Annotated in this window: 50 protein-coding genes (2 of these 50 only partly in view); 22 read left to right on the top strand and 28 right to left on the bottom strand. The window is 66.9% G+C overall.

Annotated features, from left to right (window positions below):
• The 9 genes from ACYVAK_RS12345 to ACYVAK_RS12305 all read left to right on the top strand — a co-directional run.
• On the top strand, positions 1-167 hold the final stretch of the coding sequence (locus ACYVAK_RS12345; RefSeq protein ID WP_461061398.1) for a DUF3293 domain-containing protein. It extends 589 nt beyond the left edge of the window; 167 of the gene's 756 nt are visible here — the last part of the coding sequence; its start codon lies off the left edge, out of view; it ends in the stop codon at positions 165-167.
• Positions 168-293: 126 nt separating this feature from the next.
• Positions 294-1,898 (top strand): hypothetical protein, encoded by a 1,605-nt coding sequence (locus ACYVAK_RS12340; RefSeq protein ID WP_461061396.1) that lies wholly within the window; start codon positions 294-296, stop codon positions 1,896-1,898.
• The gene (locus ACYVAK_RS12335) at positions 1,895-3,739 is read left to right on the top strand and encodes a hypothetical protein (protein WP_461061394.1); all 1,845 of its coding nucleotides are present in this window, start codon (positions 1,895-1,897) and stop codon (positions 3,737-3,739) included. The genes ACYVAK_RS12340 and ACYVAK_RS12335 overlap by 4 nt, the downstream gene beginning before the upstream one ends.
• A 393-nt stretch (positions 3,740-4,132) precedes the next feature.
• Positions 4,133-5,194 carry a tyrosine-type recombinase/integrase gene (locus tag ACYVAK_RS12330; protein ID WP_461061392.1) on the top strand — a complete coding sequence of 354 codons (1,062 nt, stop codon included), beginning with the start codon at positions 4,133-4,135 and terminating at the stop codon, positions 5,192-5,194.
• A 377-nt stretch (positions 5,195-5,571) separates the two neighbouring features.
• Positions 5,572-6,198, top strand: coding sequence for a BPSL0761 family protein (locus tag ACYVAK_RS12325; RefSeq protein WP_461061390.1), 627 nt, complete (start codon positions 5,572-5,574; stop codon positions 6,196-6,198).
• 84 nt (positions 6,199-6,282) lie between these two features.
• The gene (locus ACYVAK_RS12320; RefSeq protein WP_461061388.1) at positions 6,283-7,296 is read left to right on the top strand and encodes an SPFH domain-containing protein; all 1,014 of its coding nucleotides are present in this window, start codon (positions 6,283-6,285) and stop codon (positions 7,294-7,296) included.
• Between the two features lie 4 nt (positions 7,297-7,300).
• Positions 7,301-8,233 (top strand): diacylglycerol kinase catalytic domain-containing protein, encoded by a 933-nt coding sequence (locus ACYVAK_RS12315; protein ID WP_461061386.1) that lies wholly within the window; start codon positions 7,301-7,303, stop codon positions 8,231-8,233.
• Between the two features lie 519 nt (positions 8,234-8,752).
• Positions 8,753-9,370: a hypothetical protein gene (locus ACYVAK_RS12310; RefSeq protein ID WP_461061384.1), complete on the top strand. Its 618-nt coding sequence runs from the start codon at positions 8,753-8,755 to the stop codon at positions 9,368-9,370.
• Positions 9,371-9,460: 90 nt separating this feature from the next.
• Positions 9,461-9,955, top strand: coding sequence for an HNH endonuclease (locus ACYVAK_RS12305; protein WP_461061382.1), 495 nt, complete (start codon positions 9,461-9,463; stop codon positions 9,953-9,955).
• 120 nt (positions 9,956-10,075) lie between these two features.
• On the opposite strand, the gene ACYVAK_RS12300 is transcribed toward ACYVAK_RS12305, so the two are convergent.
• The 9 genes from ACYVAK_RS12300 to ACYVAK_RS12260 all read right to left on the bottom strand — a co-directional run bounded on the left by ACYVAK_RS12300 (position 10,076) and on the right by ACYVAK_RS12260 (position 19,359).
• Positions 10,076-10,633, bottom strand: coding sequence for an HNH endonuclease (locus ACYVAK_RS12300; RefSeq protein WP_461061380.1), 558 nt, complete (start codon positions 10,631-10,633; stop codon positions 10,076-10,078).
• A 624-nt stretch (positions 10,634-11,257) separates the two neighbouring features.
• Positions 11,258-11,590, bottom strand: coding sequence for a hypothetical protein (locus ACYVAK_RS12295; RefSeq protein WP_461061378.1), 333 nt, complete (start codon positions 11,588-11,590; stop codon positions 11,258-11,260).
• Positions 11,591-11,935: 345 nt separating this feature from the next.
• On the bottom strand, positions 11,936-12,463 hold the full coding sequence (locus ACYVAK_RS12290) for a hypothetical protein (protein WP_461061376.1): 528 nt from the start codon (positions 12,461-12,463) through the stop codon (positions 11,936-11,938).
• Between the two features lie 52 nt (positions 12,464-12,515).
• Complete coding sequence (locus ACYVAK_RS12285) at positions 12,516-13,502, bottom strand: helix-turn-helix transcriptional regulator (RefSeq protein ID WP_461061374.1); 987 nt, start codon at positions 13,500-13,502, stop codon at positions 12,516-12,518.
• 3 nt (positions 13,503-13,505) lie between these two features.
• A complete protein-coding gene (locus ACYVAK_RS12280) occupies positions 13,506-14,963 on the bottom strand; it encodes a DUF2779 domain-containing protein (protein WP_461061372.1) in 1,458 nt (485 codons plus the stop codon).
• Positions 14,964-15,052: 89 nt separating this feature from the next.
• Complete coding sequence (locus ACYVAK_RS12275) at positions 15,053-17,179, bottom strand: AAA family ATPase (RefSeq protein WP_461061370.1); 2,127 nt, start codon at positions 17,177-17,179, stop codon at positions 15,053-15,055.
• A 53-nt stretch (positions 17,180-17,232) separates the two neighbouring features.
• A complete protein-coding gene (locus ACYVAK_RS12270) occupies positions 17,233-17,694 on the bottom strand; it encodes a hypothetical protein (RefSeq protein WP_461061368.1) in 462 nt (153 codons plus the stop codon).
• A 195-nt stretch (positions 17,695-17,889) separates the two neighbouring features.
• A complete protein-coding gene (locus tag ACYVAK_RS12265; protein WP_461061366.1) occupies positions 17,890-18,237 on the bottom strand; it encodes a hypothetical protein in 348 nt (115 codons plus the stop codon).
• Positions 18,238-18,537: 300 nt separating this feature from the next.
• The gene (locus ACYVAK_RS12260; RefSeq protein ID WP_461061365.1) at positions 18,538-19,359 is read right to left on the bottom strand and encodes an arginase family protein; all 822 of its coding nucleotides are present in this window, start codon (positions 19,357-19,359) and stop codon (positions 18,538-18,540) included.
• 109 nt (positions 19,360-19,468) lie between these two features.
• Here ACYVAK_RS12260 and ACYVAK_RS12255 point away from each other — a divergent pair, with 109 nt between their 5' ends.
• Both ACYVAK_RS12255 and ACYVAK_RS12250 read left to right on the top strand, forming a co-directional pair.
• Positions 19,469-19,756, top strand: coding sequence for a hypothetical protein (locus ACYVAK_RS12255; protein WP_461061363.1), 288 nt, complete (start codon positions 19,469-19,471; stop codon positions 19,754-19,756).
• Between the two features lie 1,500 nt (positions 19,757-21,256).
• Positions 21,257-22,045, top strand: coding sequence for a hypothetical protein (locus ACYVAK_RS12250; protein ID WP_461061361.1), 789 nt, complete (start codon positions 21,257-21,259; stop codon positions 22,043-22,045).
• Positions 22,046-22,333: 288 nt separating this feature from the next.
• On the opposite strand, the gene ACYVAK_RS12245 is transcribed toward ACYVAK_RS12250, so the two are convergent.
• The 7 genes from ACYVAK_RS12245 to ACYVAK_RS12215 form a co-directional block, all read right to left on the bottom strand.
• Positions 22,334-22,630, bottom strand: a complete 297-nt coding sequence (locus ACYVAK_RS12245) for an HNH endonuclease (protein ID WP_461061359.1) — start codon at positions 22,628-22,630, stop codon at positions 22,334-22,336.
• A 401-nt stretch (positions 22,631-23,031) separates the two neighbouring features.
• Positions 23,032-23,838: an alpha/beta fold hydrolase gene (locus ACYVAK_RS12240; protein WP_461061357.1), complete on the bottom strand. Its 807-nt coding sequence runs from the start codon at positions 23,836-23,838 to the stop codon at positions 23,032-23,034.
• Entirely contained in the window at positions 23,835-24,923 is a 1,089-nt protein-coding gene (locus tag ACYVAK_RS12235) for an MBL fold metallo-hydrolase (protein ID WP_461061355.1), read from the bottom strand. Before ACYVAK_RS12235 ends, ACYVAK_RS12240 begins: the two co-directional genes overlap by 4 nt.
• Positions 24,920-25,732 carry an SDR family NAD(P)-dependent oxidoreductase gene (locus ACYVAK_RS12230; RefSeq protein WP_461061353.1) on the bottom strand — a complete coding sequence of 271 codons (813 nt, stop codon included), beginning with the start codon at positions 25,730-25,732 and terminating at the stop codon, positions 24,920-24,922. The genes ACYVAK_RS12235 and ACYVAK_RS12230 overlap by 4 nt, the downstream gene beginning before the upstream one ends.
• Positions 25,729-26,169, bottom strand: coding sequence for a DUF2141 domain-containing protein (locus ACYVAK_RS12225; RefSeq protein WP_461061351.1), 441 nt, complete (start codon positions 26,167-26,169; stop codon positions 25,729-25,731). Before ACYVAK_RS12225 ends, ACYVAK_RS12230 begins: the two co-directional genes overlap by 4 nt.
• Positions 26,170-26,210: 41 nt before the next feature.
• On the bottom strand, positions 26,211-29,264 hold the full coding sequence (locus ACYVAK_RS12220) for an efflux RND transporter permease subunit (RefSeq protein WP_461061349.1): 3,054 nt from the start codon (positions 29,262-29,264) through the stop codon (positions 26,211-26,213).
• Positions 29,261-30,175, bottom strand: a complete 915-nt coding sequence (locus tag ACYVAK_RS12215) for an efflux RND transporter periplasmic adaptor subunit (protein ID WP_461061347.1) — start codon at positions 30,173-30,175, stop codon at positions 29,261-29,263. The genes ACYVAK_RS12220 and ACYVAK_RS12215 overlap by 4 nt, the downstream gene beginning before the upstream one ends.
• Before the next feature lie 192 nt (positions 30,176-30,367).
• Here ACYVAK_RS12215 and ACYVAK_RS12210 point away from each other — a divergent pair, with 192 nt between their 5' ends.
• Positions 30,368-31,048: a TetR/AcrR family transcriptional regulator gene (locus ACYVAK_RS12210; RefSeq protein WP_461061345.1), complete on the top strand. Its 681-nt coding sequence runs from the start codon at positions 30,368-30,370 to the stop codon at positions 31,046-31,048.
• Between the two features lie 265 nt (positions 31,049-31,313).
• Here ACYVAK_RS12210 and ACYVAK_RS12205 read toward each other — a convergent pair whose 3' ends face one another.
• On the bottom strand, positions 31,314-31,799 hold the full coding sequence (locus ACYVAK_RS12205; protein WP_461061343.1) for a DUF1203 domain-containing protein: 486 nt from the start codon (positions 31,797-31,799) through the stop codon (positions 31,314-31,316).
• A 204-nt stretch (positions 31,800-32,003) separates the two neighbouring features.
• Between ACYVAK_RS12205 and ACYVAK_RS12200 the strand changes: the two genes are divergently transcribed.
• The 3 genes from ACYVAK_RS12200 to ACYVAK_RS12190 all read left to right on the top strand — a co-directional run bounded on the left by ACYVAK_RS12200 (position 32,004) and on the right by ACYVAK_RS12190 (position 35,170).
• Positions 32,004-32,393 carry a DUF2237 family protein gene (locus tag ACYVAK_RS12200; RefSeq protein ID WP_461061341.1) on the top strand — a complete coding sequence of 130 codons (390 nt, stop codon included), beginning with the start codon at positions 32,004-32,006 and terminating at the stop codon, positions 32,391-32,393.
• A gap of 59 nt (positions 32,394-32,452) precedes the next feature.
• Positions 32,453-33,289, top strand: coding sequence for a lysophospholipase (locus ACYVAK_RS12195; RefSeq protein ID WP_461061339.1), 837 nt, complete (start codon positions 32,453-32,455; stop codon positions 33,287-33,289).
• Positions 33,290-33,364: 75 nt separating this feature from the next.
• The gene (locus ACYVAK_RS12190) at positions 33,365-35,170 is read left to right on the top strand and encodes a serine hydrolase domain-containing protein (RefSeq protein WP_461061337.1); all 1,806 of its coding nucleotides are present in this window, start codon (positions 33,365-33,367) and stop codon (positions 35,168-35,170) included.
• A 19-nt stretch (positions 35,171-35,189) separates the two neighbouring features.
• Here the strand turns inward: ACYVAK_RS12190 and ACYVAK_RS12185 are convergent, their stop codons facing one another.
• The gene (locus ACYVAK_RS12185) at positions 35,190-35,777 is read right to left on the bottom strand and encodes an NAD(P)H-dependent oxidoreductase (RefSeq protein ID WP_461061335.1); all 588 of its coding nucleotides are present in this window, start codon (positions 35,775-35,777) and stop codon (positions 35,190-35,192) included.
• A gap of 17 nt (positions 35,778-35,794) precedes the next feature.
• Entirely contained in the window at positions 35,795-36,676 is an 882-nt protein-coding gene (locus ACYVAK_RS12180) for an SDR family NAD(P)-dependent oxidoreductase (protein WP_461061333.1), read from the bottom strand.
• A gap of 142 nt (positions 36,677-36,818) precedes the next feature.
• Here ACYVAK_RS12180 and ACYVAK_RS12175 point away from each other — a divergent pair, with 142 nt between their 5' ends.
• Positions 36,819-37,757 carry a LysR family transcriptional regulator gene (locus ACYVAK_RS12175; protein WP_461061331.1) on the top strand — a complete coding sequence of 313 codons (939 nt, stop codon included), beginning with the start codon at positions 36,819-36,821 and terminating at the stop codon, positions 37,755-37,757.
• A 19-nt stretch (positions 37,758-37,776) separates the two neighbouring features.
• Here the strand turns inward: ACYVAK_RS12175 and ACYVAK_RS12170 are convergent, their stop codons facing one another.
• The 3 genes from ACYVAK_RS12170 to ACYVAK_RS12160 are packed head-to-tail and all read right to left on the bottom strand — an operon-like array spanning position 37,777 to position 42,056.
• A complete protein-coding gene (locus tag ACYVAK_RS12170) occupies positions 37,777-38,931 on the bottom strand; it encodes an efflux RND transporter periplasmic adaptor subunit (protein ID WP_461061329.1) in 1,155 nt (384 codons plus the stop codon).
• Between the two features lie 3 nt (positions 38,932-38,934).
• Positions 38,935-41,307, bottom strand: coding sequence for an ABC transporter permease (locus ACYVAK_RS12165; protein ID WP_461061327.1), 2,373 nt, complete (start codon positions 41,305-41,307; stop codon positions 38,935-38,937).
• A complete protein-coding gene (locus ACYVAK_RS12160; RefSeq protein WP_461061325.1) occupies positions 41,304-42,056 on the bottom strand; it encodes an ABC transporter ATP-binding protein in 753 nt (250 codons plus the stop codon). Before ACYVAK_RS12160 ends, ACYVAK_RS12165 begins: the two co-directional genes overlap by 4 nt.
• Before the next feature lie 123 nt (positions 42,057-42,179).
• On the opposite strand from ACYVAK_RS12160, the gene ACYVAK_RS12155 reads away from it, so the two are divergent.
• Positions 42,180-43,007, top strand: a complete 828-nt coding sequence (locus ACYVAK_RS12155; protein ID WP_461061323.1) for a dimethylarginine dimethylaminohydrolase family protein — start codon at positions 42,180-42,182, stop codon at positions 43,005-43,007.
• Here the strand turns inward: ACYVAK_RS12155 and ACYVAK_RS12150 are convergent.
• Positions 42,992-43,312 carry a hypothetical protein gene (locus ACYVAK_RS12150; RefSeq protein WP_461061321.1) on the bottom strand — a complete coding sequence of 107 codons (321 nt, stop codon included), beginning with the start codon at positions 43,310-43,312 and terminating at the stop codon, positions 42,992-42,994. The two genes, ACYVAK_RS12155 and ACYVAK_RS12150, sit on opposite strands and share 16 nt — an antisense overlap.
• 38 nt (positions 43,313-43,350) lie before the next feature.
• Here ACYVAK_RS12150 and ACYVAK_RS12145 point away from each other — a divergent pair, with 38 nt between their 5' ends.
• A complete protein-coding gene (locus tag ACYVAK_RS12145; RefSeq protein ID WP_461061319.1) occupies positions 43,351-44,172 on the top strand; it encodes a TlpA family protein disulfide reductase in 822 nt (273 codons plus the stop codon).
• On the opposite strand, the gene ACYVAK_RS12140 is transcribed toward ACYVAK_RS12145, so the two are convergent.
• Positions 44,169-46,721: a cation-translocating P-type ATPase gene (locus ACYVAK_RS12140; RefSeq protein WP_461061317.1), complete on the bottom strand. Its 2,553-nt coding sequence runs from the start codon at positions 46,719-46,721 to the stop codon at positions 44,169-44,171. The two genes, ACYVAK_RS12145 and ACYVAK_RS12140, sit on opposite strands and share 4 nt — an antisense overlap.
• 98 nt (positions 46,722-46,819) lie before the next feature.
• Between ACYVAK_RS12140 and ACYVAK_RS12135 the strand changes: the two genes are divergently transcribed.
• Positions 46,820-47,374, top strand: coding sequence for a DUF2058 domain-containing protein (locus tag ACYVAK_RS12135; RefSeq protein ID WP_461061315.1), 555 nt, complete (start codon positions 46,820-46,822; stop codon positions 47,372-47,374).
• 247 nt (positions 47,375-47,621) lie between these two features.
• Here the strand turns inward: ACYVAK_RS12135 and ACYVAK_RS12130 are convergent, their stop codons facing one another.
• Genes ACYVAK_RS12130 through ACYVAK_RS12120 form a run of 3 tightly spaced genes read right to left on the bottom strand, consistent with a single transcriptional unit; the run spans position 47,622 to position 49,841 of the window.
• Complete coding sequence (locus tag ACYVAK_RS12130) at positions 47,622-48,257, bottom strand: response regulator transcription factor (protein ID WP_461061313.1); 636 nt, start codon at positions 48,255-48,257, stop codon at positions 47,622-47,624.
• A gap of 31 nt (positions 48,258-48,288) precedes the next feature.
• Positions 48,289-49,461, bottom strand: a complete 1,173-nt coding sequence (locus ACYVAK_RS12125; RefSeq protein ID WP_461061311.1) for a response regulator — start codon at positions 49,459-49,461, stop codon at positions 48,289-48,291.
• Complete coding sequence (locus tag ACYVAK_RS12120; RefSeq protein ID WP_461061308.1) at positions 49,458-49,841, bottom strand: hypothetical protein; 384 nt, start codon at positions 49,839-49,841, stop codon at positions 49,458-49,460. Before ACYVAK_RS12120 ends, ACYVAK_RS12125 begins: the two co-directional genes overlap by 4 nt.
• Before the next feature lie 238 nt (positions 49,842-50,079).
• On the opposite strand from ACYVAK_RS12120, the gene ACYVAK_RS12115 reads away from it, so the two are divergent.
• The gene (locus ACYVAK_RS12115; protein ID WP_461061306.1) at positions 50,080-53,175 is read left to right on the top strand and encodes a GAF domain-containing hybrid sensor histidine kinase/response regulator; all 3,096 of its coding nucleotides are present in this window, start codon (positions 50,080-50,082) and stop codon (positions 53,173-53,175) included.
• Positions 53,153-53,842, top strand: coding sequence for a response regulator (locus tag ACYVAK_RS12110; protein ID WP_461061304.1), 690 nt, complete (start codon positions 53,153-53,155; stop codon positions 53,840-53,842). The genes ACYVAK_RS12115 and ACYVAK_RS12110 overlap by 23 nt, the downstream gene beginning before the upstream one ends.
• Before the next feature lie 22 nt (positions 53,843-53,864).
• On the opposite strand, the gene ACYVAK_RS12105 is transcribed toward ACYVAK_RS12110, so the two are convergent.
• Positions 53,865-56,000, bottom strand: a complete 2,136-nt coding sequence (locus ACYVAK_RS12105; protein WP_461061302.1) for an alkaline phosphatase D family protein — start codon at positions 55,998-56,000, stop codon at positions 53,865-53,867.
• A gap of 137 nt (positions 56,001-56,137) precedes the next feature.
• On the opposite strand from ACYVAK_RS12105, the gene ACYVAK_RS12100 reads away from it, so the two are divergent.
• On the top strand, positions 56,138-57,671 hold the 5' portion of the coding sequence (locus ACYVAK_RS12100; protein WP_461061300.1) for a TonB-dependent receptor. The gene runs 851 nt beyond the window's last position; the window shows 1,534 of its 2,385 coding nt (coding positions 1-1,534); it begins with the start codon at positions 56,138-56,140; the stop codon falls past the right edge of the window.

Genomic DNA, 57,671 nt, shown 5'->3' with positions numbered 1-57,671 from the left:
GGTCAGAGACCAGCCTGCTGATCGCTGGCGTGCCGTTGAGCGAGGCCAATCGATGGGCACGTGTCTTCGAGCAAGCCGGCTACGTCTGGATCGACCGCGATGAATCGGCCTCGCTCAGGATCAGAACACGCCAGAACACATGGGTCGATGAGGCTGACCTCAACTGAGAGAACCCCGCGTCGGGTTCGACGCATCGCCGGTTTAAAGATCACTTCCAGGGCGATTCACAAGTGCTGGTAAAGCGTCGGTTGCACCACAGCCGACGGTCACTTTCCGGATGAAAGGAGATATCCATGGTGTCCTCGCTCGTTCCGGGCGCATTGATCGCGTCCGTCCGCCCCGCCCTACCCTTGCCGGATGACGCCGCCGAGGCGCTCTGGGCGGTTGCGGCTCCCCTGCATCGCGGCGAACCGCGCCGCTTCCTAAGTCTCGCCAAGGACGATCGCCACTGGCGTCTGCTGTCCGAGCTTCATGCCGTCGATCCGGCGCTTTCCGCGCTCGGCTTCGCAACCGGAAAGGTCCTGGCCTCGACCAAGACCGAGCGCCCGGTGCGCGCACTGCGACAGGCGCTCTCGAAACTCGGCGTCAGCCGAGTCGTCTGGCGCGATCTGGTCCAGTACCGGCTGCCCGATGCCCGACAGTTGTTTGAGTCGTCTGGATCTGAATCGGTCATGAGCCATCTTCGCCTCGTGTCCTTGCATGGCGAACCCCTACCCTTCGATGGGCCTGTGGCTGACTGGGTCGCACAGTTCCGACTGTCGACCATCTCTGGGCCGACCTGGCACCTGACCGTCGCCCGCTGGGAACTGACGCCAGCACTCGCCGTCCGGGTGCTTCGCGAGGGTCTGCGCCGACTGTCGGCTAGCACTTTTTCGACATTCGTCGACGAGGAACTGCCGGTGGTCGCGGCGTGGCGAACCCACTTGGGCAAAGGAGCCGCGCGAGCCAATTGGTCAACCCTGCTCACCCGCGCCCGGGCAGCAGAAGCAGCCAAGGAGCGCTCGCTCACGGCCCAAAGCCAATGCTGGGAGACCGGCATGACGAGCTGCGAGTTCGCGGGCATCCAGGTCACCGCACTGGGCGATGGTGTCGCCCTGTGGCGCGAAGGCTTGCGAATGCGTCACTGCGTCGGCGATTACGCGCCCCATTGCATGTCGGGGATCAATCGGATCTTCCACCTCGAAGTCGGCGACGAGAGTCGCGGCTGGACGCTGTCCCTCCAAGCCGATGGCGAGGGCGGCTGGGAAGTCGATGAACTCCGAGGGCTGTTGAGTGCCCTGCCCCCCGAGCCGCTGAAGTTCTGGGCGAAGGAATGGGCGCAGGCGTACTCGGACATCTTCGAGAGCGATCCAATGGTTCTGGACGATGAGCGTCCTGAGACCTGCATGGTTTGCCGCGAGGAGTGGTGCGATGAGCACTTCGTCATGTATGCCGACTCGGGAGACGGGATCATCGGCGGACGGTTCGAAGGCGTCGACACGGACCTCGAGCAGGAACTGAAGGATGCCATCGCAGAACTGCTCCTGGCCGGAAAGCCGGCACCGCCGCAATGGCCGTCGGAATGGACATCGATCCATGCCGAGCTGGCGAAGATCCCGAAGGACGAACTGTTCGACCTGATCGACGACGAAGACGACGGCCTGCGGTGGGAGGCCGGCGAGGCTTTCGACGATGCCTGGTGCGAGTTCGATGCCCGGCGGATGGCGACGAGCTGGATCGAAGAGTGGGCGATGAACGAGCCGGAGACCCACTACAAGCACACGGAAGTCGCGACGGCCCCGGGCCTGAGTTGGTCGGGCTGGAACGTCTATGCGCCCGACCCCAAAGCGTTGCTCGTCCGATTCAATGCACACGTCAGCGCCCTGCTCCGTTCGAAGGCGGTCGAGGTGGCGCCATGACCGCCGGCCGGAATCCGCTCCTCCGGGAGGACCGCTGGGATGTTCTGGCCCTTCGAACTCGCAAAGCGCCGAGCCAGCGGCTGGCATCGTTCGGGGATTGGATCGAGCGGCAGGATCTGCCCCTCCAACTCGGCAGCCCCGGCCTTGCGCAATGCGCTCGGGAAGCGGCCCTGCGCCTGTGGGCGATCGTCGAGCCCTGGCTCAACCGCGGTATTCGTGTCCGGCACTACCGAAGGATTCGGGTGGTCACGGTGCTCGGGACCTTGGAGTACCAGGTCAAGGACGAGGGACGGGTCGTGGAAGGGGCCGCACGATTCTTTGGCGGACACCGGATGCTCGGGGGGAATGTGCCGATCGACGCGCCGCTGCGCACCTGGGGCGTCGTTGAGACGCTGCTGGCGGGCGATCGTCGCGAATGGGTCGCGGAGACCAGTCGACAGATGCAGGCTGCCGGGTGGGGAAGCACGGCTTACGACGTCCGCGCCCAAGCAGCGACGGCGTGGGCCGAGCGCGTCGTGGATCGCTACCTGCACCGGTTGATCGACGTCAGAGCCATCGAGCGCAAGGCGCTGGAGGCCATGAAGCTGGACACTGAAGTCCTACGGATGGCGCGTCGGATCGCCGGCTCAAAGCGCCGGGATGGCGGCTTGAACACGTCGATGTACGACAGCTTCCGGGATCTGCTGCCGGCCCTTCTGGAGGTCGAGCGGCTCGAACCGGTGCTGACGCCCTTGGCGTGGGTGACCCGGCATGAATGGTCCAAAGCCAAGCAACCACCCCTTCAGTACCTCCGAGCCGAACTCCAAAGACGCGGCGTCGGGGCAGAGGGCTGGCAGCGGCTCCGGGCCGCCCGGCCGCGACCGATCTGGGAACACTGGCACCGGAACAACATCGCTGGTGCGCACAAGCTACTGGACTTCATGGCCGACTGGGCACGCGTCCATGTAGGGCTTCCGCTCAAGACGCGAATGCCCTGGCCGCTCTGGGACGCCTTGGCGCGAACGTCGGTGGAGCCCGGGGATGATCGGCTGATCCCGCCCATGGTGTGGCCGTGCCGACCAGCGGTGCTCCGCGGCGCACTGGAGAAATGGTCGGCCGCACAGAGCCCATCGGCACGAAAAGCCTTCATTGAAGGCGACTGGACCCGGGTCGTGCGCTGGTCGGCGAATTACGGTGGGCCTGTTCCCGCCGGACGGAAGACCACCTGGCCCGCCGTCCTCGCCGCCGCCACCGAAGACGAGCGACTGCGTCGGGCCAAGGCGCTGTCCATGGAAGTCCGTTGGCGCAGCCCGATCGAGTCGTTCACGTGGGCGGGCATCCGGGTGATGCCGCTCACCGACCCGGTGGCGCTGACGGAAGAGGCCATTGCACTTCGGAATTGCGTCGACACTTTCCACGTCAGGTGCGCCGCTGGCGAGACCTACCTCTTCGGCTTCAGGGATGCGGTGACGGGAAAGCGCCTGGCGACCCTTTCGCTGAATCGTGAACACGGCAAGGTCGAGATCGATGATCTGCGGCGAATGGCGAACCAACCGCCCACCGAACCGGACGAAGCGCTGACGGGCGTCGTTCTGCAACGGGTACGAGACGCTCTCTCCGGCCGAACGCCGCCGGACGATCGACCTGAAGGAGCGCCAAAAAGTCCACAAAGGACGGTGGACGAACTTCTGATGGCGATGACGGGTCGCACCGACCTGCCGATGGCCCACGACAAACCGGATGACTCCGCCGACGCTCGACGTCGGCGGTTCAACATGCCGTACGTGCTTGACGCGATGCGTCGACATTCTTGGCTCACGCTCGATGCAGCCTTCGACTACCTCGACAGCACAGGTTTCTGAGCACAGCACCCAGTGCGCCTGCGTCAAACCGCTCCAAATCGACCTTCTATCGTCCTAAGTGGGTTCTCCGAGTCGCTAGGCTGGTTCCGTTAATCAATTCAACGGAACGCCCGTGAACTCCACGCGCAGAACACCAGCCGGCGATCGGCGACACACTCGTCGCCCATCCCCGCGCGGTCCGCCCTAGACCTGCGTTGACCTCCAGCGATTGTCCCGGTGTCTTCTCGCGACGAGCGAGAAGTGGACAACGCAAGCCTACGTACAGAAACACGTGCATCGAACCGATGCGCGACGGAGACCCCTTTTCCCCCGCCACGGAATCTACGCCAACTTCGAAAGAGTCGGCCAGCAGCTCAACTGGATCCGTGGGAGCCCCCACGCAAGGAGAAAGCAGTGACGCACCCGAAGCATCCGAAGAAGCGCCGCAGCGGCCGCGGCAAGACCAGCCCCACCCTGACCACCCCGCCGAACAAGTTGTCGCGGGATATCCAGCGGGAGTTGGACCCCAATCGCCGACCGACGCCCACCCTCAGCGCATTCTATGAAGTCTTCACCCGTGACTTTGGCGTGGAGTGGCGCCCTGGCCATAGCGACGGCGTCCAGCAGATCTACGACGCGCACCTCCTCCCGAGCTTCGGCCATTGGGAGGTCGGCACCATCGGCCGCGAGGACGTCCTGGACTTCCGCGCGCGACTCCGAGAGAAGCCCGGCCACCGGGGCCGCAAGATGTCCGCCGCCAGGATCAACAAGATCCTCGTGATCTTTGGCCAGATCCTGGCCGAAGCGGGCGCCCGCTACGGCTTCACGTCGCCGCTCTCGACCGTGAAGAAGCTGAAACAGATTCCTCCCGAGGTCCTGCCGCTCTCGATCGGAGAGGCGATGCAAGTCATCGACGCCACGCCCACCGAGTTCCGCCCCTACGTCATCGTTCGCATCTTCAGTGGCATGCGTACTGGCGAGATCGACGGCCTGATCTGGCGCAACGTCGATTTCGAACGGAAGTTGATTCAAGTGCGTCAGGTGTACAGCGCCGGGCTGGTGACCGCAGGCGCCAAGACCACGTCGTCCATCCGCGACATCCCGTTCTTCGGGCCGGTCGCAGAGACGCTCCGTGAGATGAAGGAGCAGGCGAAGAGCGAGGATGAGCATGTATTCCGCATGAAAGCGGGCGGTCCGATGGATGCGAAGAACTTCACGAATCGCATCTGGAACCCGACGCTCGCGTCGTTGGGGCTGGCCAAGCGCCGCCCGTACAACTGCCGCCATACCTTCGCCTGCATGCTGCTTTCCGCTGGCGAACCCCCGGAGTACGTCGCCAAACTGCTGGGGCACACCTCGACGCAGATGCTTTTCAGCCGGTACTCGAAATTCATCCCGAACCAGCGCGGTCGGGATGGGGCCGCCTTTCAGCGGTTCCTGGATTTCGGCAGCGGTGCCTGCGCCAGCAACGCGTGATCCCGGTCGTCAGGGCGGGCACTTGCCCCGCCCTGACGGCGTCCACGACCCCGCGTCTTTTGCGCCGGATTCCCGAGGGCTTCCGCTCTTGGAGCCTGAGCTGATCCCCAAAGAAAGTGGGAGGCCGTAATGCGTTTCATGAAGCTCGCTCAGCAACTGTTGGACGCCCTCAGGATCGCTCGGCCCCGGCACCCCGGCCTGATCCGGGGCGGCCTGGGGCGACTCCCGAGACGGACCAAACGGCCTCGGCACCCGGTGTGTCCGCCCGACGCGCCGCAGCGGATGGCCGCGTCGCGAGCAGTGCGACGGCTTTTCAAGAACCTGCGCATCCCGCTGGCGAAAGGCGCCCCCCGCGCTCATATGAAAGGAGACTCCGAATGACCATCCCCCTCGAACGAAGCCGCGCCGTCCTCTGGGCCGGTGGCTTGCTCGTCGCGCTCAATGGCGACCGCCGCGTCCCGATGCCGTACCGGCGGATGGCAACGGCGATCGCCCGCCACTTCCCGACCGTCGAGGACGTGGCACATGCCGCCACCCTGCCCTTGCTCCGCGATGCCGGCGGGATGTTCGAGCACCCGCGCGACTGCGGGAACTGGCAGGACACTTGCCCCGGTTCGTCGCTGACGCACCACACGCGACTGAACTGGCCCTCCGAGGACCGCGATGACGGCATCGAGGGCGACACCGATGAGCCGGCGGGACTCGACATCGACGGCGAAGCGACGATTGAGGACCTCGAGGAACAGATCGAGTCCGTCGAACGCGCCGAGATCGCGCTCCGGCGCCGCATCGGCCGCCTCTACACGACGTGCCTCCACCTGCATCCGAGCTTGCAGGCCTTCTTCACGGCGATGGCGTGGAAGGAGGAGCAATCCATCGCGTGGATCTCTAGTGCGCACTTCGACGGCGGGACCAAGACCGCCGGCCATCTGATCCTCGAAGGCCGCCACGAGGACCTCGACGACCAGCTCTCAGCGCTGCTCCGGAAGTACCCGGCCGGGTAAGGCCGCCTTGACTACCCGCCAGCAATGCCATCATTCCAACACGTTCCGCCCCCCAGCCCGGCGCCTCGCGCCCAAGGAGTTCCCATGTTCGGTTTCCGCTACATCAAGTCCGCCCCCAGCGATTACCTGATGCAAGTCCGTGACGGCCAGGTCGTGCGCGAAGGCGCTGGCCTCGCCTTCTTCTACTTCGCCCCTCGCTCGACCCTCGTCAGCGTGCCGACGACGGTCAATGAGGTGCCCTTCATGTTCGAGGAGATCACCCGGGACTTTCAGTCCGTGACCCTTCAGGGCCAAGTGAGCTTCCGCATCAGTGATCCGAAGCTGATCTCGCAGCAGATGAACTACGCGCTGCTGCCCAACGGCAACTACGCCTCCGACGAGCCGGAGAAACTGCCGCTGCGGGTGCTCAATGCGGTGAAGGCGCAGTTCCGCGGCATGCTGCAGGAACTCGACTTGAAGGGCCTGCTGCAGGCCACCGAGCAACTCGCCAATTCCGCCCGTCAGCGCCTCGCCAGCGCCCCAGCCATCCGCGAGCTCGGTCTGCAGATCATCGACCTGAGCATCCTCGCGGTGAAGCCGACTCCCGAAACTGCACGCGCTCTCGAGGCGCCGGTGCGCGAGACCATCCTGAAGGAAGCCGACGACGCCACCTACGGACGCCGGAACGCGGCGATCGAGCAGGAGCGGATCGTCAAGGAGAACGAGCTGCGCAGCGAGCTGTCGGTCGAGCAGAAGAAGCGCGAGGTGCAGGAGAACCGCATCGAGTCCGAACGCGCCCTGCTGGAAAAGCGTCAGCAGGTGCAGGCGCAGGAGATGGCCGGCAAGGTGAAGCTAGAACAACAAAACGCAGAGCTGGTCGCGCTGGAAGGTGAGAACGAACGCCGCGAGGCCGAGACTCGCGCCTACGGCATTCGCACTATGGCCGACGCGCTGCAGGGCATCGACCCGCGCACCCTGCAGGCCCTGACCATGGCCAACGCTAGCCCCGAGGCGATGATGGCGCTGGGCTTCCAAAACCTGGCCGACAACGCGGCCAAGATTGGCGAGTTCAACTTCTCGCCGGACCTGCTCCGCCAGTTGGCCTCGAAGAAGGCCTGAGGCCGTGGACACCAACGACCGCAAAATCGTCCTGGTGACGCGGAAGACGCGTCTCCAGGACATGGTGGTCCGCTACAACACGGTCGAGCAGGCAAAGTTCCAAGCCGAACATCTCGGCTTGGACTTCTCGGACTTCCTCGCCGAGGACCGGACGTACGCCCATGCCTTGGCCTCGGTGGCCGATGTGCTGGAGCGACACGGGCGCCTGCAGCGCTTGGACCGCGGGTTCCTGCCGAACTTCCTGTTCCCCCCGGGCTGCCTCGTCGTGGTGCTGGGGCAGGACGGCCTCGTGGCCAACACCCTGAAGTACCTCGACGGCCAGCCCTTGCTGGCCATCAATCCCGACCCGACCCGCTGGGACGGCGTGCTGCTGCCCTTCACCGCCGACGACCTGCCGAAGATCATTCGCGAGGTGGTGGTCGACCGCCGCAAGCACCGCGAAGTGACCATGGCCCGGGTGCAGACCAGCGACGGCCAGGTGCTTCGCGCGGTCAACGACGTCTTCATCGGCGTCCGCTCGCACGTGTCCGCCCGCTACGAGATCTACCACGAAGGGCGGAGCGAACGGCATTCGTCCAGCGGCGTCATTGTGTCGACGGGCCTCGGCTCAACCGGCTGGCTACGCAGCGTGCTGACCGGCGCCATGGGCGTGAGCGGGAAAGTGGCCAAGGAAGCCAAGCAGCTTCGCGAGCACGGCTTTCCGGCCTCGGATCCGCGACTAGTGTTCAGCGTGCGCGAACCCTTTCCGAGCAAGTGGAGTCAGGCGGAGATGGTGTTCGGGCAGGTACAGGCCGATGATCCGTTGCGAATCCGCTCCCTGATGCCCGAGAACGGGGTGATCTTCAGCGATGGTATCGAGGCGGATGTGCTGGACTTCCGCGTGGGCATGGAGGCGGTGATCGGGGTGGATCCGAGTCGCGGCAGGCTACTACTTTAGAGGTGCCCGACGCCGTCCCGCTTGGGGCAGCAAAGCGGCTGCTTGCCGATGGCAGTTGAGAAGCCGCCAATAGACCAATAGCGACCCTTCAGCACCTAACCTACTCGGCAGCGGATCACCGGATTCACCGGCTGAATGGCTGCAAGTTACCGTACTCCGGTCATTAGGCTCCGCCAGCAGCAGGGGGTCCACGTCGCGAAATCTGACACTCGAGATTCGCTTCGATCGTTGAACACATCGACGTCCCATGTTGCGGAGCATGCGCAGTAGTCGCCGTTCGCAGTTCTGAACACGACCATGCACCGCTCGCCGTCTGTGGGAGCGACTTCGTCAATTTTTCTGAAATCAGGTCGGCATTTGATGCAATGCTTGATCATCCGTGGTTTTCTCCTGTGGAATTGGTTGCGCATGGGGCTAGTCCTCCTATGCGGCCGCTGGTATTCGCGGCTCTTTTTTGGACAACTGCCGCTGTAGAAAGTTCCTCAAAGCATTGATTCCAATGGCAAAAGGAGAAGGCCAGTGGGTGCACTGTTCAATGTGTTGATGATTCCCCTCATTGCGATGAACTTCATCGGAGGGCTTGTCGGTGTCGTCTGGTTGTTGGTTCTAGGCCAATGGAGTGCGCTAGGTACGGCACTAGTCCTGTTGATCGGCGGAGCATTTTTCTGCGGGCTTGCCTTGCTTCCAGGACTTCTGGCCTCTGGGCCAGCATTGATGATGTACGACAAAGGAGGAGCGTCAAGAATTGCCTCCTATCCGTTGATGCTGGCTGGCCTGCTCTGGACCCATTCCGTAATGATCGTTTGGGCATTCGGAGCTTTCGCATACTTCCGAAAGCTCTCTGACTCCGGCTCTCTTGTGCCGATGATGCTGATTGCGTATCTCGTCGCAACAGCCCCATGGTCTTACATGGCGCAGAAGGATGTTCAGAGCGGAAACGAAAGTTCGCTCGCGTCGATCTTCTTCCTGCAAGCTAGTTGCTTCATCGCTGCAGTTATGCTCGGTGTTGGCGACGCAGGATTGCGATCATCAGGCCTAATGCTGTGCGTGATCATGGGTTGCGCATTTTTGGTCAACGCGTCAATGGCGTTTTCTCGACTCGAGCACGATTCGATCCGGCGGCGCCTAGGGCTCTGACCCAGAGCCAAGCTACTCGCTCAAGCTGACCAATCAATCGCTTATCGATCGAAGTGACCTTTCAGTTCCAACGCTAGGGCGCAAAGTGAGATGGCAGCAACCCAAACATGCACAGGCTGCAGACGGGAACTTCCTGTCAACCGGCAGTTCTTCGGGAACACCCCATCTGGCGGCTTTCGCCGCAAATGCCGCCGGTGTATGGCAGCCCACACCGCAGCGCACGACGCGCTAAACCCAGATCAAGTTGCTGACCGGCGGGCTGAGCGCCAGGCGCGCACGGTTGCCGCGGGACCGAAAGCCAGCGCGGCGGAACTCGCTGGCCTGAGGCAACGGCAAAAGGATCAATGCGCTTACTGCTTGGCGCCGCTATTCCTTGGGGGCCACGTGGATCACATGGTTCCGTTGGCGCGCGGCGGAACAAACGACGCATCCAACCTCGTGTACGCATGTGAGCAATGCAATACGGAAAAGCATGCAAAAACCGCGCGCGAGTACCTTTTTTGGCGTAGCGAACGCGGATTGCCAAACCATGCCTCTGCCTATGCATACGAGGCGCTTAAGGGATCTGGCAAGTGCGCGCCCTAACGCGCCCCTCAAGCGGACCAATCGGTTTGGTCGACATTTTCGCGCTTATCAACCCAATCGGAGTCCGCGATCATCTTCAGTAGATGGCACTCGCTTAGCACATCATCGCGAGCAACCGCGTCAGAGGCTGTAGTTCACCTTCTCACCGTCGATCACAACCTTTCCATTCACAGCCAGATGCTTGATCAGCGTATCCAACTGGGCCTCGGTGATGGTCGACTTGGCACTCTTGATCGTCGCTCGGATCGTGCTCTTCAGGGTCTCGACCTTGCGCGGTCGGGACGCGGCGCGTTTCTTTAGGTCGTTCAGCACGATGGTGTAGTTATCGGGTTTTGCCTTGGGCGGCGTGGGCGCCTTGGGGGCGGAGTCTGATTTTTTTGCGGTCGGCGTAGTCGGCGCCTCATCCTTTGAATCGCTATCCATCGCTTGGGCATTCGGGCAAATGAAATCGCCCCGTTGGTTCAGCACAACACGCAGTTTCTCCTTGAGGCTCATGCTGCCGAGTAGGGCATTGATGCTCTTGCAGCAGGCCACGCAGTTGTCGTCTGAGTTGGCCCCGCCTCTCGACGACGGCACCAAGTGTTCAATGCTGGCTTCAGACTTGGGTAGCACCCTAGCGCAGAAGAAGCACTTGCCGCCCTGGGCGAACATCAACCGGTCAAGAGGTTTGGTGGCCATCGTCTGTCGATTCCTTTCGGGTTTCACTGACTTTAGGAGTTTCCCGCGTCGGCTGAAAGCTGATCGCTGCAGGGAGTTCATTCAGCGTCGGTCACGTGCCGTTAGCGGCAGCGACGAACACAAGTGCATCGCCCGGCCACCCGCCCGATATTGAGTAGCGCCAAGGCTGAGGGCCGGCCTTACGTCGGAAGCAAACGATCGGTGAGCACGGCATCGCTCATGCCGTTCTCGACGACAGCCTGTAGCGCCGACGAGACGAGCACGACGCCTGGCACAGGGGCGACTGGGTGAAAGAGCAGATACCCTGCGACATCCGCTTGCATTTCGCCAGTGGGCGAATTGAGGTACGGCGCCCTCCGGCCCGTTCCCGACTCGCTGACGCGCAAAGCAGTTTCACGCCTCCGGTAGAAACGCTGACCCGCCCCCTTAGGGACGAAACGAATGGGTCGACGCTTTGCCAGGACCCCTGACTCCGCAGATCGTCCATCGAGAAAAGCCCCCGCCGGGAACGCCTAGATGCTCCCATCCTTGCGATTGATGAGCCCCAAGCGAGCAAGCGCCACAACGTGGCGCTTACTCGTGGCCAAGAAAACCTGAACTAAGCGAGGGCGTGACGAAGCAGCGCTAGCCGACACGGGAATCCGCAACATCGATGCCGCATTCAATGTATCGCGCAAGCGGATTCTGATACACGCTCGTTCCCGCCTGCGCCCAACTGGCTGGCATCTCGCGCTGAAGCCCTCTGTTCGACAATGTCCGATCCTCTTCCCTCGTGACCTCAACGAGAACTAGAGATGCATTCAGGAACTCGACGAGCCGATCAATATTGGTGCGATTGATCTGCAAATCCGCCTCCGGCCAAGAGAGAAGCTTCTCGACCAAAATGATCACAGGAACAGCATGATCGAGGACGGTGTCGCCAGTCTGTCCATTTTCGACCGCCTTGGATCGATACACGACAGCATGGCCGGCCCTACTCGCAGGCTCGGAGAACTTCCGAATCAGGTGGTTTACCGAAACTTTGCAATCATTGACTGTGCAATCGCTCGGATGCTTAGCCCTAGCCATCAGGCTAGACAAAATCTGGATTGCGATACCGTCCGTCGTAAGTGGCATAAACACTCCTGCTGTTGGCGTAAGGCCGTCACTTCTTTTGCCGTAGACGACACACGGCATGGAACCCCTTGAAATCCAACTGCTTGGTGCGGTGGGGTGCGGTATAGAGAGCACGAAACCGGAACTGCATTAGGCAGTGACCGACTTCTTTACAGATCGGCTCCTATGCCGACTGGCTACTTCCAGTCAACGCAGGCGATTGGGCTCCGGCCAATAGTCAGGGACAGCGTAGTAACTACGGCAGGCGACCATCACCTCGCACCCGGAAGCCAACGCCTCGGCAAGCCCTTCTTCTCGGTAGTCGAGCGAGTCCAAAGCTGCGACGAAGTCTGCCGGCGGCAGCTGCAAACGACCTTCCCGCTTAGCCCACTCGGACAAGTCGCGCACCCCTGGCGACCAGCAGAACTGAAACCCGCCGATCGGAAAGATCTTGTAGACATAGCCATGCTCAGCGGCTTGTGCGCGATCACCTGTGCAGAACAGACCTGCACCGCGATACCGCACGCCGAACTTCTCACTGAACCAACTGTCTGCTGCAGCGTGAATGGTTCTCGGCATGTTCTTCGGTTGGCGATCCCTCCGAACATCCAGCACTGTGACGTGATCATGCTGCTCGCTCATCCCTCGATAGAGCGGGCGGGCAGCGGCGCCGAGCACGGAAAGAAAGGGCTTGCAATCTCGCTGAACGAGGTTTTCCTTCTTGATTTTGCTCATGTACGAAATTCTTCCTTGATGTTCCGCCATCGAATGACGGCCTTATCGAGAATCACAATGCGGACTCAATGTGCACTAAATCGACCGGTGCTCGCCGAACGTTTGTGATTGCATCGCCATACCCCCGCAACCACCGGTCAAGCATCAGTGTTTCCACCACCGTCGCCGAGATCCGATAGCCCCCATCCGGCAGGGCCACCACCTCCTGATCGACGGAGAGCGGCGCCTCGATCAACGACAGGGCTTCATCGGCAGCGATGTCAAACGTCAACCGGATTCTCTTGCCGGTCTGGACGCCGAATCTGCCGTCCTCGTCATACTTCCTGAGGTCGAATCCGGCGGGGCGCTTGAAGCCGTCCGTCGTCATTCGGGCGCCCTGAATCCGATGCATCGCCAGGCTCCGCTCGTTGTCGTAGCCACGGTATCGGCAGACGAGGTAGAGGATCGGCCCCTGCTGCGCCAAGCCCAGCGGCATCACGTCGACGGTCGATTCCTTCCCTGATGCGTTCCGGTAGTCGAGCGACAGCCAGCGATTCACATAGAGCGCCTCGCTCACTGCGTCGAACACCGCGGGCGCGACCTGTGCCGGAACTCTTGGCTGACCCGTTGCGACGACTCGGACCTTGCCTTTCCACTCGCGCTCCAGGGCCGCTGAGCCGTCGTTCGCCAAGTTGCGGCGGGCTTGCTCGAAGAAACCCTCCATCGAACGCATCAGCTTTGCCGGCAACAGTGCCCGAAGGTGATCTTCCGCCAGGCCCAGCAGCAAGGACTCCTGCGGCGTCAGGTGCGGCAGGGTCATGCCCTTGGCCCGATCGAGCCAGCGATAACCGAACGGCTTGCTCCGCTCGTCGCGCTCGATCTCGAAGTGCTCGCTCAGCATCTCAAGCTGACGCTGGATGGTCCGCAGATCACGATCAATCCCAGCATCCTGCAACTGCTGGTGCAGTTCTTTGGCGGTGATCTTCCGGCCGCGCGGAATGCGGCGGAGGATCTCCAGCGCCAGGACCAGCGTCTCGACCGACTCAGGCCGCTTTGGCACGTGTTACTCCTGGAGCTCGCGACCGAGGAAAAACGCCCACAGCTTCACGGTAGCCCACGTGTCCAGCGCGCAGTAACGCGTGAGCTCGGCGGCAATGGCCTCGCGCCGCTCTTCGGTCGTCTTCGGATCCGTGGCTTCGAGGTAGGCCGTCATCGCCATGCCGCCGTCCTTCACGCCATCGAGGTCCTCGTAGCGCAGCTCCGGGAACACCGCCGGCAGCACCACCTTGATGCTCCAGCTGCCCTGCTGGCTCGGGTGGTAGTAGTGGTCCCGGGCGACGGGCAGCAGATCCACGACGCGATCATGGATGCGCATCAGCCCTTCCGCGTGCGTCGGCACCCGCTCGGCCAGTTCCTTCAGCACTCGCTTTTCGAAGGCCTGGTTGTAGACGTACACCGGCCCGGTAGACCCGCACGTCGCGACGAGGGCGGCCGCACAGGCCTCGGAGGGATCGCCGCCGGAGAGATCTAGGAAGCCTTCATTCGTAATCGCCCCGTCCTCCCCCACCCGGTGGACGCTGAACTGGAAGGCCGCGATCTGGTTCGGGCGGAAGCCCTTCCAGACCGGGACCACATGGCTGATCGTCTCGAAGTCGAGGAAGTAGGCGGGGAGCCCGTGGCTGACCAGTGCCGCCCTCGCACCCTCCTGGTCGAAGAAGGGCTCGCCGGACAAGGTGCAGTCCCGGACCCGACGTTGCCGCTCGGTCAGCACCTCGTCGGGAATCTGGACCATCTCGGTCACGCCCTCGACGTCGATCAGGTGCGAAAGCGGCTTGGTCGGATGCGGCAGCCATTCCGCCGGATGCATCGGCACCGGCTCCCGGCTTCGACAGTGGGCGAAGAAGCCACACTCGTACGGCTCACGACAGTGGCGCCCGGTGCGGACCTCCGGCGCGGACGGCTCGGCGACAATGCGCTGGGCGTCCTGCACCCAAGCCGCCACCTCGGATTCCCGTGCACGGGCTTCGTCGGTCAGATCGGCCTCGACAAAGAGCCCGTCGTAACGATCGTCGCCCGCATAGACCCAGGTGCTGTCGATGTGGCCAAGAGCGACGCGTGAAATCGGCACGCCGGCGGCTTTCGCGACATAGGCCTGAACGGCGGCGTCATCCCGGTGGTAGTCCTTCACCGACGTGGCGGACTTGATCTCCACCATGCGCCACGCGTCCCCGTCGGGCAGAAGCACGTCCGCCATGGCGAAGGCACCGTTCGCCTGGAACGTCGCCTCGAAGAGCGGCTGACGCGAGGACAGATGCGCTTGGGTCAGTCGCAACGCCTCGTCGTACCCGATCACCTTTGGGTCGATCAGCGTGCACTGCCCTTCCGGGTCATAGACCCGCTGCGCGACCGCACCCACGCGGTGGCCTGCCGCAAAGCGCTGCTGGCTGTCCGGCGAGTCCTGTCGCAGTTCGGGTTGATGAACCTCCAACCAAACGCGCTTGGGGCACTGGCGGTAGGCCAACAGCTTGGATTTCGAAAGCGTTCGCATGGTTCGTCCTGTCCTTTGTCGATGAAGATCGATCGTTGCCGGATCCCGCTTCCGGCGAGCGCCTAGTGAATGAACCCGATGGGCCGCTTGGTCTCTCCCTTGAGGGCACATTCGGCCTCCAAGGCATCGACCAGACCGGCGGGTGACGCCACAGGCTGGAACCGATGCTGCCTTGAGACGGCAGCGAAATCACCGGGGGTGAGCCGCGCCAGGGCGCGGACCCGCCGGTCCTCATCCGCACCCGGCGCCGGGAGCCCCAGCGCGGCGCAGTGGCGCGCAAAGAGCTGGGCCGCCTGGCCCCCGGCGAGATAGTCGAACTTCACCTTCAGGTCGAAGCGCCGCAAGGCGGCCGTGTCGACGACGTCGGCCAAGTTAGTGGTCGCAATGAGGATGCCGTTGAAGGCCTCCATCTGGGTCAGCATCTCGTTGACCAGCGTGGTCTCCCAGGCGTATTCGGACCGCCGGCGATCCCGGAGGAAGCTGTCGACTTCATCGATCAACAGCACGGCCCCCTCGCGAGTGGCCGCGGCGAAGGCTTTGGCGACGTTGCGCTCGCTGTCTCCGACCCATTTGGACAGGAAGTCGGACGCGCGCTGGACATGGCAGGGCAGGCCCAGCGCTTCCGCCACCCATTGCCCATACGCCGTCTTCCCGGTTCCCGGCGGGCCGTACAGGCACAGTCGTCCCGACATGGTGCGACCCAAGCCTTGCGCCACCGCGGCCAGATCAGCGCTCGCCCGGATGAAGGCCGGGTCGTAGGTCGCCGGCAGGCCGACGCCCTCGCTTTTGCGGGTCGGGGCATGCCCCTGGGCCCGGAGCGCGCCATCGATCAGCAGTTGGAAGGCATCGCCCACCATCCCTGGATCGACGCGCTCCTTGATGAAGCGCACGGTGTCCGCGGCGCGCGAAATCAGCGCCGGCGCGAGGTCTCCGGACTGCGCCAACTGCGACGCCCGACGGTCATCAATCAGGTCGGCGTAGCGTTCCTTGAGCAGGCGCTCGCGCTCGCGACGCGGGGGGACCGGCACCTCGATGACCATGTCGAAGCGTCGCAGGAAGGCGGGATCCAGCGCGTCGATTTCGTTGGCGAGCCAGAGGGCCGGCACGCGGTTCTCTTCGAGGACGCGATTCATCCACGCCTTTCGAGCCTGGGCGGACCCGCGACGCCACCCGTCGCTACGCGATTCACCGAAGACATCCTCGACCTCATCGAACAGGATCATCGACGACCCCGTGGGCACGAGGTTCTGGGCAAGGCTATAGGCACGCAGCCGACGCTCACCGCTAATGGGGTCACCATCGCCATCCTCGCTGGCAACCTCGAAGAGGGTCCCGCCCGCCTCGCCCGCGAGGATCTTGGCCAACTGCGTCTTCCCGGTGCCTGGAACCCCGTGCAGCAGCACGTTGACGCCCTGGCGTCCCAAAGCACGCGACTCGCGCAGGTACGGCACCAAAACGCGAAGCGACTCCGCGAGATACGGGTAATCGGCAAGCGCCAGGGTCGCTGGCGAGGTGCTGCGCGCGGTGCCGCTCAAGAAGGACAGCGGCTCGGCGTCCTCTGCCGCGATGAGCTGCGCGAAACGCGGGGACAGCACTTCCATGGCCTCCTCCAGCCCCGTGTCGTTCGACCACGCGAACTGCAGCAGACCCGAACGATGCAGAACGCCCTGCGGGCTCAGGGCTTGTCGAATCTCCTTGTCAGGGATCTCCAACGCGACGGACAGGGCCGTGATGAGCTTCGCGGACGGAAGACTCCCCATCCAGCCGGCCACTTCCTTCAATGCGATGTCATTCGACATCCGGACACCGAAAGCCAGCAGCTCACGGTCGACAGGCGACAGCCCCACCAGATCGGACAGGCGATCGATGTTCCGCCGCAGCGGCGCCTCGGCGCGCACCGCCGCGTCGCCCTCGGTCCGAGCGAGGTCATCCTCCAACAGCGCCAAGACGTCCTTGGGCGAAAAGGCGTCGAAGTCGACCGTCTCCGCGTCCGGCAGTCCCAAGGCATGGGCGAGGGCGTCGTCCCGGTAGCCTGCAGCACCGATCAGTTCGCGATAGCCCCCCAGATGAACCAGCAGGCGGAGGATCCAGAGCCGGGTCTCCGACTCCAGCTCCAGTGCACTCTTCACGAACGGCGATGCCCGGCGAAACCCCATACCCACCCCCATCATCGAATCCAGGGGAGCCATTGTCCGGATGGCTGCGACAGGATGTGTCGCAGCGAACAACGAGTCGAGACGGGTCAAAGGCTTAGATTCGGCAGATGCTCCACGCTTTGCAGGAGGGGGCCATGTCGCTCCTGAAAGCGCTGCGCCAAAACATCAAAGAGCGCCGCTTCGTCTTCGGCGCCAAAGAGGGCCGGCCCCTGCGAGGCATCGTGACTACGCCGCGGGATTGCGGTGAATCGCTCGTGGATGCGTTCTGACCAGTCGCGTGCAAACCGCAAATCCACGAGCAGGACCTGAAACGCCACATAGACCGCGACGTCCACGCAGCGCCCACCGTCCACGTATCGCCAGACCCCCGTGCTGCAACGCAAGCACCCAGCCGGCCCGTGGCACGCCCCGAGACTGCACCGCCAGTCCCCGAACTCGACCATGAAGAGCGAACGACGATCGTCGAGGCGGCCTGCCGCCTCCAGGGTGCGGTAGTCCGTATCGATCGACCGGGGCTCCGGCACCGCAATCTTGTCGCGATCGCTCAAGGTGTCACCTCAATGGCAGGCCCGCTAGGGCAATGGTTGAGCGTTCGCCAAACAAGCTGAGGCGATTGAGTGGGGTTCATCGGAAGGAGCCGCTCAAACCCATCCGCTGTATCGAGGGAAGATCTTGCTTCGTCCGCGATGAGTGCCTACTGCGACGCATAAGGTGTCCACGAACGCCGGGGCCATTCCGACGCCCTAGGATCGCGATACGCCAAAAGCGTCGAGAAACTGCTCGGCGACCTCCAGCTCCAGCAGATCATTACGGCGCAGGAACGAAACGAATGCGACACCGACGAGCTTCAGTTCTTCTTCCGTCAACACACAAAGCCTGAAGGGCATGCCTTTGGACTTTTCCCCACGAACCGCCAACAACTGCTCGGCCAGCGTATCTCGCCAGATCCTCAAATCATTGAGTTCCAACAAGGACTCGAAGATCTCGGCTAGCGAAGATTTTGGCGCGGAGAAGCAAAAGGTCGTTTTTTCACCGGACTCGAAGACATCATGCAACTTACAGTCCGGAAACCGCCGAAGCAGTTGGGCCACGTGAACGGATGTTCTCTCTCGCATAACCACCTCATTCCTTGTCTGCCGCGAATCGGCTCTCATCAGCAGCGCGCGGGACTTCTATAGCTCAGTCCCTGCGCAACCCCTGAGCCAGAAAACCGAATGCCGGCGACTGGCTATAAAGTCCACGCGGCGGCGACCAGAGCCTGGCGTCTAGCACCCATCTCCGCGGACACCGACAAACGACGAGACCCTGCGAAATCGCAAGCGCAGCGCTCTCAACAGAGCCACATGGATCATTGTCCGCAGGGCTGAGACACGATGTGTCGCAGCGACTCGCTAGGCGGACATCACGGCCCGCATGGTGTTCACGTGGAGATCGATCACCCTGGACAGCGGGTCCTGATAGCCACCCGCCAGAACCCAAGCCACGGGAACGCCACGGTCCTTCAGTCCCTTGAACACCTGGGCGTCTCGCTCGGCCATCTGCTCGGTCGTGAGAAAGCCACCGAGCGGATCATCGATGTGCGGATCGGCGCCAGCCTGATAGAGCACGATGTCGCAGGCCGACATCGCAACGACGTCATTCCGTATCTGGGCCAGGAAGGACTCGGCGTGCTTCGGCATGTAGAAGTGCTTGCCCGCCGTGATGTGCACGATGTTTCGGCACTTCAAGGCTGCAAGTATCTCGTCGGTACCGTCACCGTAGTGGTAGTCGTAGTCGAGGATCCCGACGCGCAAACCATGGGTTTCGGCTTGCAACGCCAGCGCTGTGACCATCAGCCCGTTGAACGTGCAGTAGCCGCCGCCGGAGTCGTAGCCCGCATGGTGGAAGCCAGAGACGGGGGCTGCGACCGCCGTGCCACTGGCCAAGGCCCAGTGCGCCGCCGTCAGCAGGGCACCCGAGGTATAGGGCAGGCTGGCATTGACCTCCGGCGAGAACGTGCCGAACCCATTCGCTTCATTGAGAGAAAGCACCGCATCCACGTACCGCCCAGAATGGGCACGGAGCAGGTCGTCGCGGGTAACCGGCACCGGCGGACGGATCTCGAGCGTCGGCCACTCGCGCCGCCACGCCTCGACCACGGCGGCCGGCTTGGCCGCGCTGGGGGACGTTCCTTGTGCCGGTGCCACCATGGCATCGCTGTAGACAACCTGCATGGAACTCTCCTTGCGCCAGAGCCCTGCATTGTCCCAAAGCAGCGTCGCAGGGCATGCGACGGCATGTGCTTACGCTGGGCCCGAACCACTGCGACTTTGGGAGTCTTCAATGCCCACGCTGACCCAAGGCAATGTTTTCGACGCCGCCCAGCGGACACCACTGGCCGTGGTCTTCGGCCACATCGGCTTCAACCTGATGTCGATGCATTGGAGCGATTTCGCAAGGCGGATCCCGACGCTATCGGACCTCGCCGATCCTCTTCGGGAAGCGCCTCGGCAGCCAATCGAGTGGGGAGAAGGACGTTGGCGTTGGATGGTGCTCTGCACTGCCGCAGATGGCATGACCGAGGCCGAGCACGAGAAGGCTCTTGGCGAGGCCGTTGCTTGGGCCTTGTAGAACGACTTTTTGACCCATCCAGAAGAAACGCCACTAACGAACGATTTAGGCGACTCTTTCGTTAGGTCTGCTTCGGTCTCGAGCGGACGTCTACTCTGTTGACCCAGCGCTTTTGCTTCTCCAGAAAAGGCTGCACGCTACTAAAGGGAATAGGGACGTCGGCAGCACCTGATCCATTTCGGCCAGGAACACTTCGCGCCGCGTGCGCCTTCGCCCCCCCCAGATCCTCGGCATCACCTAACGAGAGGTCCTTCGGACTCAGCCTTGAACCGACGATCGATTGTCCCCGAGAGCGGCGGAGCTGCTCAGACCTTTCCTAGGCTGGGCGGGTTCTTTCAGTATTCTTCGAGAATTGCGAGGTCGCTAGCCACAGCAGTAATGAGACTTTCGACATCGCATAGTCGCCACGTCAATCAGGTTCCTTCACGTGCTCACAACCCCGATCATCCCGAGTTGGATTCGCGAGTTTGAATGCCCCGGCTACACGAACGTCTTCTCACTGTATCCAGAATCATCGAGGCTGTATGGGACGGAAACTCTATTCCCAGACTGGGGTGCTGAAACACTGATGTTGGCGAAGGATGCGGCTCCTACGCATGTCATTCGCGATTTGGGGTGGCGGCATGCCGTGAGGGGCGATCCAGGGGGCTGGAGGACAAACGAGCGTCTCGAGGAACTCGCCAAGCTTTTGCCGGGAACAAAGCTGTACGGCTCTGCAACAGCCAACATGCTGTACGACCACTCTGGATGGAGCAGACCCCTGGGAGCATTCTGGAGTGGCCCTCTGCATGAGTATCTGGTTGAAGTGCTGCGGTGGGTGATCGCTTCGATGCCAAATGTTCGCGCCATTGCATGCCTGGGCGCCGAGTCGTGGCACCTGACTGCATCTGCCATGGGAATGCCCTTCGAGGCCAAGGGATGGGCACGTTATCGTGATCAGAGCCTTCTGCTTCGAGGATTTCTATCCGGCAAATCGATAATCGCGTCGGCGCACTATCACCCCGCCGCGAGAACGTTGGCTGATCGAAAGCTGGCTAACTGGAAAATGCTTGGTGATTCACTCCGAATGCCGACCTAGGTCTTCTGCAGGATCCTCTGTAGGCGCCTTAGCGGTTAGGTGATTACGTGTTTCAACTGACTCGCTCAGCTTTTTTGCATCCAGTTCCTCAACCCGCTGGGCATGACCCCCTGAAGAGACTCGTCGCAGTTCAGAAGCAAGACGCTTTCAGATCCGAGACAAAGAGCTTGCGGATTGGTTGGATCGGTAGTCGAGCCTCGGACGCGGCGCGCCCCACGTGCAATAGAGGTATCGCTGCTGGAGAGTTCGGACCGATCCGGAGTCTCGGCACATGCTACGACGCTCTGTTGCCAACGGGCGTCGGCGACGTTTGATAACGCAGTCTAGGAACTCCCACCTTGCGATCTGAAGGGCCAAATCTCATGGCTGGTAAGCGCGCTAAGGCGCCAGGGCACCAGCGTCGAGTTGAGCAAGAGGCGACGATGAAGATTCTTCGACCACCTAAGAAAGGGTCCATCAGCAAGTTTGTGAGGGGAGTGGAGGTGGTGAACATCCTCCCTAGCGCTCTTCTTTCTCTGGCTGCTCTCGGGTTTCGCCAATACAACTGGGAGGGATTCCTAGCTGTAGACAACGTCATTCCCCATGAAAGAGTTGTTAGGGCATATGGTCCTCACGGCTGCGTCTTCCTCGGCCGCCGCGGTAAGTTCAGGCTGTATGCCTGGTATGGATCGAAAATCGCTCGCTTCTCCAGATTGCACTCGATGATTGCGGGAGTCGAATTTAAGAGCAAAGAATTCTTTATGGTCGGCAGCAGATCGATTGGTGATCGATTCGGCCTAAGGACAAGCATTTTCGGCGGATTCAGCGTCAGAAACGGCAAAGATCTTCGGCTTCTCCAAGGCCTTCCCCTCTACAAGAGCCTAGAGCATGCTCCGGGTCAGTATTCACACAAGGGCCGAAAGGCTTCAGGGATGCGATGGGAGGGGGATCTATTCCTCATGAAGGAAGCCAATGATCTGCTTCATCACCTCCATGAGCGCCTAGAGGAGATGGGCATAGAACACGACATCGCCTATTGGACTTTGGATACTGGGTTCATTGAAGCCTACGCTGAAGGCTTGGGTGAGGAGTTTCTTGGCCCCGCATGCGATGTTCAGGCGGAAGTTCCGGGCCACAGTGGCGTGAGCTACACCCAAGGCGACGGATTTGTCTCTGCTGGTGTTGAGAACGATGACCCACTGTGGACATTCAACGAAGCGATGGGGCGATAGCAGTTCGCCAATCGATCGATATCTCGCCGACGTCTCCCCGGCCTTGAGTAGCGCGCGCACTTGAAACGGTCATCCCAAGGCGAACGACAGGCCGGTGCACCCGTTTAGCGAGCACGGTATCGTCCATGCTGTACTGGGACAACGGCTCGACAACCGACTATCCGTCGGGATGACCGTCTACGGCCAAAAGCAAACATGCAACGCATGAATTGAGCGGCTTTCGGACTGCCGCAGCAGCGCCCAGTCTTCGCCGGGGCCGTACGGCAATCCTCATGTCTGCCGGCATGGTTAGCTGCGCGACGTCGCTTTTCGTGACTGCATTTGGGCCCTGTATTCTTGTGGTGAAGGCGGTGGCGCAAGTTGGTGCCGCCCCTGATTGCAGCGTAGACAAGCGGCGACGATGTTCCGCTTGCTATGCGGCCCGCCATCCGACACTGCAAGTAAGTGCTCTGCTGTGCATGAGTCCGGCAGGCCGGACCCCGGGCGCGACATTGGTCGCTCGCAGTAAAAGCAAAGGTTGCGTTGCTTCGCTGCAGCAAGACGCCGCAGCAAGGGAAAATACTTGGGTAGATATCTCTTGCTCATGATTGGACTCGGTCTGTTCAGACGAGTCCCGTGTGCTCATGAAGCAACTACGGGGGGCTAGCCAGGAAGCTGGACTAGCATGAGGCGCCTTGTGGCATGTGCCCTTACCGCGCCCCTCGATTCGGACGCATCCTTAGGGTGTGTATGTTCCTGCCCACTGTCAAGGCGACGTTTCTGCGGTCTTTAGTTGCGCATCGGGCAGGAACTCAGCATCTCGAATGCCTGCCTTGTGTCGCGATCCGAGGCTGCCCGAGCACGGCATCCCGACTGCTACGCTCATCCGGATCCGCCATGACCAGCCCTGCGCGGGCAGCAGCATCGGGCGCCGGAAGCAGGCCTTGGCGGGCAAGAAGAATGCTGTCGTGAGTACGACAAGGGGCGCGAGGGCGCCCGATGCGCCCCTAGTGCGGAGTCCTCGACACCCTTCTTGCGAAAGACAAGGTCGCGCTCCACACCGATGAGCTGAAGACCAGGCCAATATGGCTGCCGCCCACGCGCTGATGAAGGATGGCGGGCGAGTGGTGGTCGATGCTGGCCGCCGGGGCGACGACACCATCGCTTCCGCTGTAGAGCGATAGCATCGGCACCGCGATGGGGCGCGACTCCCGCTCACGGATGGCGCGTTCGATCCAATCAACGTCGACGCCGCGGCGCCGGTACATGGCGGCAGCCCGGGTGTACTTCGGCCCGCCGACCACCGGCGACCCAATGGTGACGACGCCGAGCACCGCCTCGGGATGCTCGCGGGCCACCTCCCGCGCGAGGTAGCCGCCCAAGCTCCAACCCACGAGCAACAGCGGGCGGCCCTCGCGGCGATGAGCCTCCAGCACGACAGGGATCAGGCGCTCGCAGAGCATCGGCACCGCGGCCTCGCCGCGGTAAGGCGTGGGCCACGAGGCGCCCCATCGGGCAGGGACATCCGACGCGCGATGTCGAAGATCGAGGCCGGCCAGATTCCGCCCGAGACCCCAACCTTTTGTCCGCACGCCACCTGCCTCGAGCGCATCGCGCATTGGTCGGGTCCAGCGGTCATCGGCGCCAAACCCTGGGACCACCAAGGCAGAGGCAAACGACTCGGCACAGGATCGCTTTCGCCAACGCGCCTGAGCCCAATGCGGCAGCATCGCGGCCGCCTGGGCAATCGCCCGCACCTCGCCCACGGATCGCCATGCCGAGGGCGGGGCGATGGGCGTCAACGTCGACGTCATGGCTTGGGAGTCTCCGCGGCACGGACCGGCAGCCAGCCACCGATCGGGATCAGGTCGAAGCGGTCATGGTCGGGGATCGGCGCCGCGGCGTCGAAGGCGGCTCGCGTTTCGGCGGGGGATTCCTCGCCCAAGGAAAAGGTGCCCCAGTGCACGCCGAAGCCCGATCGAGCGCCGACGCGCCGGAAGGCCGAGTGCGCCTCCGCCGGATCGAGGTGCTCGAAGCGCATCCACTGACGCGGCGCGTACGCCCCGACCGGGATGGCCGCGACATCCGGCGCGCCGAGGCGGAGGCGGATGGCCTCGAAGATTCCCGGGGCGTCCGCCGTATCGCCGGCGAAGTAGAAGCGTCCGGGCGCACCGTCGAGGAACCAGCCACCCCACAGCGTCCGGTTCTTTCCAGCAAGCGATCGTCCGCTGCCATGCTGGGCCGGTGTGAAGGTGACCTTTAGGCCCTCGATCTCGCGCTGCTCCCACCACTCGAGGACCTCGAGACGCGCTCGCAACGAGCGATCGAGGAGGTGCTCAAGGCCTCGACCGCCGAGAAGACGCGGCGTTGTGCCGGAGCGCTTCGTGATGGATCGCAGGGTCGGCAGATCGAGATGGTCGAAGTGGTCGTGCGACAGCAGGATGAGGTCGATCGGCGGCAGGTCGTCGACGGTCAAGGCGGGGGGCGTGAATCGCTTCGGACCCACACCGGGCAACGGGCCGACGGTCTCACGAAGGACCGGGTCGACGAGGACCCAGCGGCCGTTGGCATGGATCAGAAGAGACGCATGACCCAGCCACGCGACAGCAAAGGGCTCGCGGGCCATGCCAGCGATATCGAGCGCCAGCACCTCCGGACGCCCATCGACGCCATCGCGCCCGCCGATCTGCCGCGCCGCCTTCCGAAGGATGTAGCCCGGCCCCGCGCGCTCGCCGCGATCGGCCGGATCGCGCCAGGGGTTCATGTAGGCATCGCCCTCCACGCGCGGCCTTGACCAGTCCGGCGCGGTCGCTCGGTCGGTCGCCACGTTGGCGGCGCTGGAATCGCTGAAGACCATCGCGCCCAGCGCGGCCAGCATCCCGAGCAACTCTGCCTTCATGACGAAGGCTGCATCCCCCGCATGACGTTGTGCATGACGCGCACCCGCAACGAACGAGGCAGCGTTCCCAGACCGTGACCAAGAAGCTTCGCCAGCCATCCAGGCCGAACCGTCGTTCGTCGTCCCAGGGCGTCGAGGCAAGGCTCAACCAGATCCTCGGGATTCGCGGCCTTGCCCATGGCCATGCCAGCCCTGGTGGCGAAGCCGGTGGCGACCGGACCCGGGGCACAGCTCAGCACATCCACGCCCAGCGGCGCCCACTCCACCGCGAGTGCCTCGGCCAACGACTGCACATACGCCTTGGTGGCGGCATAGTTCGCGGACAGCGGCGTGCCCTGGAAGCCGACAACGGAACCGAAGAGCACGAGACCCCCACTCCGCCGGGCCACGAGACGCTGGCCGAACCGGTGGGCGATCCGAAGCACCGATCCCGCATTGACCTCCAGCATCTCGGCCTCGCCCTTCAGCGGGCGATCGAGGAACGGACCGATCGAACCGAAACCGGCAGCGGCGACCACCAACCCCACATCCAGATGTTCGGTTTGTTCCTCCAGCGATGCCACGCTCCGCGGATCGGCCAGATCCAAGGGGATCACGACACAGCGAATCGCGTGATTGATCTGGAGTTCTTCCGCGAGGACGCTCAAGGCCGCGACGCGGCGCGACACCAGCACGAGGTTGATCCGTCGCGCCGCGAGGCGACGGGCGAACGCACGCCCCAGGCCATCCGAGGCGCCGGTCACGATGGCCCACGGGCCGTAGCGTGCGGCGAACTCATCAGCGAGCGCGACGGCGGCTTCCGTGCTCATCGCTTCACCTCGATGGTCAGTTCGGTCACGCCGCCGCCCTCGATCGCGACGGCGGCCTCGTCGAAGCGCGGGGCGCGAAGCGTCGGGCGAGCATTGCGGGAGACGCCCCACGCCTCCTTGGGCATGCCCACAAGATTGGTGTCGACGAGCCGATTGCCGTTGAGATCGTGCGACGCGCCGACGGCATACAAGCCGTCGGGCAGGTCGGTGAACTCGCAGACCACCGTCGTGGCGGCGGGATGCCATTGCCGGAAGCGCGCCTTTTCGTCATCCGAGGGGAAGCCCGCGGCGGACTCGTAAAGGGCGCAGCCGGCCTCGCCCGACTCCGGCGAGTCCACGCTCAGGGTGACGCGAAGGGTGTTGCCAGCTTGAGCCGAAAGCGGCACGCAGAGCGAGGCCACCAGGAGAAACAGACGAGTGAGTGGACGGGAGGGCATGGCGATCCTCGGGGCGCTGGGGGAAAGGGACACGGACCCGTTCATGCGCGCACCTCCGGCGGCAGCAGCTTGTACATGACGGGGGTGACGATTCGGGCCAAGAGGGTCGAGCTCACGAGGCCACCGATCATCACGATCGCGAGCGGCGCATAGAGCGCCGAGCCGCTGACAGCCAAGGGCGTGAGGCCACCAATGGCGGTGACCGAGGTCAGCAAGACAGGCAGGAAGCGCTGCTCACCCGCCTTCTCGATGGCGTCGTCCAACGACAAGCCCTCGAGCCGCAGCTGGTTGGTGAAGTCGACCAGCAGGATCGAGTTCTTGGTCTCCACGCCGATCAGGGCGACAAAGCCGATGATCGCCATGTAGGACAGCGGATATCCCGTGAGGAACAGCGCGACCAGCGCACCCAGGATGCCGAAAGGTACCACGCCAGCAACGATCAGCACCGAACGGAAGCTGCCGAACTCGAGGACGAGGACCGCGAGGATGCCGAACGACGCGATGATGATCGCCGTGCCGAGCCCACCGAGGCTGCGCGAGGCGGCATCGGCCTCGCCACCGGCGACGATGCGGTAGCCCGGCGGCAAGGGCAGTTCATCAAGCGCAGCATAGACCGCACGGGACACGTCACCGGAGACGAAGCCTTCGCGGATCTGCGCGGTGATCGTGACCATGCGTTCCCGATCCAGCCGCTGGATCTGGCTCGGCCCGCTGACCAGCCGCGGCTCGGCGATCTGGCGGAACGGAATGGCGTCACCGCTGGTCCGGCTTGTGAAGTACAAAGACTCCAACAGGTCGGGCGTCGGGTGGCCGTCGATGGGCAATCGCAGCGTGACGGGATAGGCGTCGCCGCGCTCATCGCGGAAGGTCGACGACGCCACGCCCGCCACGGCGAGACGCGTGAGGCGGTCGAGGTCGAGGCTGGGCACGCCCAGCAACCCGGCCTCCTCGCGGTCGAAGCCGAGATCGAGGTCGATGCGCGGCAAGCGGATCGGGTTGTCGAGGTCGCGGACGCCCTCCACCTGTCGCAGTGCGCTCTCGACGTCACCGGCAAGGCGGCGCAGTTCGTCGAGATCCGGCCCCACCACGCGCACGGCAATGGGCGCCTCGATGGGCGGGCCGTTCTGGAACTGCTTCACGGTGATGCGCGCATCGGCGTAGCCGGCCAGTCTCGCGCGGAGGTCCTCCAGCACCGCCACCGAGGCATCGCCACGCCAGCGGTCCAGCGAGACGAAGACCTCCGCCGCCGTGGTGGTCGTCTCCGCCGGGAACACGTTGTAGTAGATCAGCGGGTTGCCGCGGCCGAGGTTGGCCATGCGATGCACCACGCCGGGCGTCTGGTCGAGCTCGGCTTCGACGAATTGCAGCGCGCGATCCGTGGCGCCCAGCGACGACCCCTCGGCCGCATCGATGGTCACGAGGAACTGCGGCTTGTCGGCCGCCGGGAACAGCGAGAAGCCCAGCAGCGGTGCAAGCCCCAGCGAACCCGCCACGAGCGCGAGCGCCAGCACCAACGTCGCCTTGGGCCGGGCGAGGGCGCGATGCATCACCGGCGCATAGAAGCGGTGGATGCCGCCCTTCACGGCGCGCAGCAAGCGGTTGCCCTCGGCATCCTCGTGCGCGGGCAGGAAGCGGCTCGCGAGGAACGGCACGATCGTGAAGGCCACGAGCAGCGACGCGAGCACCGTCATCACCACGGCCAGCGGGAGGCCGCGGGTGAATTTGCCCGCCCCTTCCGGGAGGTTGAGGAGCGGCAGGAAGGCCAGCACCAGGACGGCGGTGCAGCCCACGACGGCCAGCGCGATCTGCTTCGTGCCGTCGATGGCGGCGGTGAGCCGGTCCGAGCCCTCGCGCAGTCGTCGGGCGATGTTCTCGACCACGACGATGGCGTCGTCGACGAGCAGGCCGAGGGCGACCACGAAGCCGGCGATCGAGATCTGGTTCAAGGAGAAGCCGAGGAACCACAGCGCCGCGACGCCGAGGGCCAGTGACATCGGGATGGCCACCATCACGATGCCGGCCGCTCGCAGCCCCAAGGGCAGCAGGGTCAACGAGACCAGCCCCACCGCGATCAGGAAATCGATGCCGAGGCGGCGCAGCCGGTCACGGACATTGTTCGCCTGCTCGAAGCCAATCTCGAGGCGCACGCCCGGCGGCAGGCGTTCGCGGAACTCGGCCAGCCGCGCGTCGATGGCGTCCTGCACCTCGAAGATGCTGAAGCCGTCCTTCATGTTGGCGGTGACGAAGGCCGCGCGCTCGCCGTTGTAGCGACCGAGATAGGCCGCTTCCTCGGTCGCCCAACCGACCTTCGCGATGTCGCGCAGGGTCAGCGGGCGCCCTTCACGCAACGCCACGACGGTCTCGGCGACTTCATCGACGCTGTCGTAGTCGCCAGTGCCCTTGAGGTTGTAGCGGCGTTGGCCCACGTCCACCGCGCCACCGGGGACACTGCTGCCCTCCCCGGTCACCGCGCTGTCGACCGTCGCGACGTCGATGCCGAGGGCCGCCATGCGCGGCAGGTCCAGCGCCACGCGGACCTCCGGTTCGGGAAGCGCCCAGGACTCTGCGCGCCGCACCCCGGGAACGGTCTCCAGCGATTCCTCGAGGTCGTCGGCGAGGCGCTTCAGCGCCAAGGCATCCAAGTCCGGCGCGACCAAGGCCGCCTGCACGATGTTGACGAGGCCCGGGTTCGCCTTTCGGAAAGTGATCGACTGCAAGTCGGAAGGCAGTTCACCGCGCAGTGCATTCACCTCGCGCACCACCTCGTCGTACTTGTCGTCCGCATCGGTGGTCCATTCGAACTGGACGCGGATGACGCCGAGCCCGCTTTCGCTGGTCGAGCGGATCTCCTGCACGTCCTCGAGCTCGGCAATCGCGTCCTCGATGGGATCGATGGCGAGACGCTCGACGTCCTGCGGATCCGCACCGGGGTAGACCACGATGATCGTGGTAAGCGGGATCGGGAACGTCGGGTCTTCCTGCCGGGGAATGGCCATGAAGGCGTAGGCGCCGAGCACGGCGAGCAGCAGGAACACCACCGAGGTGAACTGCCATTGCCGGACCGAAAACGCCCAAGGGGAGAGGTCGCGACTCATGGGCGTGCCTCGACCGCCACGGCCATCCCGTCTTCAAGGAACGCCGCACCGCCGACCACCAGGGTGTCGTCCGGCGTCAGGCCCTGGAGCACCGAGACCCCGTCCGCCCGCACCTCGCCCAGGCGCACGGTCCGGAGGCGGGCCACTCCTTCATCGATGACAAAGACGTGGCCGCCTTCCGCACCCGCCTCCACCAGCGCCGAGGTCGGAATGCGCAAGCCCGCATCGTCGGCGTTGGCAGTGATGAGGGCTTTGCCAACGAGGCCGCTGCGAAGAGGCAGCCCGTCGCCGGCGATGGCGAGCTCCACGACGATGCCGCCGCTGGTGCCGCTGGCCTCGCCGGCCACACGCGTGACGGTCGCCGGAAGCGCACGCTCCGGAAGGGCGTCGAAGCGGACGGTCGCCGTGTCGCCTTCGCGAACGCGAAGGCCGTCGCGATCGGCGAGGGTCACCGGCAGCACCCAGCCCCGATCAACGCCAGACACTCGGAGCACTGGCTGGCCGGCGGTAACCACCTCGCCCGGCTCCGCCAGGCGCGCCAGCACGGTGCCGTCCGAGGCCGCCACCAGGCGTCCGAAGCGCTGGCCGAACCGTGCGGCCCGCAGGCGAGCCTCGGCCACGTCGAGCGTGGTCCGTGCGTCATCCCTCTGCTGGCGGGCGATCAGCTGCCGTTCGGCAAGGTCCTCCAGCCGGGCGAGGTCGCGCGTCGCGCGGGCCACCTGCTCCGAGGCCTCTCGCGCTTCGGCATCGAGCACCGTGGCGTCCAGCCGGGCCAGGGTTTGCCCGGCCCGGACCGTGTCGCCGATGTCGACGTCGATCGCAGCAATGACGCCGGCCGAGGTGAATCCGAGCGAGGCCTGGGTGTCGGCCTCAAGGCGCCCGATGCCGCGCACGGTCTCGGTGGAAGCCACACGCTGGGGAGTGGCGACCTCAACGTTTCGCGCTGTGTCGCCCGCCGGTGCTGGGGTTTCGGAACAGGCCGCGAGCAGGAGGACCGCGATGGCCAAAGGCAGGTTTCGGAGGGTCATGGCAGGGGTCGGCTGGGTGGTGTGTGCACCATACACATTGTTTGTGTACATTGCACACATAGACGTTCCCACCAGGTGAAGGCGGCCCGAACCAGCGTCCTGCCCGACCGAGGGGTGGTCCACGCCCGTACACTGGATCCCATGAGTTCACGAACGGCCCTGAAGAAGCCCAAGGACGCCTACCACCACGGCGACCTTCGAAACGCCCTGCTCGCCGTCGCACGTCGCGAGCTGGACGCTGGCGCCTATGAACAATTGAGCCTTCGCGAATTGGCGCGTCTCGCCGGCGTCAGCGCCAATGCGCCGTACCGGCACTTCGTTTCAAAGGACGAGATCCTCGCGGAGGTCGCCGCACAGGGCTTCCGCGAACTCAGCGCCCGGATGGACGCCGAGCAACATCCGGAGCCAAGGGAACGCCTCGCAAAGCTGTGCGATGTCTACACGACCTTCGCCAGTGAACACCCAGCGGTCTACCGCACCATGTTCGGTTCGGAAAAACAGGCCTTGATGGATTTCCCGGTGCTGCAGGAGGCCGCGGGCGCCAGCTTCGGCCGGCTGGTCGCCGCAACCATCGCCGCGTACGGCAGCGGCCATCCGGAGGAGTTGGAAACTCTCGCGCGGGCCAGCGCCTTGTGGTCCTTGGTCCACGGCTGGTCGCGTCTCGTCATCGACGGCGTGACCTGCTTTTTGCCTGAGGGATCGATCGCTCCCGCATCGGTGAGCGCGCGGTCGATCATCCAAGCCTGGCGACGCTGAGTCTTGTCGATCGACCGCTGAACGCCTGCGTCGCCTGGCGTGCCGCTCGGATCAGCGGCGAGCCGCCCCACAAGCATCGACGCCCGCTTTGGGTCGGGAGCAAAACCGGGGTAAGCGCGGCATCCCCAACGGTGGCGGCGAGAAGCCACGCCGATGGGCACAGCACGCGCTGCGCGCCCATCTCCTGGAGAAAGCGGAACGGCTCGCGCCGATCGGTGGGCCGTCATCGCGATGAAGCACGGCCGACGGCATCCCGCCGAGCCGATCACCGCACCACACCTCCAGAAGCCCGCTCGGCACGGGCCGCGAAGCACCCGAACGTGGCGTAGTGCACGTGGACGTAGGCCACGAGCGGCTGGGCGAGCATCGCGTCGAGCACCGGAGCGAGCGCGTGGCCCTCGACGAGGCGGGCGTCCAACGCGCAGTGCTCCGACGAGAACGCCCGGACCGACAGCGTCCTTCGCGCCAGGGCCGGCGGCACCGCGTCGATGCACTCCGCCGGAGCGTCCGTGCTCCGACGGAGGTAGACCGCGTAACGCGACCGGTAAGGGCTATCGACGGGCAGGTGCTCGTGGTTGACGAGGAGGACGGTCTCACCCACCGGCACGTCGTCCAGGCCGACGCGGTCCGGGAACCCAGGACACTCGGTAACGGTGACGCGCCGGGCGTGTTGGCGGGCGAGCGGCTCGTCGTCGAGCGCCCACAAGGCGCTGTAGGGCGAGGGGTCGATGCCACGGATGACGAAGACCATGGGAGGCTCCTGAGCATGGGGCGCTCAGCGTCTCGCGACCTGCGCCCGCCCGTCGCTCCGGTTTTTGCGCCTCGTCGGCGACCGGATCGGCCGTCATCGTCGCGGTCGATGGTCCCCAGCGCGTTGGACGAGGATCACGCAAGGCCCGTCCGAGAGGCGTGGCTGTACACACGCCGCAACGCGAGTTGGTCGACAATGCCGGGCATGGCCCCCTCCACCCGAATCCTCAACGTCCTCGGCACCCCGCTGGAGGACTGCAGCCACGACCCGAAGACCGGCTGGTTCCGCGACGGCTGCTGTCGCACCGACGACCAGGATCGCGGCAGCCACACGGTCTGTGCCAAGGTCACCGCGGAGTTTCTCGAGTTCTCGGTGCGCGCCGGCAACGATCTCGTGACGCCGCGACCGGAGTTCGGCTTCCCTGGCCTGAAGCCCGGCGATTCATGGTGCGTCTGCGCCTCGCGCTGGATGCAGGCCTTCGAGGCCGGTGTCGCGCCGCCGGTGAGGCTCGAGGCGACGCACGAGAAGGCCATGCAGATCATCCCGCTGGCCGCGCTGCGCTACCACGCGATCGAAGACGACGCGGCGGACTGAGCCCGCACGGGACCGGCAGCCCCGTGGGGCCATACCGACGATGCATGACAGGAGGCCTGATGGCCACGACGACGGACGGTTTCCTCACCAGCAGCGATGGCACACGCCTGTTCTTCCGTCGCCACGTGGCGGCGGCGCCCAGGGCGCGAATCCTCGTCATCCACGGCTTCGCCGAGCACAGCGGCCGCTACCTCGAACTGCTCGACGCGCTGGCCGACGCGGGCTTCGACGCGCTCGCGTTCGATCTGCGCGGGCATGGGCGTTCGGAGGGTCGTCGGGCGCACCTCCGTCGCTTCGAGGACTATCTGGATGACACCCGCGCCGCCTTCTCGGCTCTCACGGCGGGCACGGACGGCACCGCGCTGGTGTTCGGCCACTCCATGGGCGGGCTGATCGCCACGCATTTCGCCGCCTCGGTACCGGAGCGCTGCCGCGCCTTGGCGCTCAGCAGCCCGATGTTCGCCCGCGCGCTCGCGGTGAACCCGCTGAAGCTGTTGGCCGCTCATGTGTTGGGCCGACTGCTGCCTGTGTTCTCGATGCCCAGCGGCATCACCGGCGCGCATCTGACGAGTGATCCGGACGAGATCGAACTTCACGATGCCGACCCGCTGGTCCTCCACCAGGCGCGCGCAGGCTGGTTCATCGCGCTCGAAACGGCGATGGCGGCAGCACCCGCGGCCGTGGCCCGCCTGACGATGCCGCTCTACCTGATGCACGGCGAGGCCGACCCACTGACCGCCTTCGACGCGAGCCGTGCGCTGTTCCCCTTGGCGCCCAGCACCGACAAGACCTTCGTGGCCCTGCCCGGCATGCGCCACGAGACCCTGCACGAGATCGGTCGGGAGAAAGTGCGGTCCGACCTCGTGGCGTGGCTGGCGGCGCACGCGGCCCCCTGATCCCCGCGGCAGGCGGTCAACCGAAGGCGCCTCCGCGCGTTCGCCGCCTCAAACCGTCTGAAGAGGCACCTCGCCATGGGCATCACACGCACCCTCCTCCCGCGGGTCCGGCACGGGCTGTCGCTGCTCGGCGCGCTGGCCGCCGGCATGCTCTGGGCCGCCCCGCCCCCGACCGCCGACCAGATCGCCGCCGCGCGCGCCTACCACGAGTCGGCGGGGGGCCAGGGGCTCGTCATCCTGCACGACGGCCAGCTGATCCATGAGTCGTATGCCAACGGCGGCAACGCGAACACGCAGGTGCTGCTGGCCAGCGGCACGAAGGGCTTCACCGGCCTGTTCGGGGCCATGGCCGCCGAGGACGGGCTGTACCGGCTGGACGACCCGGTGGCCGAGGTGGTGCCCGAGTGGCGCAGCGATCCCCGGCGCTCGCGCATCACCTGGCGCCACCTGCTCACGATGACGAGCGGCCTTGATGACGTGAAGGAGCAGAGCAGCTGGGAAAGCTTCCTGCAGGCCAAGGCCGTCGCCGACCCGGGCACGCTCTTCGATTACGGCAGCGCGCCGAACGTGTTCGGTGCCGCCCTGCAACGCAAGCTCGGCAGTGAGAAGGTGGCGGACTACATGCAGCGTCGCCTGTTCGGTCCACTGGGCATCCAGGTGAGCTGGCGCGGCAACTTCAGCGACGGCAACCCGCAGCTCAGCGGCGGCGCCTACGTGCGGACGCGCGAATGGGCCAACCTCGGCGAGATGGTGCGGCTTGGCGGGCGCTGGAAAGGCCAAACCCTGATTTCGCAGGACCGGCTCGAACAGGCGTTGACGGGAACGACGCCCAACCCCGCCTATGGCCTGTACTGGTGGCTGAATCGCGAGGTCCCCGATTCGCTCGCACAAACGGCACCGCAGTTTGAACGCCACATCCTCGGCCTGATCGAAGCCGCGTTCCTTCCCGACGACTTCGCCATGGCGGCCGGCGCCTATGAGCAACGGCTCTATGTGATTCCCTCCTTGCAACTGGTCGTTGCACGCAACGGGCCGAAGTCGGCGGGCGGTCGCTTCGACGACGTGGCCTTCCTGTCACGTCTCCTGCCGCCCGTGCCGCCGCGCAACCACACGGCTTTGTACTGGGCTCCGCTCGAGCCGGGCTGGACGCTGGCCGTCTCCCATGTCGGCGAACAGGTGTTCCCGGTCTGGATGACCTACGGCGAAGACGGCAGTCCGGAGTGGTTTTCCCTCGAGTCGCTGAAGCCCGACGCACAGGGCGTGCTCCGGGGGGACATCGTGCGCTGGACGGGCAGCCCCTTCGCGCCCGGCACCGCGCCCGTACCGCCCCAGCGGACCCCTGCAGTCCTCGGCACGGTGACGCTTCTCTTCGCGAGCAACGGCGATCTCGAGTTCGGCGTGAAGTTGGGCAGCGAGCCCGTCCGCACGCGCAAGCTGGTGCCCTTCGCGATCGATGCCAAGCCCCCCACCTGCGTGTTCACCGTCGGCTCCCGTGCCGGCACGGGCAACCTCAGCGGCCTGTGGTGGAACCCCGAGGCCCCGGGTTGGGGCGTGAACGTGGTGCACCAAGGCAGCCGCATGTTCCTCGCCGGCTACACCTACGACGGCGACGGCACGCCCGGCTGGTCCGTGGCGCTGCTCGAGCGCCAAGCCGATGGCAGCTACCGGGGCGACATGGGGCGGCCGGTGGCCGGCACGCCGTTCAATCGAACGGAAGGACTCGCCGTGACCAACTTCCCCCTGCCCCTGGTCGGCACCATGACGCTGCGGCCCGAGAACGGCGAGCGGGTCACCCTGGAGATCGATGCGGCCGGTGTGCTCACGAGCACGCCGATCCGGCGGTTCTCCGGCGCCCTGCCCCAGACGGAGTGCACGGACTGAGCGCGAGCGCGGACGTTCCCTAAAGCACGACGCTCGTCTCTTCCATCCGTCCCAGCAGGCGGGCCAGTCGCACCCCGGGGTCCAACTCCGGGTCGAGGAGGTGCCGCAGCAGCGCGTCGGCCGACGCCTCCAGCGCGTCGTCGGCGAGCTCTACCGCGCCATGCAGCACGTAGGCGGGCAGGAAGGTCATGCCCAGCAGGTTGGCCGTCTGCTGCAGGGGCTTCAGCAGTTCGCTCATCGCATAGTGGTTGTAGCCCCCCGCCTGGTAGGACGTCGCCGGCCCGCCCGTCGAGATGGCGGAGACCCATGCCTTGCCCCTCAGGGCGTGCCCCCCGGGCCCATAGGCCCAGCCGTAGGTCAACACATCGTCCAGCCACTTCTTCATCAGCGGCGGCGTGGAGTACCACAAGAACGGATGCTGGAAGACGATGCGGTCATGCGCGAGGAGCAGCGACTTTTCATGTTCGACGTCGATCCGCCAGTCGGGATAGCGCTCGTACACGCGATGGACGGTCACTTCGGGCCGCTCGGCCAGCGCACTCGCCCATCGCCGGTTGACGCGCGAGGCGGCGAGGTTGGGATGGAAGACATTGACGAGGATCTTCATTGGCGGCTCCGGGTCGCTCAGGTTCTGGGGTTGCGGTCGAGCAGCGCCCCGATCCCCATGCCGTCGTACAGGCCGCGGTGGAGGGATTCGAGCTGCTGGTTGTAGGGGGCGATGGCGTTGGCCATGCCGAGGAAGTCCACCGGCGTGCGGAAAGGGCGCTGGCCCGCCGGACGGTCGACCAGATCCGCGATCGCCTCGGCGACGCACCGGGGGTCCTGCGCCGGCGTGGCGTCCACCATGGCGATGAAGCCCTTGAGCGCGAGTTCCGGCTGGCGGGCGAACTCGCCATAGGCCGCTTCTCGACCGGCATCGGACGGGGGCATCAGGTGGCTGCTGAACGCCGTGTTGAAGCCGCCGGGCTCGACGATGACGCTGTCGATGCCCACCGGCGCGAGTTCGACCCGGTAGTTCTCGGCCAGTGCCTCGAGCGCCCACTTGCTCGCGTTGTAAGGGCCGTAGAAGGGCATGACCACGCGACCCAGCAGGCTCGACACGTGGATCAGCAGGCCCGATCGCTGGGCGTGCATCGTCGGCAACGCGGCCCGGTTGACCCGGGCGACGCCGAACACGTTGATATCGAAGAGCCGCTGCCAGTCGGCGCTGGTGAACGCCTCCTGCAGGCCATGCACGCCGACGCCGGCGTTGTTGACCACGACATCGAGGCGCCCGCCCAGGGCGTGCACCGCCTGGCGGACACCCCGCTCGACGCTGTCATCGTCGCTGACGTCCATCTCGACGACCGTCGCGCCTTCGGCCTCGAGGGCGTTCGCCTGCGTGGCATTGCGTCCGGCCGGATCGCGAACGGTCGCGACCACGCGATGGCCGCGCGCCAACAGGGCGGTGGTGGCGAGACGACCGAATCCGCCCGAGGCGCCGGTCAACAGGATGGTTTGCTTCATGGAAACTCTCCGTGGGTGGGTGCCCGATCGCCGGCGGCGAAGGGCCTGTCGCCACGGTAAGGCCCGCACCATTCCTGATTAATCGGGGGAAAATGGAATTACTATTCGCACGATACGAATAATCAATCCGGGAGCGGCCCGCATGGACCTGATCAAGGCGATGCAGACCTTCGCCAAGGTGGCCGAACTCGGCAGCTTCTCGCGGGCCGCCGAGGCTCTGGACCTGCCCAACGCGACGGTGTCCCAACGGGTGTCGCAGCTGGAGGAGCACCTCGGCGTCAAGCTGCTCGTCCGGACGACACGGCGCGTCTCCCTCAGCGACGAGGGCACGGCGTATTTCGACTGGTCGCAGCGACTCCTCGGCGAGATCACCGAGGTCGAGGACCGGCTGCGCGGACGCGTCGGATCGCCTCGCGGACGCATCCGGGTGGACGTCCCGGCCTCGGCCGGACGGCACGTCATCGCACCGGCACTGCCCGGCTTCCTGGAGCGCTACCCCGGCATCACCGTGGAATTGGGCAGCAGCGACCGGCCCGTCGACCTGATCCTCGAGAGCGTCGACTGCGTCATCCGCGGCGGCAACGTGCTGGATGAATCGCTGGTGGCGCGGAAGCTCGGAGAGTTTCCGGTCATCACCTGCGCCTCGCCGGCCTATCTCGGCCGATTCGGCACCCCCGCATCACCTCAGGCTCTGGAAGGGCACCGGGCCGTCAACTTCTTCTCGGCGAAGACCGGGAAGGCGATGCCCCTGGATTTCACGATCGACGGCCGCGTCGAGGAGACCCCGCTGCCCCACCGCGTGGGCACCAACGATGCCGACACCTACCGCGCCTTGGTCGTCGAGGGGCTCGGGATCGGCCAGTTCCCGAGCAGCGGTGTCGTCTTGGATGCACTCGCCGATGGACGCCTCGTGCGCATCCTCGAGGCCTGGGACCCGGAGCCCTTCCCGCTGTTCGTGATGTATCCCCGCAACCGGCATCTGAGTGCGCGCGTCCGCGCCTTCGTCGACTGGGCGATGGCGCTCTATGCCGAGGTGTTCCGGGGCGGTCCGCCGTCGGCGTCGGTCGTCGCCGGGCGATGAGGGAAAGAGGACCCGGGCCTCAATCCCCCGCGACGTCCCGCGGCGACACGCGCAGGCCTTCGGCGAGTTGGCGGTCCGGCGCCGCGACGATCACGTCGCCCGCGGCGAGCCCGGAGCGCACTTCGCGCCAGCGGCCATCGGTGAGGCCGACGGTCACCGGCACGGCGTTCACTCGCCCGGCGTCGATGCGCCACGCGCGCCATCCTTCGCCATCGCGCACCAGCGATTCCACCGGCACGCGCACCACGCCTTCCACGCGAGCGATCTCGACACGGGCCTCCACCTGGAAGCCGTGCCCGGCACCGGGCATCGGCTCGGCGGGGTCCAGCCAGACGTCGACGCGACGCTCCTCGACGCCGAGGGCGGATACCTTCAGGCGTCCGCTTGGGGCGATGCGCCGCACCCGCGCCGGCACCGCTGCGCCGCCCCAGCCTTCGATCCAGGCCGGCGCGCCTTCGCGCATCAGGGCGGCGTCCTGCGAGAGGAACTCCGCCACGACTTCGAGCGTGTCGGGGCGCCCGACGTCCATCAAGGCCTCGCCGACGAGCACCGGTTTGGCGCTCTCGGCGTGGCGGGCCAGCACGCGGCCCTCGATCGGCGACAACACCGCGACCGCCGCGCTCCCGCCCGCCTGCGACTCGGCCAGCTCGGCCTCGATGCGGGCGACACCGGCGTCAGCCGCCGCCCGCTCGGCCTCGGCCTCGCGTCGCATCAGCTGCGCGGCGCGATGCGTCTGTTCCGAGACCAGGCGCTGCGCCCACAAGCGGGCCGTGCGCTCGGCCTCTTCGGCCGCGAGTTGCGCATGGGCGCCGGCACGATCGCGCGTGGACCTGGCCTGCCGCAGGGCGGCCTCGAGGCTGGCGCGCGTGCGCGCATCGAGCGGCGTGCTCGACGCGGGATCGATCCAGGCCAAGACCGCGCCCTCGGCGACAGGATCGCCAACGTCGAGCGCGACGCGACGAAGCCGCCCGGCCACCGGCGCGGTGATCACGTAGGGCTCGCGAACGCGGGTCTCGCCGAGGTCCACCACGCTGCTCGCCACGTCGCCGCGCCCCACCGTGACCGCGTCGACGGGCAAGGCCCGTGGCCACCACCACGCGAGCACGAGAATCACGACGAAGGCCGCCGCTGCGAGGGCCAACCACCGGGTACGTGGGCGGAGGGGATTCGGCACGGCTTACTCCCGGGATTTCAGCGATTCGACGAGATCGATGCGATCGACGCCCCGACGCACGACCAGCAGGGCCGCCAGCACGGACGCGACGACGATCAGGGCCGCGCGGGCGTCGGCGGCAGCATCGTGGATGTCGGGGAAGGTGAACAGGTCGGTGCCCATCGCGGCGAGGAAGGCGTTCGCCGCATGCTGCCCCAGCCACACGCCGAGCGGCAGGGCGACCACAGTGAGCACGAGCACTTCGACCACCAGCAGGGCCGACACTTCGACCGGCGTGAAGCCGAGCACTTTCAGCGTGGCGAGATCGCGCCGCTGCTCGGCCAGCGTCACCGAGGCGGTGGCGTAGGCGATGCCGGCGGCCATGACGATAGAGAAAGCTGCGAACAGGGCGTCCATGGTCCCCGCGCCCTCGTCGAAGATGCGCCGCATCGAGGCTTCGGCCAAGCCGACGTACGAGACGCCCGCGAGGCCCGGCGTCCGATTCACGGCAGCGTTGAACGCAGGCAGGGCGGCTGGATCGAGCCGCGCGTTGGCGCCCGACACGCGCCCCGGCTCGCCGGCGAGGCGCTGCAAGGCAGTGAGCTCGAGGTAGGCGCCCATGCCACTGGTGACGGTCACGACGGCGACGACCGGCAGGTCGACGGAGCGCCGCAAGCCCTCGGTGAAGCGCACCGTGACGCGATCCCCGGGCGCCACGGCCAGCGCGCGCGCCAAGCCTGCCGTCACCACCAGGCCATCGTCGCGGAGCCCCTGCGGCCTGCCGTCCACGTCCACCAAGCGCTCCAGCCGCGCATCGGCGGGCAGGCCGGTGAGGACCTCCTCGACGCGGCGTCCATGCGCGCTGAACTCGACGCTGGCATAGCGGAAGGCCTCCACCTCGGACACGCCGGGCAGCCGCGACAGGGCGAGCACGTCCGCCCTGCCCTGCGGTTCGATCAGCGTCAGGGCGACGTCCTGCCGCTTGGATTCCGAAAAGGTCAGCGAAAGCAGACGGTCGATGGCCAGCGGGAAGCGGCTCGACACCACGAGCAGCATCACCGCGCAGGCGAGCCCGGCCACCGTCGTCAGCGAGCGGCGCGGGGCGCCCGTGAGCCGCCGCAGCACGATCCGCGCCGGCACTTCGAGCTGGCGGTACAGGCGCTCCAAGCCGCCGGCCGCGGCCCGGTAGCGCGGCGGCGGCGGCGGCGCGAGGGCCTGCGCCGGCGGCAGCAGGATCACGCGACGCAGCGGGGCCGCGGTACCGATTGCCGCGGCAACGAAGGCGGTGGCGACCGACAGCGCGATGGCGGCCGCGTCGTGGCGGAACGGCAGGGCCGGAAGCCGGTAGATCTCGAGGTAGAGGTCCGCCATCCAGCGGCCGATCCCGGTCCCCAGCACAAAGCCCGCCACGAGTCCGATCAGCACGAGCACCAGGGGGAATCCGGCATAACGCCACCCCACCTCGCCCGCGTGGTAGCCAAAGGCCTTCATGAGGCCGATGTTCGAACGCTCCGCGTCGATCAGGCGGCCGAGGATGATCGCGAGCAGGAAGGCGCCCACGGCGAGGAAGATGGGCGGCAGGATCGTCGCCATCGTCGCCAATTGCTGCACTTCCTGGTCGAGGAATCGGGCCGAGGGGATGCGATCGCGGCCCTGCGCGCGCTGTGCGCCATAGCGCGCCAACAGGCCGTCGAGCGCCTCGGCCACCGGCGCGACCGCTTGCCCGGGCGCCAGCCGGAGGACGAGGTCGTTGAAGGCCCCGGCCATCTGCGCGGCCTGCTCCAGTGCGCGCTGCGGCATCCACAGCACCGCGAAGCGATCAGGCTGCGGAAACAGCTCGCCGGGCGGGCTGACGAAGACGAACTCCGGCGAATTGGCGATGCCGACGACCACGACCTCGACGCGCTGGCCCCGCAACAACAAGGGCAGGCGCGATCCGGGCTGTAGACCGCGGGCGGTGGCGAAGGCCTCGTTCACCAGCACCTCGTCGCTGCGCGAGGCAACGGGCCAACGTCCGGCCACGAGCCAAGGCTGGTTGACGGCCTCGTCGCCCGCCGGCACCAGCGACACCACGCGGGCACTCACCGGCGGCTCGGCCACGCCCAACTCGACGATCGCGCCGGCCACCACGCGTGCCGACACCGCCTGCACGCCGGGCAGGGCGGCGATTCGCGACGCCAAGGGGCGCGGCGCGCGCACCAGGGCCACCTGCAGGTCGGCCAGCCGGTTCGAGGCGTAGTAGGCGTCGCGCGCTTCGACGAGCGAGTGCCGGACACCCAGCGAAGCGATCATCAGACCGACGCCAATCGCGAGCAGCACCACCACGGTCAGCCCCTGGGCGCGCGTCCGCCACAGGTCGCGCCACAGCTTGCGGCGGAGCGGCGAGGCGGTCTTCACCAGTGCAGCTCCGAGGGCGGCACACGCCGTTCGTTGCGGACCACTTCGCGGATGGCGCCATCGGCGAAGTGGATGACCCGGTCGGCGACGCGGGCGATGTCGGCGTTGTGCGTGACCATCATCAGCAGCGTGCCGGTGCTGCGGTTCGCCGCCACCAGGGCCTCGAGCGTGGTGATGCCCGTGCGCAGGTCGAGCGCCCCGGTGGGTTCGTCGCAGAGCAGCACGCGCGGCCGCTTCGCCAAGGCGCGGGCAATGGCGACGCGCTGCTGCTCGCCGCCGGAGAGTTCCGAGGGAAAGTGCGTCGCCCGGGCCGACAGGCCGACGAGCGCCAGCGCCTCGGCCGGCGACATCGGATCGCGGGCGATGTCGGTGGCGAGCTGGACGTTTTCCTCGGCCGTCAGGCTGGGGATCAGGTTGTAGAACTGGAAGATGAAGCCCACGGCGTCGCGCCGGTACGCCGTGAGCGCGCGATCACTCTTGGCCGCGAGCGAATCGCCTTCGAACCAGACGTCGCCGGCCGTCGGCCGATCGAGCCCGCCGAGGATGTTCAGCAGCGTCGACTTGCCGGAGCCGGAGGGGCCGAGCAGCACGACGATCTCGCCCTGCATCAGCTCGAGATCGACGCCGCGCAACGCGTGCACGGCGCCGGTGCCGGTGCCAAAGACCCGCCGCAGACCGCGAACGCTGAGGCCGAGACCCGGCGACTTCGATGCGTCGGTGAAGCAGGGATCGGCGGAAGGGTCAGGCACGTTCGTGGGATCGGCAGGCACCGGTGAATCCCAGTCTATCGGGCGCGCCTGGCCGGAACCTCGGCGGCTGGCCAAATCGCGTGGCGGTCGCCACCCTTTGCACTCCGTCGCTGGAACGCCGCCATGGCCCACCCCGCCCGCCGCCTATCCCACGCCCTGGTGCGCCGTCCCGCACGCAGCCTGCTCGACGCCTGCGAACTGACCCACCTCGAACGCATCCCGATTCATGCGGCGGGGATTGACCGCGAACACACGGCCTACCGCGACGCACTCGCGGCGATGGGCCTCGAGGTCACGGTGCTGCCGGCCATCGAGGCGCATCCGGACAGCGTGTTCATGGAGGACACCGCCCTCGTGCTCGACGAGGTGCTGGTGCTGACACGCCCCACGCCGAGTCGCGAGGCCGAGCCCGACCACGTGCTCGCCGATGCCGGCGACCTCGGCCGCCCCGTGGGCCGCATCCTGGCGCCGGGCACGCTCGAGGGCGGCGATGTGCTACGCCTCGGCCGCCGGCTGATGGTGGGGCTCACCACGCGCACCAATGCGGAGGGCGTGCGCCAGCTGCGCGCGCTCGTCGAGCCCTTCGGCTACACGGTGGAGACCTTCGCCGTCGGCCGCAGCCTGCACTTCAAGACCGCCTGCACGGCGCTCGACGACGGCCTGCTGGTGGTGAACCCCGACTGGATCGACGCCGACACGCTGCGTGCCGCAGGCTTCGAGACCTTGGGCGTGCCCTCGGACGAACCCTTTGCCGCCAACCTGCTGCGCGTGGACGATCGGGTGCTGGTGAACGCGGCCACACCGAAGACGCTTGCGCGCGTCCGCGAGGCCTGGCGCGCCCGCGGCCATCGGCCCGACGGGCTGGTCGAGACGCCGCTCGTGGAATTCGGCAAGGCGGAAGCGGGCCTGACCTGCCTCAGCCTCGTGTACTCGACTCAGACCTCGAAGTGATCCTGCTTCGGCAAGGGATAGGGATCGTCGCCCTCACGCACCGGCCCTTTCATCACCCGCACCACCCAGCAACCGGCGGCGACGGTGAACACCATCGTCCAGTAGAAGACGACCGCGCCGACGAGGGTGAACCACGCGATCCACAGGCGCTTCGCCTCGTCGACCGACGGGATGTCCGGCGCCATCACGCCGATGACCAGGGCGAGCGCGGCGGGCAACACGGTGCCGCCGAGCAGCGCCCATGGCCACGCACGGAGCAGGCGGGTTTCGAGGCCGGGCTCGTTGCCCGGCGGCGGCGCAGCCATCGACACGCTCCTGAAGGCGTTGTCGCCAGTATGCGCCGATGACCAGCCTTGGCCCCCTGCCGTTCACCGTCCTGATCCTGCTCGCCGCCTGGGCGGCAGGCACGGCGGCGGGGCGATGGATGCTCCGTGGCGCACCGGATCCGAAGCCCGCCATCGGCGGCGCCCTGTTCGACGTCGTCCTCGCCGGTCTCGTCGTGGCACGCCTCGCGTTCATCGTGGCGTGGTGGCCGCTGTATGCCGCCGACCCGTGGGCGATGTTGCGCCCCGGCGATGGCGGCTACCTGCCGATCGCGGGCGTGCTCGCCGCCCTCGCCGTCGCCGGATGGCGGGCGTGGCGGACGCCGGAACTGCGCCGCCCTCTGGTGGCGGGACTCGGCGCGGCCGCGCTGACCTATGGCGCCCTCACCGTCGGCCTCCAGCACGGGCAGGCGCGGACCATCGGGCTGTCCGACGCCGTGCTGACGGGGCTCGATGGGCGGAGCACGCGCCTTGCGGCGTTGAAGGGCCAACCCATCGTCGTGAACCTGTGGGCCACGTGGTGCCCGCCCTGCCGTCGCGAAATGCCCGCGCTCGCGGCGGCGCAAGCCTGGTACGACGACGTGCACATCGTGTTCGCGAACCAGGGCGAGGACGCCGGAACGATCCAGCGCTACCTCGACGCCGAAGGCTTGGCTCTCGACCTCGTGCTCGTTGATCGGCTTTCGCGGCTCTCGCAGGACGTCGGGGTGCGCGGGCTGCCGACGACGCTGTTCTTCGATGCGGAAGGGCGATTGATCGACGTCCATGTGGGTGAACTCACCCGCGCCGGCATCGCGGCGCGACTGGCCGGGCATTCCGCGAAACCGCCGATGCCGCCCTAGGCGCCCCCCAGCGCCTTCCGCACGGCTGGCACGCGCTTCAACGGCTCGAACAGCGCCGCCGCCGAAACACCGACCGCGACGGCGGCCAAGGCGGCAGGGAGACCCGGCGGCGCGAAGCCGAACAGCCCGGCGGCCGTCGGCCACAGCACGCAGGTCGCGACGATGGCGCTGGCGACCACGACGACGACCCAGAACGCGCGATGCCCCGCCTCGAACAGCCGCGGCAGCGCCGCGCCGCGCGCGCCGTTGATGCGTACCAGGGCGAAATTGCCCGCGGTGAGGGCGATGAACGCCAAGGTGCGTGACTCGTCTTCCGCGATGCCGCGCGCCACGGCCGCGACATGGAGGCCCATGACCCCGGCAAACAGCAGCAGCCCCTGGATGGCCCCGAGCAGGAGCTGCGCAACGCCAAGCAGGGGTTCGGCCGCGCGGCGAGGCGGCCGCGTCATCAGGTCGCGCTCGCCGGGCTCGCTTTCGAAGGCGATGGCGCAGATCGGGTCGACCACCATCTCGATCAGCACCACGTGCATCGGCAGCAGCAGCGGCGGCCAGCCGAGCAGCACCGGAAGCAGGGCCAACCCGGCGATCGGCACATGGATCGCCACGATGTAGAGCAGCACCTTCCGCAGGTTGTCGAAGATGCGGCGACCCATGCGCACGCCGTCGACGATGTGGCCGATGTCGTCCTCGAGCAGGGAGATCGCCGCCGCCTCGCGGGCGACGTCGGTTCCGCCGCCGGCCATCGCGAGGCCGATGTGCGCGGCCTTGAGCGCGGGCGCATCGTTGACGCCGTCGCCGGTCATCGCCACCACCTCGCCGCGGCGCTTGAAGGCCTCGACGAGGCGCAGCTTCTGCTCGGGACGGATGCGTGCGAACACCGAAACGCGCGCGACGGCAGCATCCAACGCCGGATCATCGAGCGTCGCGACCTCGGCGCCACGGAGCGCACCCGCCGCCGTGTCGATGCCGGCCTGGGCCGCGATGGCGAGCGCGGTGGCCGGGAAGTCGCCGGTGATCATCACCACGCGGATGCCGGCGGATCGCGCCAAAGCGATCGCTTGGCGGGCGGAGCCGCGCAGGGGGTCCTCGAACCCCACGAGGCCATCGAAGATGAAGGCCACGCTCCGCGGATCGTCGGGGGCGACGTCGAAAGGCCCGGCATGCGCCACGGCGAGGACGCGCAAGCCCTTCGCCGCGAGCCGGGCGACGTCGGCCAGCATGGCGGCCGTCGCCGTCGCATCGAGGCCACACAGCCCGGCGATCGTCTCGGGCGCCCCCTTGGTGGCGACGATCACACCGCCCTCGTCACGCACCCACGCCTGCGAGTACGCGAGCAAGTCCGCGGTCAGCCCGTACTGCCGAGCCAGCGGCCATTCGTCGTGCAAGTGCTCGGTTCCGGCCAGTGTCGCCTCGCCGGCATGGCGCACGGCGCGATCCATCGGGTCGACCGCATCGGCGCGACTGGCCAGCACGGCATGCTCGAGCAGCCGATGCACGGCTTCCGGCACCTCGCGGCTCGACGCATCGATCCAGGCCTCGCCTTCCGGCGACAACAGCGCACGCACGCGCATCCGGTTTTCGGTGAGCGTGCCGGTCTTGTCGACGCACAACACGCTCGTCGCGCCCAAGGTTTCGATCACCGAGGGTCGACGCGCCAGGATGCGGAGCTGCGCGAGGCGCCACGCGCCGAAAGCGATGAAGACCGCAAAGGCCATCGGAAACTCTTCCGGCAACAGCGCCATGGCCACGGCAATGCCGGAGAGCGCGCCATCCATCCATTCGCCGCGCATCAGGCCATGCAGCAGGAAGACGGCCGCGCTGACGAGCGCGGCCATCACTCCCAGCATCCGGACCAGCCGACCCATCGACTGCTGGAGCAGCGTCCTCTCGACGACGATCCCGGCGAGGGACGCGCCGATCTGCCCGGCCTGCGTCCCAAGCCCGGTGCGGACCACTTCCGCGATGCCGTGGCCGGAGACGACCAGCGTCCCTGCGAACAGCCCCACCCCGCCCTCGCCGCCCGGCAGCCCGGGATCGGACTGCGCGCGCGGGGCGAGGTGCTTGCCGACGGGCACCGATTCCCCGGTGAGCAGGGATTCGTCGACACGCAGGGCATGGCCCTCGCGCAGCACGGCGTCGGCGGGAACACGCTCTCCTTCGGCCACGAGGATCCAGTCGCCGGGCACCAGTTCGGCGGCGGGGAGGGCCTGCACGCGACCATCGCGCCGGACGCGCGCCACCGGTGCCGCCATGGCGCGAAGCGCATCGAGCGCGCGTTCACTGCGGTACTCCTGGACGACCACCAGGCCCAGGGAAAGGCACGCGAACAGACCCAGCAACGCGCCCTCGGCCGCATCGCCGAGCAGCACGTAGAGCGCCGCCGCGAGAACCAGCAGCAGGAACATCGGCTCACGCAACACCTCGAACAACAGCCTGCCGACGTGCTTGCGCGGGGCCTCGGGCAGGCGGTTCGGACCGAAGCGCCGCAGCCGCGCGCGCGCCTCCTCGGTACTCAAGCCTTCGGGCGCGGGCGTCTCGGCAGGGGTCATCGGCACTCGCAACGGGGGCGCCCGGATCCGCGGCAGGGCGCCAGCATGGCGCAGGGCGTTATCCTTTGCACCCCGCAACGCCGTCGCCCAACGAATCCATGGCCAAGCTCAATGCCCTGCAGGAACAATTGCTCAAGGCCGGCCTCGCGAAGAAGTCGAAGGCTGCCGAAGCGGCGCGCGAGCAGGAGAAGGCGCGGCGCGGCGAAACCCCGTCCGCCGCCGCCGAACTCCAGCGCGAAGCCGAGCGCGCGCGGGAGGAGAAAGTGGAGCGCGACCGTGCTTTGGCCGCCGCCCAGAAGGCCGAAGCACAGGCGAAGGCGCTGCGTGCGCAGGCCCGGCAGATCACCGTCGACAAACGCGTCGTCGCGAAAGGGGACATCGAGTACCGCTACCCGATCGACGGCGCGATCCGCAGCCTGCTGGTCGATGAGGCCACGCGTCGGCAGTTGGCCAACGGGCAACTCGTGATCGTGCGTTTCGACGAGAGCGTGGCGCTGCTGCCGCGCGTCGCGGCGGACAAGGTGCGCGAGCGTGCGCCGGAACTGATCGTCCTCGACAACCGAGCCAGCACCGACACGGCGCCGGCGGCCGGCAGCAGCGAAGACGACGCCTACTACGCACAGTTCACGGTGCCCGACGACCTGGTCTGGTGACCCAGGCCACGGGCTTTTCCCGATGGCGCGGGATGGACGGCGACCGCAGCATCGCGTCCATCCGCACGATCCGTCGAGGGGATTGCCTTGGTGGAGGAACCCGTTGCCGTCGACGTCCGGGACGCCGTCGCCGACGCTTCGCCGGCCACCGCCCTCGAACCGACGCCATCGAGGGCGCACAAGATGCGCCGGCCCGACGGCATCGTTGCGGGGGTTCTTCGCTCGGGTCCGGCGAGGACGCTGGCGTTCAGTGCTGCTCCCCGCCGTCACGGCGCAGGCGGTATTCCACCGCGCAGCGCATCAGGGCGCCGGCCGTGTTCAGGCCGAGTTTTTCCATCAGGTGATGCCGGTGCGTCTCGACGGTCTTGATGCTGAGCCCGAGGCGGTCGGCGACCTGCTTGTTCATCAGCCCCTCCCCGAGTGCGGCGAACACGTCGGACTCCCTTGACGTCAGAACGCGGAAGCGCGCGGCCTGCCGCTCGCGCTCTTCGCGCCGACGTTGCTCCTCCTCGGCCAGTGCCACCGCTTCGCTGATCTGCGCCGCGTATTCCTCGAGGTCAACCGGCTTGGTCTGGACCGTCAGCATCCCTTCGCGCATCGCCTCAACGACGTGAGGCAGGTCGATCTGGCCTGAGAGCATCAGCGCCGGGCCGGAGAAACCGGCGCGGCGGGCCGCGCGGAGCGTGGCGATGCCGTCGAGGCCCGGCATCGCGTAGTCGATCGACAGCACCTGGGGGTGGCCGCGCCCAATCGCGGCGAACGCCTCGAGGAATGCCGCCCCGCCGTGGACCCCGCGCGCATCGAACCCGAAGGCGCGGAGCACATCGACGAGGAAGGCGAACAGCGCCTCGTCGTCATCGACGACCCAGACGATCACGGACACGGCGTGCTCCCTCCTCTCGCGCTTTCCGCCCTCAGGGTACCGCAGCGCCCCCGCTGGTCCCATCGCCCGCCCGACCGAGGGCACGGCCGAGCTTGCGCTGGAGGACCGCCCGCGTCACCGGCTTGGTGAGGAAATCCCGCGCCCCGGAGAGCACGCCGGCCTCCAGGTCGACGCTGGCCGAATCGCCAGACATCAGCACCACCGGGATGGCATCGAGCGGTGGCGTCGCCTTGATGCGACGCAGGGCCTCGATGCCGCTCATCCTCGGCATGAGGACGTCCATCAGGACGACGTCCGGCGGGTGGCGATGCAGGGCCGCAAGCGCCGACAGCCCGTCGGCAGCGCCTTCGGCGTCGTAGCCGAGCTCGCCGAGGACGTGGGCGATCAGTTCGCGCTGGAACGCGTCGTCGTCGACCACCAGCACGCGGGGTCGGACGCCGTGGGCCGTCCGCGAAAGCTCGGACACCGCCATCGACTGGCGCGCCATCGCGACCTGAAGCTCGCCGGCGACTTGCGCGAGCGGCGTGATGGCTTCCGCCGTCGCCTCGAACGTCGGGCCGATCTGCTCGGTCGCGATCCGCCGGACTTCCCGGCGCAGGGCGTCAGGGGCCCACTCGGCGGCGTGGTGCTCCATGCCGCGCAAGGCACCCTCGACCGTGACGCGGGCCGTCTCGAAAGCATCCTTTGCGCGGGTCGCCAGCCCGTGGACCCGCTGCGACGCGACCTCCAGCGCCGGCAGCGCGTCGGCCACGCCGCGCGCCCGGGACGACACGTGGCCGGCAAGGCGCTGGTCCTCGGCAAGGCGGAGATCCCACAGGCAGCGCAGGATCGCCATGACCAGCCGATGGCCATCCACGACGTGTGGCCAGAACAGCACGTAGTCGTCGAAGTAGCGGCGCTCGCACAGGTCGAACACCTCGTCGCGATCGTCCTTGTGGCAGAGCAGAACGCTGCGGTGGCGGCCCGACTGCACCGCCCTGCTGGCCAACTGCAAGCCGAGATACGCCTGGTGGGCATGCACCAGCGACGGGTAGGCGAGGACGAGGACATCGGGCTGCAGGCCGTCGAAAACCTGCGGCAGGCTGTCGGTGTGCCATGCGCCATGGACCTCGTCGAACTCCGGCGCCAGCTGGCGTTGCAGCGACTCGACTTCGGCCGCCCCTTCACCGATCACCAGTAGCCGCGCTTTGCGATAGGCGTTCATGGGCGATCCCCCGCGTTCGGGCGCTGCGCGATGCCCTCGGCCATGTCGCCGAGGCTTGCGAGGACGTGTTCGAGCTGCGGCTCGATATCGGCGAGGCTCTCGCGGAGCTCCGGCAGGTCCCAGCGATTGGCGATCGACTCGATGCGGCTGTAGCCGTGGCCAAGCGTCAAGGCCCCCATGGTGAAGCAGGCGACCTTCAGGCGGCGGGCGCAACATCCGGCCTCCTCGAGGTGGCCGCTCATGGCCTCCCGCACCAGGCCGTCGTGCTGCCAGCGGCACACCGCGCGGAAAAGCACGTAGAACCGCCGCAGTTGGCGGGGATCATCCCCGGCCAACGCCTCCAGCGTGGCGGCATCGAAATCCGGACAGCGCATGCCCATGGCGTCCTCCTCGGCCCGGGCCGGCTGCCCGGTTCAGCGCGAACCTAGGCCGGCGCACGGCAGCCGCCGCACGCGCGACGGGTTCTTTTTCCGTTCTTCGAACGCGATCACGGATCGCTGTTTGCAATCACCATGGAAGGCCAGCGAATCGCGACGGGCGTCACGCCCACATGGCGGGATTTCCCCGAGCGCGGCGCATCGGCGCGCGAACTACGGTCGCCACGTGGAGCCGCGCTCCGTGGCTCCCGAGCTCCAGCGGGGTCAGACCATGCACGCGTGGACGTCGATTCGGAGTCGCTGGCATGCCGCCCAGGGCAACGAGCGCCTGGCGGTCCTGGCCCGGGTGCAGGTGATCGCCCTCGTGGCCCTCCTTCCCTTCGCGGCCCTCCGCGCCGCCCAGGGCGAATGGGTGCTCTTCACCGTCGATCTGCTCGTCGCGGCCTGTGCCGCCGGCTGCCTGTTGCACCTTCTCCACACCGGGCGGACCGAGCTGGCGACGGCCAGCATGGCCATGGCCGGCGGCGCCTTCGCGCTATGGACGGCGGTGGCCTTCCCGCCCTTCGGATTCTTCGTCGCGTTCCCGCTGATGGCGGCGAACTTCCTGCTGCTCTCGCCGGGCCGCGCGTGGATCGCACTGCTGGCCAACCTCTGCGGCGTGGCCCTGCTCAGCCTGGAGGATTCCACCGCCCGGTTCCTGCTGTCGTACGCCGCCTGCATGCTGGTCCTCGGCTTCTTCTCGACCGCCTTCGCCTCGCAGTGGCATCGCCAAGCGGCACGACTCGGCGCCCAGCTGGCCGAGATCGGCGAGAAGGAGAAGCTGCAGAAAGCGCTCTTCGACATCAGCGAGATGGCCGACCATGCCCAGAGCGACGATGCGATGCTGGAGGGCATGCACCGGGTGGTGGAACGCCTGATGTATGCGAAGAATTTCTATATCGTCTCGCTGAATCGCGAGCAAGGCACGATCCGCTTCGACTACTACGCAGACGCCCAGGACGACGCGATCTTCGGCGACGTGCCGATCGACAACCTCAGGGGCGGGCTCACCTGGCACCTGTTGATGGGCGGAAGGCCGCTCCGCGGCACGATGGCGGAGGTCGCGACGCAGGTCAGGGGCGAGCTCAAGGGCATCGGCAGCGACGCCCGCAACTGGCTTGGCGTGCCGATGTTCGCTGACGGCGAAGTGGTCGGCGCGATGGTCGTCCAGGCCTACGTGGATGGCGTGGCCTACAGTGAACGCGACCAGTCCGTGCTCGGCTTCGTGGCCAGCCATATCCAGCACGCACTGGCCCGACGCCACTACCGGGAGCGCCTCGAACGACTCGTGCACGAACGCACCCGCTCGATCGCCGAGCTCTACAGCCAGCAACATGCCGTGTTCCACTCGGCACCGGTCGGGCTGATGATCGAGGGCGACGGCCGCGTGGTCATGGCCAACCCGGAACTGCACCGGATCCTTGGCGCCGAACAGGGCCAGCTGCAGGACATGCCGGTGGATCCGCGGCTTGCGACGACCGGCGACGTCGCCATCACGACCTCGGACGGCACCCTGCGCTGGATCGCCATCGACCGCACCGACGCCTCGGTCGAGGGCCACCACGAAGCCGCTGTCGTCGTCGTGCAGGACCTGACGGAGCGCAAGAACCTCGAACGCCTCGCCGACGCGGCGCTGCGCGATGCCTTGGAGGCCAAGAGCGCCGCCGAACGGGCGCGCGAACAGGCGGAGCAGGCGAACCGCACCAAGAGCGAGTTCCTCGCGATGATGAGCCACGAGATCCGCACGCCGATGGCGGGCGTGATCGGGATGCAGGGCTTCGCGCTGCGCGACCGCCACCTGTCGCCGGGAACGCGCGACCAGATCGAGCTGGCGCAGGAGAACGCCCGGTCGTTGATGACGATCATCAACGACATCCTCGACTTCTCGAAGATCGAAGCGCGGAAGCTCGACATCGAATGCGTGGACTTCTCGGTGCATGCCGTGGTCGACGACCTGTACGAGCTCATGGCCGACCGGGCCTCCTCCAAGAGCGTGATGCTCAAGGTGCACATCGACACCGGCCTCCCGGAATGGTCGAAGGGCGACCCGACGCGCCTCCGCCAGGTGCTGATCAACCTCGTTGGCAACGCCATCAAGTTCACCGAGATCGGCAGCGTGACGCTGGGCGTGCGCCACCGCGTGCGCGGCGACGGCATGCCGATGGTCGAGTTCACGGTGCAGGACACCGGCATCGGCATCCAGGCCGACGCGCTGGAACGCCTCTTCGATGCCTTCACCCAGGCCGACACCTCGACCACGCGGAAGTACGGCGGCACGGGGCTCGGCCTGGCGATCTCCCGCAACCTCGTCACGCTGATGGGCGGGACGCTGCTCGCCGACTCCAAGCCTGGCCTGGGAACGCGCTTCTGGTTCGAACTGCCGCTGCCGTCGGGCGAGGCGCCACAGCGCGACGGCGACACGGAAACCGTGCCGCACAGCCATCGTTTGAGCATCCTGTGCGCGGAGGACTACCCCACCAACCAGATCATCATCAGGACCCTGCTCGAGGACGGCGGGCACGATGTCGACATCGTCGAGAACGGCCGCATGGCCATCGAGGCACTGGCCCGCCGCGACTACGACCTGGTGCTCATGGACGGACGGATGCCGGAAATGGATGGCGCGACCGCCACCCGGCACATCCGTGCCGGGGGGTTGGGCGATGGCCTGCGGGTCCGGCGTCCGGGCCTGCCGATCGTGGCCCTCACGGCCAATGCCACGTCGGAGGACCGTCGCCTCTACCTCGAATCCGGGATGGACGAGTTCCTCTCCAAGCCGATCAACGAGCACGAGCTGCACCTGCTCCTGGAGCGCCTGATCGCCCGGCTGCTGGGGGAAGGCCGCCCGTTGCCCCCCAACGGCGGGGACGCCGGCATGGCGCTGGATGCCCTGTTCGGCATCTCGGGCACGTCAGACGCATCCGCCGCACCGGCGAGCACATCGACCGGCGGCGACCGGACGCGGACGTCGCGTCCCGCCCCTCGGAAGCCCGGTGGGGGCGACCTCCGCACCCGGATGTGGGACGCCTTCCTCGCCGACCTCCCGGAACGTCGACGCGCACTCGTCGCCAGCTTCGAATCGCGCAATGCCATCGAGCTCGCGCAGCAGTTCCATGGCATCAAGGGCAGCGCCGGCTTCCTCGCCCCGGACGGCCCGCTGCATCGGCTCTCGGGCGAACTCGAGAAAGCCGCCGACCGCGAGGACTGGCGCCTGATCGACGCCGAGACCCCGACCCTGCTGACCTTGCTCGACCACGCCCACCGCGGAGAAGGCCATGAAGATCCTGCTCGTCGATGATGATGCCGTGTCGCGGATGGCGCTGGTGGACCTGATGGGCCGGTTCGAGAGCCTCGAGCTGGTGGAAGCGAAGGACGGGATGGAGGCGTGGGAGCACCTGCTCGGCGGCATGACCCCGGTGGCCGTCCTGAGCGACCTGCACATGCCGCGCCTGAACGGCATCGAGCTGCTGAGGAAGGTGCGTGCACACCCGGGCCTGACCGACCTGCCCTTCGTTCTGGTCACGTCAGCCTCCGACCTCGCGACGGTGAAACAGGCCATGGGGCTCGGCGTCGAGCACTACCTCGTCAAGCCTTTCGACGCGGAAGCCGCGGAGTGCAGCGTGGCCCGCGCCATCGGCCACGCCTGGATGAATGCGGCGGAGCCGCCGGATTCCACCCTGCAACGCCTCCGCATCCCGGGCGAGCGGCTGATGCTCTACCTCGGCTCGCTGGCCAAGCAAGTGCGGCAGTTGCAGGCCGACGTGCCTGATCTGCCGACCGCCGGCGCCCTGTGGCCTCGCCTCGATACGGTGAACACGGGCTGCTTGACGCTCGGCCTGTGGCACGGCGCGCGGATCGCCAGGCGGATCCGCGAGGAAAGCGCCCTGCACTTCGATCGTGCCCGGGTCGCGCGGGAACTGCAGGAGATCCTCGAGCGCGTCGACGACCAGGTCAACAACGCCTGAGCCCCGACGCGCCTAGGCGCGCTCAGCCCGACATCGGCGCGAGGTACCAAGCGCTGCCGTCGCGCGTGACCTGGAAGCGCCGCTCCTGGATGGCCGCTCGCCACTGCGCAGGTTCTGCGTAGAGGCACTCGGCGACGCGCTCGCCATCGATCTCCAGGAAGCGGGCGACGATCGCGTCGGCGCCGATCTCCAGCAGCAACGCGCCGTTTCGCCGCGTCTGGACGTAGCGCAGGCCGGGGTAGCCATCGCGCAACAGCGGATCGAGGGCCGCCGCGAGGCGTTGTCCGGCCGCGCGCGTCGCCGCGTCGCCCGAGGCATTGCGCTCCAGGATCGCACCGAGGCTCTTCGACGACACCGCTGGCGTCGTGAACTCGACGACGCGTTCGCGGTGCTGGCTGGCGAAGCTGGCGTGGATGTCGCCACTGAGCAGCACCGCGCCCTGGCGATCGAAGCGTTCGAGCCACGCCTCGCGCTCGACCGGGAAGGCATCCCAGTGGTCGACGTTGAGCAACACCTCGTGCGCCCATGCGGGCGGCGCATCGACTTCCGGACGCCGAAGATCGAGGCGCAGGGGGGTGAAGGACACCGAGCTCCCCACCAGCTGCCATCGGACCCCGGCGTGGCGCTCGCCTGCGCCCGCCAGCCACTCGGCCTGGGCGGCGCCCAGGGCACTGTCCAAGGTCCCGCCGATGCCGGCCGCGCGCAGCCGGGCAAGCAGTCCATAGCCCGCCGAAAGGACGAAGTAGCGGCTACCGACGGCGTCGAACAATCGGGACTTGCCCACGGCCGCCCAGCTCAGGCCGCGCGGCAGGTCCGGAGCGTCGGGAATGGCGCCGGCATCGAGGAAGAACGGTGCCGAGGCGTCGTGGCGGGCGAGGATGGCGTTCGCGACCGGCAGCGCGACCGGAGCGGCGAGAATGCGGTCGACGCGCTCGCGGACGTCGGGCGTCGCGAGGCCTTCGGCGGCGTAGGCCGCCTTCAGGGCCCGGGCGAGGGGACGACGCCAGCGTCGGTAGGCCGGCTCGGCAAGATCGACGTAAGGCTGGAGCAAGGCACGATGCTGCTCGAACGACTCGCCGATGCGCGGCAGACCATCGCGCAACGTCGGCTCGTCGAACACGATCGTGCCGGGGAACGCGTCCTCGGGCACGAGATGGTCAGGGCGCGCACTCCGGTAGTCGGTCATGCAGAGCGACGCGCGACGACCGAAGCGGAACTCGCGCCAGATGCGCGTGTACGGATGCAAGGCCCCCGGGCCCACGGGCCGCCCGTCGAACCCGCCGCCGGCATCGACCGGCATGTACTCGAACCACGCCTGTTCCGCGGCGCGGCGACGGGCCGCGTCGCGCTCATCACGCCGCCCGTCGTGGAAGGTCGCGACGTCCTGCCAAGCGTCGTCCGCGAACTCGTGGTCGTCCCAGATGGCGATCAGCGGCGCCTTCGCGAGCAGGGCCTGCAAGGTGGGATCGGTGCGGTACTCGCGGTGCAGCTGGCGGTAGTTGTCGAGGCTCCTCGCCGCTTGGAACCCGCCATCGCCCAGCGCGAGAGCCCCCGCCGCATCGTCGAATACCACGCGGCGTCCGTCGGCGCTCTGGAACGACGGGTCGCCGGTCGTCTCGTAGATGAAGTCACCGAGGTGCACGATGGCATCGAGCGGCTGGTCCAACAACGGCAGCAGCGCGTTGTACCAGCGGCCGCTGTAATCCTGGCAGCTGAGCACGGCGAGGCGAAGATCGCGGTCCTCGTCCCCGCCGGGGGTGGTGATGGTGTGGCCGACCGGCGAAGCGAGCGTGCCGGCGGGGCCGTCCACGACGAACCGGTAGTGCCAGGCGCACCCCGGTTCGAGGTCGTCCACGCGGACCTTGAGGCAGCCGTCCGTCTCGGCACCCACGACGAACCCGCGCTCGACGCGAAGCCGCTCGAAGCCGGCGTCTTCGGCAACCTGAAGCACCACGTCCTGGCCCCAGGCGGGCGGGGCGATCCGCGTCCACAAGACGACGCTGCGCATCGACGGGTCACCCGAAGCGATCGCCTGCGGGAACAGGGCGGCACCCACCGTCGGCTCTGCGTTGAAACGCCGCGCATGGAGGGGCAGGACGGCGGCAGCGGCGGCCACCGACAGCAGGCGAAGCATGGCGCGACGCGAGAGGACGGTCATCGGATCGACTCGGAGGGGAGCCGCCCATCACAGCGCCACGATCTTTCAGTGCGATGAAAGCGCACGCGCTTTCACCGGAATGCAATGCCCGGTCACCACGCTGGCGCGATCCCACCGCCCCATGGAGCTTGCCCCCGATGCGTCGCCCCACGCTGCTCGCCACCTCGATCCACGCTGCCATCGCCCTAGCCGCGGCTCCGTCGTTCGCCCAGGACGCGCCCACCGCCGGGGCCGCCAGCGTCGACGCCACGATGATCGACGCGATCGTGGTGACGGCGCAGAAGCGCGAGCAGCAGGTGCAGGAGGTGCCGATCGCGATCAGCGCCTACTCCGGCGAGTTCCTCGAGGGCTTCGGCATCACCGGGATGGACGACATCGGCAATGTCGTGCCCGGCCTCGAGGTGCAGGAGCAGAGCCCGAACAATCCCGGCTTCGTGATCCGCGGCATCACCTCGGACAGCGGCGCGGCGTTCTCGCCGCCGCGCGTCTCGGTCTTCCAGGACGGCATCGCCATCTCCCGCGCCCGCGGCGCCGTGGTGCAGCCCTTCGACCTCGAGCGCGTCGAAGTGCTGCGCGGCCCGCAGGGCACCCTGTTCGGCCGTGGCGCGCAGGTCGGCGCGGTGCACCTGGTGCAGAAAAAGGCCTTCCAAGGCTACGAGAGCGGCTTCACCGTCGGCTTGGGCAGCGACGCATGGCGCCGTGCCAGCGGCTACGCCAACGCACCGCTGTCGGAATCGCTGGCCATGCGCCTCGCCGTCTACCACGAGAAGAACGAGGGCTTCGTTGAGAACCTCTCCGGCGGACGCTTGAACGGCAAGGACACCAGCGCGCTGCGCCTGTCCTTCGGCCTCGACCTCGGCGACACGAACCGCGTCGATGTGATCGTCAACCACCAGGTCGACACCCCGCCAGGCACCGCCTTCCGCACCAACGTGCTGCCGACGCGCGGCGGCAGCCGTGATGTCTTTGACTACACGGCGGACCTCAACCGAGGTGAGCAACTCGGCTTGGACCGCCATGTCACCGGCTTCACCGTGCTCGGCCAGTTCGCCATCAACGAGGCGTGGAGCCTGTCGACGATCAGCGGCTGGCGGGAATTCGCGTCGCTGGAGGAGTTCGACGCCGACGGCTCGCAGCTCAACGCGCTCGAGTTTGCCGAGGACGCCGAAGGCGAGCAGTGGAGCCACGAGTTCCGCTTCAACTACGACAACGGCGGCAGCTTCCGCGGCTTCGGCGGCATCAGCTGGTTCAAGGAAGAGGGCTTCCAGCGCGTGCCGTTCAGCACCGACGAGCGGCAGCTCGGCGCCCTGCTGTCACCGGCCCTGAGCGCCGCCGTGGCGGGCGCGACGGGCGGCCTGGTCCGGCTGCCGGTGGTGAGCCCGCTCAACCCGAACCTCACGCCGTTCCTCGGCTACACCAGCTTCCCGGCGCTGGGCATCCCGGGCATCCCGCTCGGCACGCCGCTGCCGCTGCGCGCGAGCCATCGCGAGGAGTACACGAACTTTGGCGAGGTCGACGCCATGGACGTGTTCGCCGACGGCACGTGGTCGGTGACCGACCGCTTCGACCTGACGCTCGGCCTTCGCGGCACCCGCGAGGACGTCCGCTCGGGCTACGAGGCCCTGACCTTCGGCGGCCTCTCGCCGCTCGGCCAGGTGCTGCCTTCGGCGC

It is taken from the genome of Silanimonas algicola (assembly GCF_054777375.1).
The sequence above is the reverse complement of the archived record's forward strand: the minus strand, read 5'-3'. Positions and strand labels throughout refer to the sequence as shown.

Excerpts from the sequence above, each read along its gene's own strand:
- ACYVAK_RS12340 (WP_461061396.1), top strand. The coding sequence starts at position 294 with ATGGTGTCCTCGCTCGTTCCGGGCGCATTGATCGCGTCCGTCCGCCCC.
- ACYVAK_RS12335 (WP_461061394.1), top strand. The coding sequence starts at position 1,895 with ATGACCGCCGGCCGGAATCCGCTCCTCCGGGAGGACCGCTGGGATGTT.
- ACYVAK_RS12325 (WP_461061390.1), top strand. The coding sequence starts at position 5,572 with ATGACCATCCCCCTCGAACGAAGCCGCGCCGTCCTCTGGGCCGGTGGC.
- ACYVAK_RS12320 (WP_461061388.1), top strand. The coding sequence starts at position 6,283 with ATGTTCGGTTTCCGCTACATCAAGTCCGCCCCCAGCGATTACCTGATG.
- ACYVAK_RS12305 (WP_461061382.1), top strand. The coding sequence starts at position 9,461 with ATGGCAGCAACCCAAACATGCACAGGCTGCAGACGGGAACTTCCTGTC.
- ACYVAK_RS12300 (WP_461061380.1), bottom strand. The coding sequence starts at position 10,633 with ATGGCCACCAAACCTCTTGACCGGTTGATGTTCGCCCAGGGCGGCAAG.
- ACYVAK_RS12290 (WP_461061376.1), bottom strand. The coding sequence starts at position 12,463 with ATGAGCAAAATCAAGAAGGAAAACCTCGTTCAGCGAGATTGCAAGCCC.
- ACYVAK_RS12275 (WP_461061370.1), bottom strand. The coding sequence starts at position 17,179 with ATGGCTCCCCTGGATTCGATGATGGGGGTGGGTATGGGGTTTCGCCGG.
- ACYVAK_RS12260 (WP_461061365.1), bottom strand. The coding sequence starts at position 19,359 with ATGCAGGTTGTCTACAGCGATGCCATGGTGGCACCGGCACAAGGAACG.
- ACYVAK_RS12255 (WP_461061363.1), top strand. The coding sequence starts at position 19,469 with ATGCCCACGCTGACCCAAGGCAATGTTTTCGACGCCGCCCAGCGGACA.
- ACYVAK_RS12250 (WP_461061361.1), top strand. The coding sequence starts at position 21,257 with ATGAAGATTCTTCGACCACCTAAGAAAGGGTCCATCAGCAAGTTTGTG.
- ACYVAK_RS12245 (WP_461061359.1), bottom strand. The coding sequence starts at position 22,630 with ATGAGCAAGAGATATCTACCCAAGTATTTTCCCTTGCTGCGGCGTCTT.
- ACYVAK_RS12240 (WP_461061357.1), bottom strand. The coding sequence starts at position 23,838 with ATGACGTCGACGTTGACGCCCATCGCCCCGCCCTCGGCATGGCGATCC.
- ACYVAK_RS12235 (WP_461061355.1), bottom strand. The coding sequence starts at position 24,923 with ATGAAGGCAGAGTTGCTCGGGATGCTGGCCGCGCTGGGCGCGATGGTC.
- ACYVAK_RS12230 (WP_461061353.1), bottom strand. The coding sequence starts at position 25,732 with ATGAGCACGGAAGCCGCCGTCGCGCTCGCTGATGAGTTCGCCGCACGC.
- ACYVAK_RS12225 (WP_461061351.1), bottom strand. The coding sequence starts at position 26,169 with ATGCCCTCCCGTCCACTCACTCGTCTGTTTCTCCTGGTGGCCTCGCTC.
- ACYVAK_RS12220 (WP_461061349.1), bottom strand. The coding sequence starts at position 29,264 with ATGAGTCGCGACCTCTCCCCTTGGGCGTTTTCGGTCCGGCAATGGCAG.
- ACYVAK_RS12205 (WP_461061343.1), bottom strand. The coding sequence starts at position 31,799 with ATGGTCTTCGTCATCCGTGGCATCGACCCCTCGCCCTACAGCGCCTTG.
- ACYVAK_RS12200 (WP_461061341.1), top strand. The coding sequence starts at position 32,004 with ATGGCCCCCTCCACCCGAATCCTCAACGTCCTCGGCACCCCGCTGGAG.
- ACYVAK_RS12195 (WP_461061339.1), top strand. The coding sequence starts at position 32,453 with ATGGCCACGACGACGGACGGTTTCCTCACCAGCAGCGATGGCACACGC.
- ACYVAK_RS12190 (WP_461061337.1), top strand. The coding sequence starts at position 33,365 with ATGGGCATCACACGCACCCTCCTCCCGCGGGTCCGGCACGGGCTGTCG.
- ACYVAK_RS12185 (WP_461061335.1), bottom strand. The coding sequence starts at position 35,777 with ATGAAGATCCTCGTCAATGTCTTCCATCCCAACCTCGCCGCCTCGCGC.
- ACYVAK_RS12180 (WP_461061333.1), bottom strand. The coding sequence starts at position 36,676 with ATGAAGCAAACCATCCTGTTGACCGGCGCCTCGGGCGGATTCGGTCGT.
- ACYVAK_RS12175 (WP_461061331.1), top strand. The coding sequence starts at position 36,819 with ATGGACCTGATCAAGGCGATGCAGACCTTCGCCAAGGTGGCCGAACTC.
- ACYVAK_RS12155 (WP_461061323.1), top strand. The coding sequence starts at position 42,180 with ATGGCCCACCCCGCCCGCCGCCTATCCCACGCCCTGGTGCGCCGTCCC.
- ACYVAK_RS12150 (WP_461061321.1), bottom strand. The coding sequence starts at position 43,312 with ATGGCTGCGCCGCCGCCGGGCAACGAGCCCGGCCTCGAAACCCGCCTG.
- ACYVAK_RS12145 (WP_461061319.1), top strand. The coding sequence starts at position 43,351 with ATGACCAGCCTTGGCCCCCTGCCGTTCACCGTCCTGATCCTGCTCGCC.
- ACYVAK_RS12140 (WP_461061317.1), bottom strand. The coding sequence starts at position 46,721 with ATGACCCCTGCCGAGACGCCCGCGCCCGAAGGCTTGAGTACCGAGGAG.
- ACYVAK_RS12135 (WP_461061315.1), top strand. The coding sequence starts at position 46,820 with ATGGCCAAGCTCAATGCCCTGCAGGAACAATTGCTCAAGGCCGGCCTC.
- ACYVAK_RS12125 (WP_461061311.1), bottom strand. The coding sequence starts at position 49,461 with ATGAACGCCTATCGCAAAGCGCGGCTACTGGTGATCGGTGAAGGGGCG.
- ACYVAK_RS12120 (WP_461061308.1), bottom strand. The coding sequence starts at position 49,841 with ATGGGCATGCGCTGTCCGGATTTCGATGCCGCCACGCTGGAGGCGTTG.
- ACYVAK_RS12110 (WP_461061304.1), top strand. The coding sequence starts at position 53,153 with ATGAAGATCCTGCTCGTCGATGATGATGCCGTGTCGCGGATGGCGCTG.
- ACYVAK_RS12105 (WP_461061302.1), bottom strand. The coding sequence starts at position 56,000 with ATGACCGTCCTCTCGCGTCGCGCCATGCTTCGCCTGCTGTCGGTGGCC.